This is a genomic window from Vibrio marinisediminis, assembly GCF_014050145.1.
Taxonomy (GTDB): Bacteria; Pseudomonadota; Gammaproteobacteria; order Enterobacterales; family Vibrionaceae; genus Vibrio; species Vibrio marinisediminis.
On record NZ_JACFYF010000004.1, the window covers coordinates 1 to 57,671 of the forward strand.

Here is a 57,671-nt window from a genome sequence, read left to right on the forward strand (position 1 = left end):
CAGAAGCAGAAGCAGAAGCAGAAGCAGAAGCAGAAGCAGAAGCAGAAGCAGAAGCAGAAGCAGAATTGTTTGATTTGCCAGAGCAAGAAGAAGCGCTGACCGACCTTGCAGAAGAGTTAGAGCAACATCCATCTGAGCAACCAACGGAAGACACTCGTTCATTTGAACAGCTCAATGAGCCTACAGAAACTGAAGAGTTTGGACTTGATGTTGAAGACCCATTTGAACAAGAGCTGCCTTCACTCGGTGAAGAGCCAGCGTTAGCGAATGTTGAAGCTGAGCAAATTACAGATTTGTCTGATACGCCATCATCGGTAGAGCCAAGTCAGCAGACGCAAACGGAAGAGACCAGCGCAGAAGTTGATACATTTGATAGCGCAGAAGAACTTGAAGCTGAAACCACAGCAGATGAGTCATTTGATCTTAGCGATTTAGATCTACCTGAATATGGTGAAGAACAAGCGTTAGCGGATGTTGAATCTGAGCAAGTTGCGGATTTGGCTGATACGACACCATCGGTAGAGTCAAGTCAGCAGACACAAACGGAAGAGACCAGCGCAGCAGTTGATACATTTGATAGTGCAGATGAACTTGAAGCTGAAACCGTAGCCAATGAGTCATTTGATTTTAGCGACTTGGAACTACCGGAATATGGTGAAGAACAAGCGCTAGCGGACGTTGAATCTGAGCAAATTGCGGATTTGGCTGATACGCCATCATCGGTAGAGCCAAACCAGCAGACGCAAACGGAAGAGACCAGCGCAGCAGTTGAAACGATTGATAGTGCAGATGAACTTGAAGCTGAAACCGTAGCAGATGAGTCATTTGATTTTAGCGATTTAGAGCTACCGGAATATGGTGAAGAGCAAGCGTTAGCGGACGTTGAATCTGAGCAAATTGCGGATTTGGCTGATACGCCATCATCGGTAGAGCCAAGCCAGCAGACGCAAACGGAAGAGACCAGCGCAGCTGTTGATGCGATTGATAGTGCCGATGAACTTGAAACTGCGGCAGATGAGTCATTTGATTTTAGCGACTTGGAACTACCGGAATATGGCGAAGAGCAAGCGTTAGCGGATGTTGCAACTGAGCCAAGCTATGAGCCGCAGCAAGAAGAGTCATTAACGGCAGAAGATGAAGATTCAGCAAGCGACGAAGCGTTTAGTTTTAGCGATGTAGAGTTGCCAGAGTATGGTGAAGAACAAGCATTAGCGGATTTTTCACCACCAGAAAAGCAACAGAATGAGGGTGATGAATCTACGGGTTTAGAGAGCACTCCTGCTCCTATCGTTGATGAGTTGCCAAGCGAGCAAGACCATAACAATGCAATTACTCAGGAAGCTGAGGCGTTAGTTGAAGATCGCTTCTTGGATGAAACACTAGACGAACGTGATGTGTTATCTGATTTGTTTGGTGCTGACAATCATAGTCATTTGGCGGCGGAAGATGGTCTTAAACTAGAAGATGATTACGACGAAAAAACGCTCAATGAACTATTAGCTGAAGGAACGGAAAGCTATTCGCCAATTTCGAATGTTGATCGTGATGTCAGCGATTCAGCGGGCTTAGATTTGCAAGCCATGCTTGATGTCGGTGGTGAAGATTGGAATGGCTTTAGCCTCTCTCCTGAGCAACAAGCAAACATTTCAGATGAAATCCCTGATGATGAAAGGCAAATTTGGGCGGGTGATAACCAACCGGCACAAGCGAAAGTCCAAAATGAAGACTGGGAGAGCCAAGAAGATCTTACAGACTTCAACCCTCATCAGCATCAATATCGGACGATTGATGAGCTAATGGCTGAAGTAGAAAGGCAAGAAGCGGGATTCGATCCTGATGCTGAAGAACTTAAGCTGGACGTTGGCTTAGCGGATTTCCCTGATGTGATTGGCGATATGAGTGATATTGATGTGGATTCTAACTCAGAAGCTGCTGGTAAACTCGATCTAGCTAAGATCTACATGGAAATGAACGATGCTAGCGGCGCTGTGAGATTATTGGAAGAAGCGATTGTCGATGGCAATGATGAAATTCGTCGTGAGGCAAAACGATTGATTGATACTCTAAATAGTCGCGCTTAGGCTACATCATAGCGAGATAGAAGGGGCTTATGCCCCTTTATTTTTTTCACCCAGAGTAATCAAATGGTTATGACGGACTGGTTTGGGTATAGCAGTTTCGCTATACTTCCGACCCCATTTTCTAAGAGAGACCAAGATGAGAATCGCTTTAGGTATTGAGTATAACGGTACTCACTACTTTGGCTGGCAACGTCAAAGAGAAGTTCAAAGCGTACAAGAGAAGCTTGAACGTGCATTAAGTATTGTCGCCAATCATCCTGTAGAAGTTCAGTGTGCAGGTCGTACCGATGCAGGTGTGCATGGTACAGGTCAAGTTGTGCATTTTGATACTGATGCCAATCGAAAGATGGTGGCTTGGACTATGGGTGCTAATGCAAACCTACCTAGTGACATTGCAGTACGATGGGCTAAAGAGGTGCCTGATGAGTTTCATGCTCGCTTCGCCGCAACGGCACGACGTTACCGCTACATCATATTCAATAGCAAATTAAGACCGGGCATTTTAAGTTCTGGTGTGAGCCATTACCACGGTGAGTTGGATGAGGCTAAGATGCATCAAGCCGCTCAATATCTGTTGGGCGAAAATGATTTTACCTCTTTTCGTGCGATACACTGCCAGTCAAAAACGCCTTGGCGAAATATGATGCACATTAACGTGACTCGTCACGGTCAATATGTGGTCATCGACATCAAAGCCAATGCATTTGTGCACCATATGGTAAGAAATATCACCGGTAGCCTTATTTGCGTTGGTCGCGGCGAGCAAGAACCTGAGTGGATTCAATGGCTACTTGAGGCAAAAGACCGTAAATTAGCCGGTGCGACTGCGAAAGCGGAAGGTTTGTATTTGGTGGATGTTGACTACCCAGAGTCGTATGCTTTGCCTCGAGCCCCGATCGGACCGCTATTTTTGCCAGATAATTTGAACTAATTGCTAGCAAATAGTTCATAAATAAGAACAATAAACAGTAGGCGAGTGTGAATTTTCGCCTATTGGTTTGGTCGAATGCAGCACAGGGAGTGGTGGGCAAAAATAGGTACAACCAGTTTTTTGTCTACACTTGGCATTTTATATGCTTTAATCCTCACGCATATATTCAGATTTCATTTCTTTCGCATTGCGCGGAAGATAGATAGAGAAAAGGTCTTCCATGAGTTGGCTTGAAAAAATTTTAGAAAAAAGCAACATCGTTAATTCACGTAAAGCATCTATTCCTGAAGGTGTTTGGACTAAATGTACTTCATGCGAGCAAGTGCTTTACCACGCTGAATTAGAGCGTAACCTAGAAGTATGTCCGAAATGTGACCATCACATGCGCATGAAAGCGCGTCGCCGTTTGGAAACATTCCTTGATGAAAACAATCGTGTAGAACTGGCAAATGACCTTGAACCTCAAGATAAATTGAAGTTTAAAGACTCTAAGCGCTATAAAGATCGCCTTTCTGCTGCTCAAAAAAGCAGTGGTGAAAAAGATGCATTGGTTGTTATGCAAGGTGAAATCATTGGAATTCCAGTTGTTGCCTGTGCTTTTGAGTTCTCTTTCATGGGTGGCTCAATGGGTTCAGTTGTTGGTGCTCGCTTTGTTAAAGCGGTTGAAGCTGCAATGGAAAACAACTGCGGTTTGGTGTGTTTCTCTGCCAGTGGCGGTGCTCGCATGCAAGAGGCATTGATGTCTCTAATGCAGATGGCAAAAACCAGTGCTGCACTTGAGCGTTTGTCGCAAAAAGGTCTACCGTTTATTTCGGTTATGACTGACCCAACCATGGGTGGCGTGTCAGCAAGCTTGGCAATGCTAGGTGATATCAATATTGGTGAGCCAAAAGCTTTGATTGGTTTTGCAGGTCGCCGTGTTATTGAACAGACGGTACGTGAAGACTTACCAGAAGGCTTCCAGCGTAGTGAGTTCTTACTGGACCACGGTGCTATTGATATGATCGTTGACCGTCGTGAAATGCGTCAGCGTGTTAGTGGCATGCTAGCGAAAATGACCAACTCAGCATCACCGCTGGTTGTTTCTGTTAATGATTCTCCGCAAGAAGCTGAGTATTCTGTACCAGAAGTTAACGAAAAAGGGTAAAGTACTACTAACAAACAACCACGGATTTATTGGTTAAAGTTAGATGAGTCAACCTCTTATTCCTCAAGCCACATCTCCACTTTCGATGTGGCTTGATTATTTAGCAAATATACACACTTCAGCAATCGACCTTGGTTTGGAACGCGTTCATGCAGTTGCAAGTCAAGCTAATCTGATCAAACCCGCTCCAACAGTGATTACCGTTGCCGGTACTAATGGCAAAGGGTCTACCTGTGCGCTTATGGAAGCGATCTTACTTGATGCCGGCTACTCTGTTGGTGTTTACAGTTCTCCTCACTTAATTCGTTATAACGAGCGTGTGCGCATTAATGGGCAAGACTTGTGTGATGAAAAGCATGTGCAAGCTTTTGATTTTATCGAAAAGCAACGTGGTGAGATTAGCTTAAGCTTTTTTGAATATGGCACTTTAGCCGCGCTGCGCTCATTTCAAACAGAACAAGTTGATATTGTGCTACTTGAAGTTGGGCTAGGTGGACGTCTTGATGCGACCAATGTTGTCGATCATGATGTGTCAGTCATCACCAGTCTTGCGATTGATCATGTTGATTGGCTTGGTGATGATATCAATGTGATTGGATTTGAAAAGGCGGGAATATTCCGCAGTGGAAAACCTGCGATTTGTGGCCAGCCGAAGGCACCTGCTACTGTTGCCGCTCATGCGGATGATATTAGTGCGGAACTTTTCCAAGTCGGTATTCAATACGATTACGCGCTCACCGAGAACAATGCTTGGCGTTGGAGCCACGGTAGCTTCCAACTCGATGCACTTCCTGTTCCCAATCTGCCATTACCAAATGCTGCAACAGCACTAATGGCATTGGCTAGCGCCCATCTTGATATTAGCGATGTGAATATCGTTAATGGTTTAAAACAGGCGACCCTGCCTGGTCGCATGCAATTAATTAACCAGCAACCAACAGTACTACTTGATGTCGCGCATAACCCTCATTCGGCGCAATACTTAGTTGAGCAAGTTACGTTGCAGTACCCAGCTAAAACTATTCATATGGTGATAGCGATGTTGCATGATAAAGATATTCAATCGACGATCGAAATCTTGTCTCCATTGGCAAGCTATTGGTACCCAGCTTCTTTATCCGGACCTCGTGCGGCAACAGCGGCGGAGTTGTGTCAATATCTACCTGAGGGGCAGATGCAGTACTCAAAGCCTGTATTGGCATTTGATACCGCAATGACACAGGCAAAAGAAGAAGATGTCATTATCGTGGTCGGTTCATTCCATACTGTCGGTGAAGTTCTTGAACATTGGCAGGAGAAAGGAGAGTAAATGGCAAGTAAGTTTCAAAATCGTCTAGTCGGAACCATTATATTGGTTTCCATTGGGGTGATAGTGCTACCTGATGTACTAGATGGCAAAAAAACACATTACCAAGAAGAAATTGCCAGTATTCCTATTAAACCTGAGTTAGATAGTGATGTGGAATCTTTTGAGGTATTGGCACCCGAAGATGACAGTGCCTCATTGCCGCCTTCGCCAGTCGAAGTGGTTGAAGAGAGCGTTGAGGAAGTTGAACCATCAACGGTGACGGTTGCTGTTACTGAAGTGCCAGAGCGTAATCAATATCAAGAGAGTGCTTGGATCATTCAATTGATGGCATTGAAGAACGCAGAAAACGCAGAGAATGTAGTTAAAGATCTGCAAAAACGTGGCTATCAGGCACACACTAAGCTCGAAAATGGTTTCACTCGAGTCATTATAGGTCCTGATGTATCAAAAAATAAGCTAGAACGTCAGATAACTGAGCTGCAAAAAATTACGGGCTCAAAAGGTCGTTTGCTTAAATTTAAACCACTAAATCCTTAAGAAAACGTTTGCGTCAGCGTTTTTTCTGTTAAAATGCGCGCGAACTGAAGATGTGAATACACATGAATTGGTTAGATATTGTTATTTTGAGCGTGATTGGTCTATCGGCTTTAATCAGCTTAGTTCGTGGCTTCGCAAAAGAAGCGTTGTCATTGGTTATATGGTTCGGTGCGTTTTTTATTGCCAGTCAGTATTACAGCCGATTGGCGGTGTACTTCACCAAAATCCAAGATGAAATGTTTCGCGATGGCGCAGCCATTGCTGCTCTGTTTGTTGCCACGCTTATTGTAGGTGCGTTGGTCAACTATGTGATTGGGCAGTTGATTCAGAAAACGGGTTTGTCAGGGACAGACCGAGTGTTGGGTATCGTATTTGGCGGCTTACGTGGTGTACTGATAGTCTCCGCTGTACTGTTTTTTGTCGATACTTTTACCACGTTTAATCAAAACGAATGGTGGTCTAGCTCTGAGTTAGTGCCACATTTTAAATTGGTTATCCGTCCGTTTTTCGAACACCTACAAGCATCATCGAGTTTCTTATCTGGCGCGGGCTAACGCGCCAGCCATTGTCGCAAATCGAGGGTTAGGACATGTGTGGTATTGTTGGAATCGTGGGCACTACGCCTGTAAATCAGTCTATTTATGACGCTTTGACTGTATTGCAGCACCGTGGCCAAGATGCCGCTGGTATTTGTACCATAGAAAGCAATCGTTTTCGTCTGCGTAAGGCGAATGGTTTGGTCAAGGATGTGTTCGAGGCAAGGCACATGCAAAGGCTGCAAGGAAACGTCGGCATAGGTCATGTTCGTTATCCTACCGCAGGCAGTTCAAGTGCCTCAGAAGCTCAACCTTTCTACGTAAACTCCCCATTTGGTATCACCCTCGCTCACAACGGCAACCTGACTAATGCGAACGATGTTCGTGAAAAACTTTTTGTTAAAGACCGCCGTCACCTCAATACCACTTCTGATTCTGAAGTTCTGCTTAACGTGCTTGCACACGAAATTGATACCGTAAAAGGTAATGTAACCGCAGAAGATGTTTTTCGTGCAGTGATGAATGTACACCACACGATCCGTGGTGCGTATGCGGTAGTCGCAATGATCATTGGCCACGGTATGATTGCTTTTCGTGACCCTAAAGGTATTCGTCCTTTGTGTTTGGGTAAACGAGAAGTTTCAGGAAAGACCGAATATATGGTGGCTTCAGAATCAGTTGCACTTGATGCTGTTGGTTTTGATTTTATCCGTGATGTTGCTCCAGGCGAAGCGATCTACGTGACTGATGATGGTGAACTGTTCACGCAACAATGTGCTGAGAATGCAGCACTAAATCCTTGTATGTTTGAATACGTTTATTTTGCTCGTCCAGACTCGTTTATCGACAAGATTTCAGTTTATGCCGCGCGTGTTGAGATGGGCAAAAAACTGGGTGAACGTATCCGTGATGAGTACAGCCACTTAGACATTGATGTCGTTATTCCTATCCCAGAAACATCATGTGATATCGCACTGCAGATTGCACAAGCGATTGATATTCCATACCGTCAGGGTTTTGTGAAAAACCGTTATGTTGGGCGCACCTTCATTATGCCGGGTCAACAACAGCGTAAGAAGTCAGTACGTCGTAAACTCAATGCCATTCGTTCTGAATTTAAAGATAAAAACGTACTGTTGGTGGATGATTCAATCGTTCGCGGTACGACATCAGAGCAGATCATTGAAATGGCGCGTGATTCTGGCGCCAACAAAGTATTCATGGTTTCTGCTGCGCCGGAAATTCGCTTCCCTAACGTTTACGGTATCGATATGCCAAGTGCCAATGAGTTAATTGCGCATGGTCGTGATAATGAGCAAATCTGTAAGCAAATTGGTGCCGATGAACTGATTTTCCAGACGCTGGAAGATCTAGTGGCAGCGGTTGGTTCAGGTAATACTGACATTACTAAATTTGAGACATCAGTATTTAGTGGTGAATATGTGACAGGGGATATTACTCAGGAATACTTAGAGTACCTTGAGTCACTACGCAGTGATGATGCAAAAGTGCAAATTGAGATCCAGCAAGATTTGGCAAGTTTGGAGCTCTATAACGAAGGCGTCTAAACGTCGGTAGATATAAACTCGACAAATACAAATTGCTTAAACAGAGATAAAAAAACGGCTTCTTAAGAAGCCGTTTTTTACATTCTAAAGCTCACCATATTTTGGTTAGGCGGCTTGCTTAAACTGACTAAGCAGAAATAGCGCAGCAGCACTGATCACGACAGAAGGTCCCGCAGGGGTATCGAAGTGCCATGACAGCGTCAATCCGGATAACACAGAAATTGCGCCAAACAGCGAAGCGATTGTCGCCATCTGCTCTGGAGAACGCGAAAATCGGCGTGCGGTAGCGGCAGGAATGATAAGTAGTGAGGTAATAATCAAGGCGCCAACAAACTTCATGCCGACTGCAATCACTAAACCTACCAATAGCATCAAAATCAGCCGCATGAGATCGACATTATGCCCTTCTACCGACGCAAGCTCTTCGTTAATAGTGGTTGCTAATAGTGAGCGCCAAAATAGAGCTAGCATCACTCCCACGACGACAACACCTAGGTAGATGAAGATAAGATCGTCTGGAGAGACCGCCAGCAGATCGCCAAACAGATAGCTCATCAAATCTATTCTGACATCATCGAGGAAGCTGACCGCAACTAAGCCAAGAGACAATGAACTGTGCGCTAGGATCCCCAGCAATGTGTCTGCTGCGACCACTTGTTGTCTCTGTAATGTCACAAGGATGACCGCAAGTAACATACAACATACGACCAAAGCTAGGTATAGGTTGACGTCGAGTAAGAAACCGAATGCTAACCCCATGAGTGAGGCATGCGCGAGTGTGTCGCCAAAATAGGCCATCTTTCGCCATACGACGAATGAGCCTAATGGTCCGGCAATTAGGGCTATACCTAAACCGGCAAGAATCGATGGGAGTAGAAACTCAATCATGTTTTTGATGACCATGTGTTTGGTGTGAGCATGTAGGACCCGCGCACTTCACTGGTTGCCCCGCCAGATCGTGATGATGATGATCATGTTGGTGATGATAAAACGCGAATGTTTCTTGGCGCGTCTCACCAAATAGCGCAATGTATTTTGGATGTTGAGCAATCGCCGCTGGTGCGCCTGAACAGCAGATATGATGCTGCAAGCAAATAACATGGTCAGTTTTTGCCATTACTAGGTGTAGATCATGTGAAACCATGAAAACGGCGCAATGGAAACGGCGACGAATGGTATCAATAAGATCATACAAATCGATTTGTCCTTGGACATCAACACCTTGTGCAGGTTCATCTAGTACGAGTACATCCGGGCGTTGTAGTAGCGCTCGCGCGAGAAGTACCCGCTGAGTTTCTCCACCAGAGAGGGCGTGCATGTCATTCGCGAGTAGGTGTTGTGCACCCGTTAGCGTTAAGGCATCTTGGATTTCTTGTTGGCTAAAGCGCCCAGCTAAACGTAAAAAACGCGAAACATCGAGCGGTAGCGCTTCGTTAAGTTTTAGTTTTTGAGGAACGTAACCAATTTTTAGCTTTTTAGGTTTACTGATCTTGCCGCTATAGCGTTTTTGTAACCCTAGCAATACCTTCACTAAGGTTGATTTCCCCGCGCCATTAGGACCGATCAAAGTAATAATTTCGCCTTTGTTAATACTCAAGCTAACATTATCTAAAACTTGTCGACCATCAAATTGAACGCTGATATTCGAAAGTTCGATTAGCGCAGTCATGAATGGAACTCATTTGCAATTGACTAATGTTATAATGTAACATTTATTCCTACTCAATACCATATACCGGTGCTTTAACGCGATGAAAACTAAATTAGCTCTTCTGCTTATACTGGCGAGTTCGACCGCTGTTGCTCAAGAAAACAAGGTGTTAACCAGTATTAAGCCTATTCAAATGATTGCTCAGGAGATCATGCAGGGAGTAAGTGAGCCTGACGTATTACTGAAATCAAACGCATCGCCTCATGACTACGCGCTGAAACCGTCAGATGTTAAGAAAATCAAAGATGCAGGGATGGTGATATGGTACGGCAAAGACTTGGAACCATTCTTAGCCAATATACTTGAACAACAATCATCGGCTGTTGAACTGTCGAAAATAGAGGGCTTAGCCTTACGAGAATTTAGCCATGACGGTCATGATCATGATGGACACGACCATGGCAACTACGACCCGCATTTTTGGTTGGGGTACCAACCAACATTGCAAGTGGCTAAATATATCGCGGATCAATTAAGCGTTATGGATGCACCTCATGCGGAATTATATCAAAGTAACTATGATCATTTTGCTCAGCAATACCAAGCTAAGAAAGTACAAATTACGAAACGTTTGCAACCTGTACGAGATCAAGGTTACTACGTATTTCATGATGCCTATGGTTATTTTGAGCAAGATTACCAACTGAATCACTTAGGTCACTTTACCGTCAGTCCTGATCGTAAACCCGGTGCAAAAACCTTGATAAAGATTCGCAGCGAACTTAAAAATCAGAAAGCGAAGTGTGTCTTTTCTGAGCCGCAGTATACCCCAGCAGTTATTGAATCTGTTATGCGTGGCAGCCAAGCTAAACTCGGTGTGTTAGACCCTGTCGCGTCGACGATTGCGGTAAAACCAGGCAGTTATTTTGAGTATCTTGACCAGATATCTCAGAGCTTTACTCAATGTTTAAGTGAATAGTATTTCGTTTTAGCAAGATTGTTCTGTGTAACAAGATAGATTCAGTATTCAAGCAAGTGATTATCAAATAGAATATGGCGTAATTTGCATCATTAGATGCTGAACTAACGCATTCATTTAAATACGGATTTATGAATGCTAGGGAACTTGTTAGTGAAACACGCCTTTTGGGTCACCTTGCTCTACTTTGTGACACAGATAGTTTACGCCTTTGACTCTTCACCGTCGGTGTTTTACCCACTACCGACGGAGGGGCAAGGGCGTGTGTTTGCTGCTAAACAGTTATCCCTCGCGGAAAATGGCGGCTTGTGGATCCATGATGTTCACGGAAAAGTGCACTTTTTCGACGGGCAATCGGTCGCACCCAAACGGGGGTCTGCGCTCCCGTACCCTACCAACCAGCTTGTAGTGCAAAATGACCACTTTTGGACTTACGACGCTAATCTTGTTTATCGCTCTACCGCTTATCATCAACGTGAAGTGGTGTTTGAGTTACCTCCTGGAAGCGAAATCACGCAAATTGGATCCGTTGAGGATTATATCTGGGTTATAGACGCAGCAAACTTTTATAGCTATCGAATATCAGATGGCGCCTTTGAAACCTACTCCTTGATGGAACTGTATCGCTACAATCAATCGGTTGTTCGTGCGACGAATGATGCGTTGCGCGTAAAAGATCGTTGGGTTTTGGCTACCAATGGCGGTGTTTTTGTTTCACAGGAGCGAGGATTTAGACATGTTGCGCGCTCTAAAGGCAATGCGATAAACAAACTGTACTACTCAGAAAATCGACGCGAGCTTATCGTCGGCTCTAGTAAAGGTGCGATTGTCTATGATCTCAATAATACCTCTAAACCTAAGTTTATTGTTCCTGCACCCAACGTCACCGCAATGGCTGAGACAACGAGTGCTTATTGGTTAGGTACAGAAAATGGTTTATACGTCTATTCATTCATTACTGGCAAAATAAGCAAATATTCCGGTGAGCGAGATGCTGGCTTGGCATTAAATGGTCGGCGCATTCACTCTGTACTCAATGATAATCGAGGAGGAATGTGGATAGCGACCAATAAAGGGATTCACTATTTCTCCTTATTTGGCGATAAGTTTACCCGTTTCCATATCAATGACTTGAATACGGATGCCTATCATAGCAAAACTAATAATTTGGTTGCGATGAGTAATAAGCAGGGATACTGGGTGATCAGTTCGACGGGGCTTTCTCGCACCTTAAAAGGAAATGAAAAAAATAAGCAACGCATTTTCTCAGGTACTGTGTATAGCCTTGTTGAGCGTGAAGGCATGGTGTGGCTAGCGACTAATCAAGGCGTTGTTGCTTTGGATGCTGTAACCGGTGAGAAACTCAATGATGCACCAATACCTCAGGCGTTGATAGATAGAAGGGTGACTCATTTAGCGCTCGATCGTCATGGTGATATTTGGGTGGCAAATAATGAAAATGTTTGGCGCTATGATGTAAATCGTCGTGAATTGAAAGTAGTTGCTGAACAATGGATGTTATTAGCCTACGGCGTATCTAAACTCAAAAGCATGATGATATCGAGCTTGGATGAGTTGCTTTTGGGTACCGAGCATGGCGTTTATCTACTCAAGAATGAGCAACTTAAGTTCATTACACCGAGTTCAAATTATGGATCAGTCCTTAGCATGGACGAAGGACACCTAAACCAAATTTGGATAGCCAGTAGCTATGGTGTGAATATTTTAGACACCAAAACAGGGCTACTACTTCCCGTCCCGTTGGTAGATGAGCACGTTGGTCCACAGTGTTTAGTCAGCGCAGAAAATGGCGCCTGGTTGACTTCCTCAGCAGGGTTAAGTCATTACAATTTAAAAGGCGAGTTTCTTGCGCATTATGGTCAGCCTTTTGGTTTGATTAATAACGAATTCCAATCTGATTTCTGTCTTCTTGATACATACAATCATGATTTCTTATTGCTTGGTTCGTGGCATAGCTTGATCAGGGTTAACAGTAAAGATTTGATGGTAAGCCCACTTCCTGAAGCGAATGTCTTATTTTCTCAGGTAAGAGTAGGGCAAGAGCTTGTTGCATTTGGTTCGGTTTTTCAGTCGAAAATTGTTGCGTCTTATGGCGAGTCGATTTCCGTTCAGATGGGGATCTTGCCACATATCGGCGGGTCATCATTGGAGTATCGACTAAACAATGAGAGCACTTGGACTCAGCTTGATGGGTATCAGATTGCGATGGAAGGGCTTATCCCTGGAAAATATAAGCTGCACGTCAGACCCGTCGTCAACGGGGTCAAACGTGGCAGTGAGAAAAGTATCACATTCATAGTGACTGAGCCTTGGTATTTGAGCTCGATAGCATTTGTTATGTATGTAGGATTGGCGCTAGCACTCTTGTTCGGTTCCGTTTATTGGCGTTCGAGAATGATGGCGAGCGCAAACAGAAAACTAAAAGCTCAAGTAGCGCTTAAAACTAATCAGTTGCGTCATCAAAGTCGAATATTATTGAGCAATAACCATCAATTACGTAAGCAACTGCAAGTGCGTAGATTAATATTCAGCCAAGCTATTCAATCGTTTAGAGAAAGATTGAAGAAACCAGAACAAATTGATGAAAGTGCTAATTACGCGGCACATCGACGCATGGCAGATCAAATTTCGTATGAATTGGAATTGTTGCTTAATGTGAGAGAGTCTCAAGGTAAAGATTCGCCCGCTTATAACTTGTCGATGATTTTCAATTCAACATTAGATGGGTGGCGCGAAGAACTCGCCAAAGCCGGTATTTCAGTAGAGATTGACTCTTCAGAGGAGAGTGACGCTTACGTCTTGTTGAACTATTTTAATCTTGATGTGTTGTTGAACTTATTCTTTGATGGTTTAGTTAAACGCTGTTTCAGGCACCAAGTGGTGCATGTCGAGATATCGTGCAATGAGACGGATGTTAATCTATTAATTACCGATTACGGGCTTCCTATTGATATTGAAGGGGAAGGTTCTTGGGGAGAGGTTTCTAAGCTGGTTGATAGTAGCGGTGGTTCACTGTCAATTGAAGAAGGAGAAGGGCAGAACGTGGTTTTGCTTTCTTGGCCTCGCAGTCAAGCCTTTGATGAAAACTCCGTCGTGGAATTTGATAGCTTCAAGATTAAAAGCGTCAATAATGAAACTGAAGACCCATTTATCGAACGATTAGAAGAATTAGTACGGTTGCACTTTAGTGACCCTGAATTTAGTACGTCAACGGCGGCTAAAATGCTATTTGTGTCTGAACGTAGCTTACAGCGGCGTTTCAAAGGAGCGACACAAAGGACCTTCTCTGATTACCTGAGCGAAGTTAGATTAGACAATGCGTGCCGACATCTATTGGCGGGGGTTAAAGTGGCGGATGTTGCCTATGATTGCGGATTCAATGATCCTTCATACTTTAGCCAGCGCTTCAAGCATCGTTTTGGAGTGTCACCGACTCAATTTGTTGAACAAAGAGATAATCGTGAAGAGTTGTTGTAGAAATAGACCTCGTCAAAGCACCGTTTACGGTGCTTTCAATCATCCGAACTACCTTTATCCCAATATCCTATTATTCTAATTCGAGTAATGTGCGCGGCTCAGGCGTACTTAGAATCTACATACCGAACGTTAACCGTACTCTCACGCTAGTATCAAATTTTTATCAGAAAATTAACGCTAGTGTATTGAGCGTTATGCGTGCTGTGGGCTAAGTACAATAAGGGATGAGAATAAAACGTAACTGGCGTAGAAAACAAAAAACGAAGAAAAAAAATATCGTGGTATAGCCGGGGGGACTATACCACGGGTGTCAAGGACACCTTCGCTTGCTGCCGGAGTGGTGCGTATGCACCACCTCTGGAATAATTTGTCAAAAGGCTTTGTGTGCCCGACGGAAATTACTATAAGCAAGTTAACTTTTTTTACTTATAAAATTAACGCCAAGATGACATAAGATTTGCGACATTAACGCAAGTGGTTGATATTTAAAGGTATAAATGAGTTATTAAGCTAAATTAAAATTAATGAAGAATTATGAAGGAAAGTGCATGAGCTAAAATTGACGTTTTTAACGAGCGTGTTATTGACGAATTTTACGTTTATCAACGGCAGTATTTAAGTTCGTTCCATTATCGCAAAATTTGATTTCGGACAAGAATTCCACTGTACTGATTCGCTATTATTAGAAATATAAATGGTAATTACTATCATTACCAAGACCAATTACAAAACTGGAATTTCCCATGCAATTGTCGAAACTACTTCAAGGGCAACAGGCAACGATTACCGGCTTTTCTGAACTATCAAATGATGTACGAAAAAAGCTAATGGTAATGGGGCTTTTGCCTAATACACCGATCAAACTTATCCGCTTTGCTCCTATGGGAGACCCCCTACAAGTTGAAGTTCGTGGTGTATCTATTGCAGTACGAACTAATATTGCCGATGCAATTCTGGTAGAGGTTAAGTAATGCAGTATCAAATTCTAACTGTAGGTAACCCTAACAGTGGTAAAACGACGCTTTTTAACGGTTTAACTGGAGCCAAGCAACAAGTAGGTAACTGGGCTGGTGTTACAGTAGAGAAGAAAACAGGTAGATACACACATTCTGGTGACGAATTTCTACTGACCGATCTACCTGGTATTTACGCACTGGATAGTGGCAACGATGGTAATAGCATTGATGAGTCTATTGCATCACGTGCGGTATTGACTCACCCAGCTGATCTGATAATCAATGTCGTGGATGCGACTTGTTTAGAGCGCAGCCTTTACATGACGCTTCAGCTTCGTGAGCTTGGTCGCCCTATGGTGGTTGTGCTCAACAAGATGGATGCCCTTAAGCGTGAGCGTCAAGTTATCGATCTAAAAGCATTGGAAAAAGTACTAGGTTGTCCGGTTATTGCCATTTCAGCTAACAACAAAGCGCAAATTCACGAATTCAAAGAGTTATTGCATAAAGTCGTTGTGCAAGGTGTCACGCTTGATGCGATGAAGCTTGATTATAGTTGTGAGTTTGAGAGCGCTTTAGATGCGCTAGAGACAAATTTTTCGGGACAAGAATCGGCGGCGCGAGCATTAGCTATTCGAGCTCTAGAAAATGATGTGCTTGTTCTGAACTCGCTGAAACCGGAGCAACGCGAACTCGTTACCCAGCAAATTGCATCACTAGATCTTGATGTTGACTTACATGTTGCTGATACCAAATACACCTTTTTGCATGAACAGTGCAAGAAAGTGCGCCGTAGTGAAGGTAAGTTAAGCCACAGCTTTACTGAGAAAGTGGATAGCGTAATCCTAAATAAATGGGTCGGCGTACCATTCTTCTTTGTTGTTATGTACCTAATGTTCATGTTCTCAATTAACGTTGGTGGCGCCTTTATCGACTTCTTTGATATTGGTGTTGGCGCACTGTTAGTTGATGGTGGACACTATTTGCTTGATGGGCATCTACCAGTATGGTTAGTGACACTCATTGCTGATGGTCTTGGTGGCGGTATCCAAACCGTTGCGACCTTTATCCCTGTGATCGCTTGCCTGTATCTGTTCTTAGCACTGTTGGAAAGCTCGGGTTATATGTCACGCGCGGCGTTCGTTTTGGATAAAGTCATGCAGAAAATTGGTCTGCCTGGCAAAGCGTTTGTACCGTTAGTGCTTGGTTTTGGCTGTAACGTACCGTCAATTATGGCGACTCGTACCCTAGACCAAGAGCGTGAGCGTAAACTAGCCGCATCAATGGCTCCGTTTATGTCGTGTGGTGCGCGTTTACCAGTTTACGCCTTATTCGCGGCGGCATTCTTTCCTGAAAGTGGTCAAAACGTTGTTTTCTCTCTTTATGTGCTTGGTATTGTTGCGGCGGTGTTTACTGGTCTCGTTCTTAAAAATACCTTATACCCAGGTTCGAGCGATAGCCTAGTGATGGAGATGCCAGACTACGAGCTACCGACGATGCAAAATGTACTGATCAAAACATGGCAGAAACTAAAGCGCTTTGTACTTGGTGCTGGCAAAACGATCGTTGTGGTTGTGACCATTTTGAGCTTTTTCAACTCATTAGGGATGGATGGCTCGTTTGGCAATGAAGACACCGAAAACTCAGTACTTTCTCGTGCTTCGCAAGTCGTGACACCAGTCTTTGGACCTATTGGCGTTCAAGATGACAACTGGCCGGCAACCGTTGGTATTATTACCGGTATCTTTGCTAAAGAAGCCGTGGTTGGTACGCTGAATAGTCTTTATGCTCCAGCCGATGGCGAAGATGCGGAATATGACTTAATGGCGAGCTTAGAAGAAGCGGCTATGAGTATTCCTGACAATCTAGCGGGCTTAAATTACTCAGATCCGTTAGGTGTTGAAGTTGGCGATCTGACGAATAGTTCAGCTGTTGCGGAAGAGCAAGAAGTTGACGCGTCCATCTTTGGCAACCTAAAAGGCTACTTTGTTTCAGGTAATGCTGCGTTCTCTTACTTAATCTTTATTTTGTTGTACACCCCTTGTGTGGCAGCTATGGGCGCCTATGTTCGTGAGTTTGGTCAAAAGTATGCACGCTTTATCGCCGTGTGGACTATGGGTCTAGCTTACGGTAGCGCTGCCTTGTTCTATCAAGCGACCCACTTCGCCGATCACCCAGCAACGAGTACCGCTTGGATTGCCGGCATTCTGCTAGCGAGTGTGGTGGTATACCGACTATTAAAATCGGCGGGTAACAAACAACAACCGCTTGAGGCTCAAATTGCATGATATTGACTGAACTGAAGCAGTACATTGATGCACAGGGTAGTGCTTCGCGTAGCGAACTGGCGAAAAAATTTGCCTTGAGTGAAGATGGTGTGGATGCGATGTTGTCTGTTTGGATTAAGAAAGGTGTCATTTCTCGTATGATTGATACCAACAAAGCAGATAAGGTGACGCGGATACGGTATTCAGTCAATAAACAAGATGGGTTGTCATTAACCGTCACGATGTAAAACAGAAAACGCCACTTTTTGAAGTGGCGTTTTTTATGGCTTGTTAGTGGTTGTTGAATACGAACTAAGCTTTGATAAATAAACTACTCAAGCCGAGAACATTGCCAATGCGAGCGGCTATTTCTTGCTGCTCTGTTTCACTTCTAAATTCCCCTTGGGTGTTACCCCAAACAGGTCCAGGCCATGCGATATCGTCTTTGAAACGGGCGATATGATGAATATGCAGTTGCGGAACCATGTTACCCAGTGCACCTAAGTTTAGCTTTTCTGGTTGAAACGTCGCTTCTAGAGCTTGGCTTACCGCTTGAGACTCTAGCAGGAACTGCTGCTGCTCTTGCATTGGCAAGTGATGCAGCTCTTTTAGGTTCGCGCGTTTAGGAACGAGAATAACCCACGGTACCGCATTGTCTTTATGCAGTAGTGCAATACAAAGCGGAAATTGACCAAGAACGGTGGTGTCTTTCGCCAATTGAGGATGCAATTCAAAGCTCATTGTGTTGTCCATTTTGCTGGTGTGACTTAAGTATATCGCAGATAAAACAAAAGGTTGACGCATACACGCCAACCTTTTTAGTTTAATCGAGTCAATCTTGAAAGATTACATACGTTCTAGCGTATCGATACCAAGTAGAGACAGACCTTGTTTGATTGTCTTCGCGGTCAATGCCGCCAGTTTTAGACGGCTTTGTTTAACCGTTTCGTCTTCTGCAACTAAGATCGGGCAAGCTTCGTAGAAGCTAGAGAATTGACCGGCTAGTTCGAATAGGTAACTACACATGATGTGTGGTTGACCTTCACGAGCAACAGACTGAACCGCTTCTTCAAACTGTAGAAGTTTTGCAACAAGCGCTTTCTCTTTTTCATCAGTGATTTTGATTTCACCTTGAAGCTCATCCATTGATACGCCAGCTTTAGCGAAGATAGAAGCAACGCGAGTGTATGCGTATTGCATGTACGGTGCGGTGTTACCCTCAAATGCTAGCATGTTGTCCCAATCAAACACGTAGTCAGTGGTACGGTGCTTAGAAAGATCAGCGTATTTCACCGCTGCCATGGCAACAGTGCTAGAAATTTTCGCTTTTTCCTCAGCCGCTAGATCAGGGTTTTTCGACTCGATCAGCTTAGATGCGCGCTCTTCTGCTTCATCAAGAAGGTCAGCAAGACGAACAGTACCGCCCGCACGAGTCTTAAATGGACGACCATCTTTGCCAAGCATCATACCAAATGCGTGGTGCTCAAGAGAGACTGATTCTGGAACATAGCCCGCTTTGCGCACGATAGTCCAAGCTTGCATTAAGTGTTGGTGTTGACGAGAGTCGATGAAGTACAGTACACGATCAGCGCCAAGCTGCTCGTAACGGTATTTAGCACAAGCGATGTCCGTTGTGGTGTATAGGAAACCACCATCACGTTTTTGAACGATAACGCCCATTGGCTCGCCGTCTTTATTCTTGTATTCGTTTAGGTATACAACTTGCGCACCATCACTTTCTACAGCAAGACCTTGAGCTTTTAGATCAGCAACAATTTTAGGAAGCATGTCGTTGTACATGCTTTCACCCATTACATCATCACGAGTCAATGAAACGTTTAGACGATCGTAGTTGCGCTGGTTTTGGATCATGGTTACATCAACCAATTTTTTCCACATCTCAGCACAGAATTCATCGCCACTTTGTAGTTTCACTACATAGCCACGTGCTTTCACTGCAAATTCTTCGTCTTCATCGTAGAGCTTTTTAGATTCACGGTAGAATCCTTCAAGGTCAGCCAGTTCCATTGAAACTGTGCCTGACTCTTGTTGAACACGCTCAAGGTTAGCGATAAGCATACCGAACTGAGTGCCCCAGTCACCAATGTGGTTTGCACGCACAACGTTGTGACCTAGGAATTCAAGCGTACGCACAACCGCATCACCGATGATAGTTGAACGCAGGTGACCAACGTGCATTTCTTTTGCTACGTTTGGTGCTGAGTAGTCAGCAACGATGGTTTGTGTTTCTTCAGCTGCAACACCAAGGCGAGCATCTGCAAGAGCTGTGTCAGCTTGTGCCGCTAGAAACTCTTCACTTAGGAAGATGTTGATGAAGCCAGGGCCTGCGATTTCAGTTTTGCTTGCAATGCCATCAAGATCGAGAACATCCAATACTTTCTGCGCAAACTCTCGAGGGTTTGTACCTAGCTTTTTAGCCACGCCCATAACGCCGTTAGCTTGGTAGTCACCAAACTGTGCTTTTGCTGATTGACGAACGGCTGCAGGGCTGCCTGCTGGTGCGCCAGCGGCTTCAAGAGCCTGAGAAACTTTTTCATTAATAAGTGCTTGGATATTCACACGCGCTTCCTTCAATTCTAGGAATTATTGTGGTTTGCATTTTGCCGATAAATGGTGGATACACTCTTAGTATCGGCTAGTCAGTTCAATCGATGCAAACCTAATCGAGTTCACAAATTTGCGCACATGATATCAATTTTCTTCAGGGGCATATAGGGAGTAATTTGAGTATTTTTCTACTTTTCTTGATGATCTTGTTAGTATTAGGAAAAAAGAGACATTTTGCTTGAAGGAAAATCTGCATGTCATTAGAAAGTGCGCAACTCTTACCAGAGCAGTTAAAACAGAAATTACCTGATTTTATGCTTAAAATTCAGATGTTAAGTGAAAAGCTTAATCTTGATTTGACACAGTTTCAGGCTGATCATATTGCACTGCGTATCAACGATAACGAGTTGGCTGAAAAAGCACATAACGCATGGTTGGAACATGGCGAGCAAATCTCAAATGCTCAAATTAATGGGCGACCGATCATTGTATTGGTGTTTAAACAACCGTTAACGGCATTGGACTGGCAAATTGAGTGTTTAGAGCTACCTTATCCTGCGCCAGGGAAGATTTATCCAGAGCAAAGCTGGGAGCATGTGGAATTTGTCGTGCCTTCACAAGCGCACACGGCAGAGCAGTTCGCTGAAGAGATCAAACAACGTTTCCCGCAGCTTGCTGAACAATGGGATGATTTGACCGAGCAAGGGATCAAAGTGAAGCTGTCTAGCCCGAAAGGCGAGGGAGAGCGTTTGAATAACCCGACAGTGGCATTCAAATATCAGGGAGTGTGCATTAAGCTCCACCCCCATTCGTTGAAAGCTATTGTCGAGTCAGAACAATCAGCCTAATTCAATGTCTTTTGGTCTAAGTTGAAACTCTTCAATTGAGCCAATTTCTAAGCCAAGGCTGAGCGCATCGGCCTCATGATGGGCATTACCTTGGGTATGCATAATCAAACGATTCGCCGTTCTTGGCTTAAGCTCATTAACGATAAAGCGGATCATATCGCTGCGAGTGAGCTTTTTCAGTTCCGCTAACACACGTTGGCGTTGGTCGAAATGTTCATCTTTATTACCAATGGCAACCCAAAGTCGCTGTGCGCGACCTCGCAGGGTCGTATCGGGTGTGGAGATTTGATTCCACAATCCCCGTTTACTGCTGTGCCATTGGTATTCATTCAACTCTAGCAACACCATATAAAACGCGTTGAGAAACTCGTCGATTGAGCTGATCAGATCAACCGGTGCGGCATTAGGTGATTGTACGTAGAGTACAATGCCAGGGTGTTTGTTAAGCGGCATGTTGCCAGTACCCACCATGTAACCAAGTTGCTGTTTGGTTCTGATTTCATGGAAGAAGGTCGCTGACATAAGGTGATTTGCCAAAGAATAGAGTGCGATACTCTTCGCTTCGGTGTCATCACATTGGTAATACACCACAATTGCCGAGTCTTCTTGGTTACACGGCACTTCACGTTGAAAAGTGCCATTTTCGCCAAGCATTACCAATGGTCTTAAAGCTTCTTCGTATTGCTGATCATGCACCCTAAGTGCTTCTTTGAGTGTTTCACCCAATGCTTCAGCATCATTTTTTGTCCAGTCGCCATAAACAAACATTTCAACATGTAGCTCAGCGAGGATTGCTTGAACAAAGCTTGCCAACGAATCAACTTCAATACTCTCGAGTGCTTCTACTAAGACGGCATAAGGGGGATTGTTAGGCTGTAAAATCCCTGTCATAGCATTGAAAAGCTGCGATATCGGGCGATCTTGCGCTGAATTTCGCCAATTTCTTAGTAGCTGGGTTTTGATAGTGTTGAAACGTTTTGCGCTAAATTCCCGTTTGGCGAAGCGCTGCAATATCATTTTCATTAATTCAGGCTGCTTTTCAGTAAACCCTGATATTGCCAATGTGACTCCGCCTTGATGCGCGTAAAGGTTATAACCCATACCGGCTATTTCAGCTTGGTAGGTTTCTTTCGCTAGTGCGTCGAGGAACATCTCAACGCATAAACGAGTCTTAACGATGTTGATGGGGTTTGCCACCGCATGTGGACTATCAATCGCGACATAGACTACCCCTTTTGGCACACGAAACTCACTGTCTTGCAAATGCCACAGTTTGAATCCAGGTAAGTCACTAACAACCACTGGCTGGTTAGCGTGCTCATCTTCCACGGCTTTTGGTGTTAAGTCATAGCAAATAAAGGGATTGCGTTCTGGCAATTCAGCTCTAATGGTCGAAGCTTGTTGATAAAACTCGCGCTGTTCAACAGTGAGCAGTTTGGCTGAATATGGAGTGAAGTACCATTTAGCGGTTTCGTCATACTCTAAGCCTTTTGCAATCAGCGTCACGCGCAAGTTATCGACAGTAAAATAACCAGTGAGTTCTCTTAACACCTCAGACTGATACTCTGCCATTTTAAAGTCACCATAAATGGTGTCTTGGCTTTGGTAGTGTTGCATATTCACCACCAAGTGACTGGCAAGATCGAGTGGGCGCGTTGGCTCTTGAAAACGAAATGCTGATTCGAGAACCGCTTTTTTCTCAAGGTATCGCCACTCATCAAAACCACGCGCTTTAATGATCGCAATATAGTTGAAGATCGCTTGAATGATATCGTCAGTATGCTCAAGACCGTCTTGAGTGAGCGTACAACTAATGGTGAACTCGCGGTAGTTACTGCCACTGGCACCCCCGCCAGCAGAGAGAGAAGTGATCCACCCTGCGTCTTTTAACCCGAGCATTAGACTATTTTCACCTTCATAGCCAAGTAAGTGGGCGAAATAGGAGAGGGGTTTGGTGTGATAGTACTCTTCAGTACTTGGCATTGGGAAAGTAAGGATCAGTTTTCGGATCTCTTTTACCGGTTCCACATTGACCCATAAACTGGTTGAGCGCTCATCAACATAGGGCTCAGTAACGGCTTTGTTGTTTAATTTATTGTTGGCAATGGTTTCAAACTTCTCATGAGCCCATGCTTCCAGTTCATCCAATGAGTGCGCGCCAATCATCACGAGAGTCATCAAATCAGCGGAGTATTGCTGGCTGTGAAAAGCGATGATCTCATCACGGATAGTGTGCTCACCACGGTCGCTGAGTGTCTCTATATTGCCGACCGAAAACTTAGCGAAGGGATGTTTCTGGTTGATCACTTCTTTATGAACTTGGTAAAGGCGGCGCGAGTCATCGTTGAGTTTGAGTTTGTATTCTGAGTCGACTGCTTGGCGTTCTTTATCCAGCGCCTCAGCATTAAATAGTGGCGCGGTAAAAAATTGGCTGAATCGGTCAAGACCATTGGCAAACGCATTGGTATCAACGTCGAAGAAAAAACAGGTATGCTCGGTTCCAGTCCACGCGTTATTCATGCCACCATGTTGGCTAATATAACTCTGAAACTCACCGACGCGAGGGTACTTTTCTGTACCGAGAAAGAGCATGTGCTCGAGGTAATGTGCCATACCTTGGCGATCGATTGGGTCATCAAAATGTCCGACATTGACAGCAAGAGCAGCGGCGGATTTTTGTGCATGAGGATCATGAATCAATAACACCCTTAAATCATTGGTGAGGGTTAGATAGCGATATTGATTAGTGTCATTTGGGCTTACATGCACAGTATTTCTCCAAACCTTGAGAGTATGTCTAAGTATGAACGCGTTTATGGGGGCTGCAAACTTCTATTAACCAATGATTTACTTGGTCGGTGTTATTTTGCGGCTTAGCCGTGTCTTTAAAGGATTGGGTAAGACTTCGCTAAGTCGAATTGCCACATGTTGAAACAAAAACGCATTGTTTACCTTTAAGATTGTTAAGAAAGTCTGAGTCTTTGGCAAGTTACTTGATATAATTAATTTTATTATTGATGCCCAAATATCAGTGAGACAGCTGAAGTACTCACGTTACAGGAATAATTATGAAAATCGTGATTATGCGTCATGGCGAAGCAGAAACATTCGCCAACAGTGATGCAGAACGAGCGTTAACAAGCTTCGGTCGAAGTGCTTCAAGAGACGTCGCGCAGCGTTGTCGCCAACAAGGCATGTCGCAATTTGATAAAGTGTTGGTTAGCCCTTACTTAAGAGCGCAACAGACTTGGCAAGAACTAGAAGATATCTTCGACGCTAAAGATGTTGTGGAATGTGAAGACATCACCCCTTATGGGGACTCAGCGACAGTCGCTGACTATTTGCAGGCATTGATTGAGTTGGAAAAACCAGAGTCAGTCCTACTGGTTTCGCATCTGCCATTAGTGGGTTATTTAACCGCAGATCTCGTGGTTGATATCGTCCCGCCAATGTTTCCTACCTCAGGTATGATTTGCATCGACTACGATGTACAAAATCAACGCGGTGAGGTTTTGTGGAACCTTAAGCCGTAAAAGCGATTGAATCACAAAGCGACAACTATTTGACTTTTTTGGTGGACTAAAACTTGCATCAGTGGCTAACTACCTGTGCTAACAAATTAATTTAGTTGTATCAGCCCCTGATTTATGAAGTTTACTCTACCATTTACGGATAAGTTACCTCCGTTACCTCAACGAGCAATGCCTGCGATTGGCGCCCCTATAATGGTGCTGTCAACGCTGGGCATGATTGTGCTGCCTATGCCAGCCTTTTTGCTCGACTTGTTCTTCACCTTTAACATTGCTATTTCCATGGTGGTGTTACTTGTGACCGTCTATACCCGACGCCCTTTAGATTTCGCCGCATTTCCTACCGTACTGCTGATAGCAACGTTATTGCGCTTGGCGTTGAACGTGGCTTCAACACGTGTGGTACTGCTGTATGGTCATGAAGGTCCGGGTGCTGCCGGTAACGTTATTGAAGCGTTTGGTAACGTTGTTATTGGTGGTAACTACGCGGTTGGTTTAGTGGTGTTCCTGATCTTGATGATCATCAACTTCATGGTTGTAACCAAAGGTGCGGGGCGTATCTCGGAAGTAAGTGCCCGCTTTACGTTGGATGCTTTACCCGGTAAACAGATGGCGATCGATGCCGATTTGAATGCCGGTTTGATTGACCAAGATCAGGCAAGAACTCGACGCCAAGAAGTAACCAAAGAGGCAGACTTCTACGGTTCAATGGATGGTGCTTCGAAGTTTGTTAAAGGCGATGCAATTGCCGGTATTTTGATTCTGTTTATTAACATCATCGGTGGTCTATCTATCGGTATGGCGCAGTATGGGCTTGGCTTTGGCGAAGCAATGCAAATCTATACCTTGCTAACCATTGGTGATGGTCTAGTTGCACAAATTCCATCGTTGCTGCTTTCTATTGGCGCAGCCATCATGGTAACGCGTCAAAACACCGATGAAGACATGGGTCAAACGTTAGTCTTCCAGCTGTTTGATAACCCGAAAGCATTAATGATCACCGCCGGTATCCTGTTTGTCATGGGTATCGTGCCGGGTATGCCACACTTCGCCTTTTTGCTTTTGGCGGCAATGGCTGGCGCTGGCGCTTACTGGATTCAACGTAAGCAGAAGAAGAGTACAGAAGAAAAGTCCAACCTTCCTGCCACTCAATCAGTGGAACCCTCGACACCAAAAGAGCTCTCTTGGGAAGATGTCCAACCGGTTGATATTATCGGCTTAGAAGTGGGCTATCGTCTGATCCCATTGGTCGATCGCGATCAAGGCGGAGAATTGCTTGAACGTGTCAAAGGGGTACGAAAGAAACTGTCACAAGATTTTGGTTTCCTTATCCCGGCTGTGCATATTCGCGACAATCTGGAGCTAACCCCGAATAGCTACCGTATTACCTTAATGGGTGTTGCTGTTGGTGAAGCTGAAATTCGACCAGATCAAGAATTAGCAATTAACCCAGGGCAAGTGTATGGCGTGGTAGAAGGGGAACCAACGATCGACCCTGCGTTTGGTCTGGAAGCTATATGGATACGTGAAGAGCAACGCGAACACGCCCAAGCTCTCGGTTATACCGTGGTTGACTCATCAACTGTTCTGGCGACACATTTAAGTCAGCAGCTAACCAACAACGCCTCGCAACTTATCGGCCACGAAGAAGTACAGAACCTACTTGAGATGCTGGGTCGCAGTACGCCTAAACTGGTGGAGAGTTTTGTACCTGATCAGCTGCAATTGGGTGTGGTGGTTAAAGTGCTACAAAACCTACTCAATGAAGCGGTGCCAATTCGTGATATTCGAACCATAGTTCAAACCCTCTCCGAATATTCGTCAAAGAGTCAAGAACCTGACATTTTGACGGCGGCGGTTCGTATCTCGCTCAAACGTCTAATTGTTCAAGAAATCAATGGTATAGAGCCAGAATTGCCAGTTATTACCCTTATTCCTGAATTGGAACAAATCTTGCATCAAACTATGCAGGCTTCCGGCGGGGAGTCGGCAGGTATTGAGCCTGGACTTGCAGAGCGTCTGCAAATGTCGCTGAGCCAAGCGACACAAGAACAAGAGCTTAGAGGTGAGCCCGCAGTGCTACTGACATCAGGGGTGCTTCGTTCAACTCTAGCCAAATTTGTAAAGAACACGATCCCATCGCTGCGTGTGCTCTCGTATCAAGAGATCCCGGATGAAAAACAGATCCGAATTGTGCAGGCAGTGGGTAACTAAATTCTGTTACTAACCCATAACGGATATCGATTTTGAAAATTAAACGATTTTTTGCCAAAGACATGCGAACCGCTCTTCTTCAAGTAAAAGAAGAGCTTGGTTCTGACGCTGTGATCATGTCGAATAAAAAAGTCGCTGGTGGTGTAGAAATTGTCGCAGCAGTGGATGGTGATTCTTCCGCAGCACAAGCCAATGGTGGATACAGTTCTCAGCCTCGTTCGACACCAACACAAGTGTCGCCGAGTTTGGCTCCACGAACAACAGAAGCTCGCCACTTAGATGATGACCGTGTAAGCCTAAATTCAAGTGCGGAAAATGGTCGTTCAATGACCAAACGTTTTGCCAGTATGCTAAAGCAATACAGCAATAATCGTCCCGGATATGAAGAACCAGAAGAGTCTGCAAGTGAAGACTCACTGACCGCCTTACTTAAACGTCAGTCAGCCAATCGAACACATGGCAGTGATATTAAGCTGAAGGAAGATTCGCCTTTAGCGCGCTTAATTGCAGAAGATCGCCGCATTGAACGCCCGAAGCCTCAATTGGATCCTTCTCGCTATGAGCGTGGCAGTGCCACACGGGAGCCAGCCGTTTCAACTGAAGATTTAACCGATATGCGCGAAGAGATGACATCGATTCGTCGCTTATTAGAGCATCAAGTCTCCGGGCTAATGTGGCAAGAAGTTGAAAGACGTGAGCCATTGCGTGCAATGCTGATCAAACGCTTAGAGCGAATGGGGTTGTCGTTAGAGCTTGCCGATCAGTTAGCTTGCTACATTCCAGAAGATACGCCGCCAAAGAAAGCGTGGCGCGCGCTATTGGGCTTAGTGGCTGATCAAATTCCAATTTCAAAACAAGATATTTTAAAGCGCGGTGGCATCGTTGCCTTACTTGGTCCGACTGGTGTCGGTAAAACAACGACGGTAGCAAAACTGGCAGCGCGAGCGGCAATGGAGTTTGGTTCAGACAACGTTGCCCTAGTAACAACAGACACTTATCGTATTGGCGCACATGAACAATTGGCAATTTATGGCAGAATTATGGGATGTCCTGTAAAAGTTGCTAAAGATTCCAACGAGTTAGCCGATGTAATATACCAGTTACGCCATCGTCGTCTTGTATTAGTCGATACCGCGGGTATGGGGCAGCGAGATGTTCGCCTTTCAGAACAGTTAGATACGTTGATGCAAGAGAGCGGAGAGATGATTCATAGCTACCTTGTATTGCCTGCGACAGCACAGCGTAAAGTGTTACAAGAAACTATAGACCATTTTAAACGCATTCCTCTTTCGGGCTGTATCATGACAAAACTTGATGAGTCACTTAGCTTAGGAGAGTTTGTTAGCGTTGTAGTGCAAAATGCACTACCAGTGGCTTACATCGCGAATGGACAACGCGTACCCGAAGATATCGTCATTGCTCAGCCTAAATATATGGTGGCTAAAGCGAATGATTTACTTGAGAAATCGGCGGACGATGAACCGCACTATTGGAATAGTGAAGCAGAGAGGTTCTAGGCGGCGATGATGACAGAGAATATGATACAAGACCAAGCTAGCGGATTGCGCCGCTTAACTCAGCCTTCACTCACCAAGGTTATTTCGGTAACTGGCGGTAAAGGTGGCGTGGGTAAATCTAATGTCACTCTCGGGCTAGCAATATGCATGGCTCGTCAAGGCAAGAAAGTCATGGTTTTGGATGCCGATTTAGGTCTGGCCAATATTGACATAATGTTAGGCATTCGACCAAAACGTAACCTTGGACATGTGCTTGCCGGTGAGTGTGAACTTGCTGATGCGATTGTTGAAGGTCCGCATGGGATCAGAATCATTCCAGCAACTTCTGGTACTCAATCAATGACGGAATTGAGCCACGCACAACACGTGGGTCTGATCCGAGCATTTGGTAGCTTAGAAGATGAAATGGATGTGCTGCTGATTGACACCGCGGCAGGTATCTCAGACATGGTGATCAGTTTTTCTCGAGCAGCACAAGATGTGGTTGTGGTTGTTTGTGACGAACCGACATCCATCACTGATGCTTATGCATTAATTAAGTTGCTGAGTAAAGACCACCAAGTGCAACGCTTCAAAATTGTTGCAAATATGGTCAGAAGCTACCGAGAAGGGCGAGAATTGTTTGCAAAGTTGACCTTAGTCACAGAGAGATTCTTGAATGTGAGCCTTGAGCTCGTCGCATGTATCCCACTAGATGATAAAGTTCGACAAGCAGTAAAAAGACAAAAAATTGTGGTTGATGCGTTTCCACGCTCCCCAGCGGCATTAGCAATAGGGTCGTTAGCAAACAAAGCATTGACTTGGCCAATACCAAAAGCGCCAAGTGGACACTTAGAATTTTTTGTTGAGCGTTTGCTAAACAGACCAGAACCATTAGAGGGACCATTTGGTGAATAAGGCATTGACCTACGACCAATACGGAAATCATAACAGCCAAAGAGTATTTCTTGAGAAATACTCTGTCCTTGTTAAACGTATTGCTCACCACTTGCTTGGCCGTTTGCCACCAAGTGTTTTGGTTGAAGATCTTATCCAAGCGGGAATGATTGGCCTTCTTGAAGCACAAAAGAATTACGATGGCAGCAAAGGGGCAAGTTTTGAGACCTATGCTGGAATACGCATTCGTGGCGCTATGCTTGACGACATCCGTCGTGGAGACTGGGTACCACGTTCTGTACACAAACATAGCCGCGAAATTAATCAGGCTATCGCCATTCTTGAAGGTCAGCTAAATCGAGACCCCACAGATGCCGAAGTGGCGAACCATGTGGGGATGTCGTTGGATCAGTACCATACCGTTTTAACTGATATCAACTGCTCTCGTTTGGTAGGGATTGAAGACTTAGGTGTCTCTGAAGATGTTATAACTTCAGATGATACCGATGAAGAAAATGCACCTTTTCAAGGTGTTGCGGATGAATTTTTTAGAAAAGCTCTGGTAGAATCGATAAAATCACTACCAGAACGAGAAGCCTTGGTTTTATCTCTTTACTATGACGAAGAGTTAAATTTGAAAGAAATCGGTGAGGTAATTGGGGTTAGCGAATCACGCGTTAGCCAAATACTAAGCCAATCAATGCAACGCCTACGTACTAAATTAAGTGCGTGGACAAACAATGACTAGAAATCACTGACATCATAATCAGTGGAGGCAATTTTGAATAAAAACATGAAAATCTTGATTGTTGATGACTTTTCAACAATGCGCCGTATCGTTAAAAACCTACTTCGTGATTTGGGTTTTAATAACACCCAAGAAGCGGACGATGGTTTAACTGCATTGCCTATGCTCAAGAAGGGCGATTTCGATTTTGTTGTTACAGACTGGAATATGCCTGGTATGCAAGGTATCGATTTGCTTAAGCATATCCGTGCGGATCAAGAGTTGAAGCACCTACCAGTACTTATGATCACGGCTGAAGCTAAGCGTGAACAAATCATCGAGGCTGCTCAAGCTGGTGTAAATGGCTATATCGTAAAACCATTTACCGCAGCAACGCTAAAAGAAAAGTTAGACAAAATTTTCGAGCGTTTATAGTCAAATCGTTGACTATGTTGATTTGGGCGAACAAGGCCATTTAGGAATGATTTCATTAGAACAGGCAAAACAACTCGTTGAGCTTTTGGAAAGTGGTAACCAACAAGCCGCAGATGACTTAGTAAAAGGCGTCTACGACATACCAAGTGAACCAATGCTGCAAGAGATTGGGGCATTGACTCGTGATTTGCATGAGTCGATCAAACAATTTCATCTTGATGAGCGTATTTCACAACTTGCCAATGACGAAATCCCGGATGCCCGGGACCGCCTTCAATACGTTATTGAAAAAACTGAAGTTGCAGCCAATCAAACAATGGACGCAGTTGACCGCTGTATGCCAATCGCAGACAACTTACACGATGGTTTACTTCAAGTAAGACCACAGTGGAATGAGTTAATGCACGGCAAGATTGATTTGAGCGAGTTTAAAGCGCTTTGTCACCGCATCGACGACCTATTAGGGCATGTTGAGGGTAACAGTAGTGAATTGCGTAGCTTGCTTACGGATATTCTAATGGCTCAAGGTTTCCAAGACCTAACCGGACAAATAATCGGACGTGTTATTGAGCTAGTTAACGAAGTTGAAATGCGACTCGTTGATATTCTTACAGTTTTTGGTCAAAATCAGTCGGAAGAAGACGAATCCAATAACAAGAAAAAAGCATCAACCGAAGCGGAAGGGCCGATTATTAATCCTCTTCAAAGGGATGATGCGGTTTCATCGCAAGACGAAGTAGATGATTTACTCTCCAGTCTTGGGTTTTAGAGGTTAACTTATGAGCTACGATTTAGACGAAGATATTCTTCAGGACTTTTTAGTTGAGGCGGGTGAAATTTTAGAGCTACTTTCTGAACAGTTAGTAGAGCTAGAAAACAACCCGAACGATAAGGATCTGCTCAACGCTATCTTCCGTGGTTTCCACACGGTGAAAGGTGGAGCAGGCTTCTTAAGCCTCACTGAGCTTGTTGATACTTGTCATGGTGCGGAGAACGTGTTCGATATTCTTCGTAACGGACAACGTGAAGTGACCGCAAGTCTTATGGACACAATGCTTAAAGCGCTCGACACAGTTAACGAGCAGTTTAAAGCAGTACAAGATCTTGAGCAGATGGAAGCCGCTGATCAGTCACTTCTCGATGAACTTCATCGTCTAAGTAAACCGGCTTCTGAAGACGAAGCTGCAGTAGCGCCAGTTGAACCTGAAGTTATTATTGAACAACCGGCTCCCGTTATCGAAGCTGCTCCGGTTGTTGAGCAAAACAGCCAAGTCGATGCGGGCTCTATCGATGAAATTACTCAAGATGAATTTGAAAAATTACTTGATGAATTACATGGTGTAGGCTCTGCGCCTAACGCTAGCGCTGCACCAGTAGCACCCGCACCTGCTGCGCCAGCACCATCATCAGCTCCCCAGTCATTTAGTGAATCTGGTGATATTACCGACGACGAATTTGAGAAGCTTCTTGATGAACTTCACGGTGTTGGTCATGCCCCTGGCAAACAAGAACCGGCACCTGTCGTTGCAGCCCCACAAGCTCCAGCGCCGAAAGCGGTAGCATCTGCTGGCGATGAAGACTTGATGTCTGACGATGAGTTTGAAAAGCTACTTGATCAACTGCATGGTCAAGGTAAAGGTCCAAGCATTGAAGAGTTGGACGCTGCCACTAAACCTGCCGCCGCTAATATTGCAGCGCCAGCCGCTCCAGCAGCGCCAGTTGTCGCACCTGTAGCTGTTGCCGCGCCAGCCCCTGCGCCAGCGCCTGTGGTTGCACCAAAAGTTGAAGCTAAGGTGCCAGCAAAGAAAGACGCAGCGCCACCGGCTAAAAAACCTCAGGCAGAAGCGACAGTCCGTGTTGATACATCCACTCTTGATATCATCATGAATATGGTGGGTGAGCTGGTACTGGTTCGTAACCGTTTGATCAGCCTTGGTCTGAATAGCAACGACGAAGAGATGTCTAAAGCTGTTTCTAACTTGGATGTGGTGACTGCCGATCTGCAAGGCGCGGTAATGAAAACGCGCATGCAACCAATTAAGAAAGTATTTGGTCGCTTCCCTCGCGTGGTACGTGATCTAGCGAGAAGCTTGAACAAAGACATCACACTAGAGATGCGTGGTGAAGATACTGACTTAGATAAAAACCTCGTTGAAGCACTTGCCGATCCATTGATTCACTTAGTCCGTAACTCGGTTGACCATGGTATCGAAATGCCAGAAGACCGCGTCAAAGCAGGTAAATCACGCACAGGTAAAGTGATTCTGTCGGCGGCACAAGAAGGCGACCACATTGAGTTGGCTATCGTTGACGATGGCGGCGGTATGGACCCAGACGTGCTACGTGGTATCGCCGTTAAACGTGGCATGATGGATGAAGATGCCGCTTCTCGTCTAACTGACAAAGAATGCTTCAATCTTATCTTTATGCCGGGCTTCTCCAGTAAAGAGAAGATCTCAGATATTTCAGGTCGTGGTGTTGGTATGGACGTTGTGAAGACAGCGATCAATACCCTAAATGGCTCGATTGATATTGATTCAGAGATGGGCAAAGGAACGCAAATCTCAATCAAAGTACCATTAACGCTCGCAATTCTACCAACGCTTATGGTTGGTGTTGGCGGTAATCCATTCGCACTGCCATTGGCAAGCGTGAATGAGATTTTCCACTTGGATTTAAGTCGTACAAACGTAGTTGATGGTCAGTTAACGATTATTGTCCGTGATAAGTCTATCCCATTGTTCTACTTACAGAACTGGTTGGCTCCTCGCTCTGCAGCGGTTGAACAACGTAAAGGGCACGGTCATGTCGTGATTGTACAGTTGGGAAGCCAACGTGTCGGTTTTGTTGTTGATACCCTTATTGGGCAAGAAGAAGTGGTTATCAAACCATTAGATAACTTGCTGCAAGGCACACCGGGTATGGCGGGTGCAACTATCACAAGTGATGGTCATATTGCCCTGATTTTAGATGTTCAAAACCTATTGAAACGTTACGCAGCTGCATCACGAATCTAATCGTTAAATATTAAAAAGGAAGAACATGGCAATACGAGTTTTAGTAGTTGACGATTCAAGCTTTTTCCGTCGCCGAGTGAGTGAGATTATTAATTCAGACGCTCGATTAGAAGTGGTTGATATCGCGACTAACGGCAGAGAAGCGGTAGAAAAAGCACTGAAAATCAAACCAGATGTCATCACTATGGATATCGAAATGCCAATCATGGACGGTATAACAGCCGTTCGTGAAATTATGGCATCGCATCCGATTCCGATTTTGATGTTCTCATCGTTGACTCATGATGGCGCTAAAGCAACATTAGATGCATTAGACGCTGGTGCCTTGGATTTCTTGCCGAAGAAGTTTGAAGATATTGCTCGTAATCGTGATGAAGCGGTAAGCTTATTGCAACAACGAGTGATACAGATTGCTTCACGACGTGGCGGTATGCGTCGCCCAGTGGCACCTCGTGTCGCTCCAGCGACCACGCCTGTTGAAAGAGCGAGCACAAGACCAGCTTTAGGCTCTTTGCAACGCCCTGCGGCGCCGGTTGCACGCCCAGCGGCAGCAGCTGCACGCTTTAAAGCGACAGGTAAAAAATACCAGTTAACCGCAATTGGCACCTCTACAGGTGGTCCTGTTGCGTTGCAGAAAATATTAACCAAGTTGCCAGCTCACTATCCGCATCCTATTTTGCTGATCCAACATATGCCAGCTACGTTTACGGCGGCATTTGCTAGTCGTTTGAATTCACTGTGTAAGATTCAAGTGAAAGAAGCGGCTGATGGCGATGTGTTGCAACCGGGCGTTGCATATTTAGCGCCAGGCGGTAAGCAAATGATGGTCGAAGGGCGTCCCGGTAGTGCTAAATTGCGCATTATCGACGGTGGTGACCGCATGAACTACAAGCCGTGCGTTGATGTGACATTTGGTAGCGCAGCAAAAATTTACGGCGACAAAGTACTTTCTATGGTGCTGACCGGCATGGGTGCCGATGGTCGTGAAGGTGCTCGTATGCTGAAAAACGCCGGAGCCACTATCTGGGCTCAAGACGAAGAAAGCTGTGTTGTATATGGTATGCCTCAAGCAGTGGCAAAAGAGGGTATTTCGACAGAAGACCTGCCTTTAGAGCGAATTGCTGAACGTATGCTAGTAGAAGTAAGCCTAGCGTAGAGGTAAGGCAATGATTGTTTGGAGTATTGCAAATCAAAAAGGCGGTGTTGGTAAAACGACAACAACCATCACGCTCGCCGGTTTGCTCAGCAAGCAAGGTAAGAAAGTATTGTTGGTCGATACAGACCCGCACGGCTCTCTTACGACGTACTTGGGTTTCGACTCAGACAACGTGCCATCAAGCTTGTTTGATCTATTTCAGATCAAGGAATTTACCGAAAACACGGTGATGCCGCTGGTTATGGACAGTGATATTCCGGGAATTGATATTATTCCGGCTCACATGTCATTGGCGACGCTCGATCGTGTCATGGGAAATCGTAGTGGTATGGGATTGATACTAAAGCGCGCACTAATGGCGATCAAAGATCGCTATGACTACGTGTTGATCGATTGCCCGCCTATCCTTGGTGTGATGATGGTGAATGCTCTTGCCGCCAGTAATCGAATCCTGATTCCTGTCCAAACTGAATTCTTGGCGATGAAAGGTTTGGAGCGTATGGTTCGTACGCTGGCGATTATGCAAAAATCACGTAGTAAACCGTTTAAAGTAACAATCGTACCTACGATGTACGACAAGCGAACCCGCGCGTCGTTACAAACATTGCAGCAACTTAAAAAAGATTACCCTAACCAGGTTTGGTCTTCTGCCGTTCCGATTGATACCAAATTTAGAGACGCGAGTTTAAAGCATCTACCTGTATCGCATTTTGCCTCAGGTAGCCGTGGTGTGTTTGCTTACAAACAGTTATTGCTTCATCTAGAGAGGCTAGCGATTGATGAGTGAAGATACGCTACTCTCCAGTGAACAAGCGTTAGATGACTACTTCACCTCATTATTGAGTGAAGACGAGGAACTGCAAGCATTGGTAACCACAGATGTTGGTGAGACAATCCTTGCAGAGCCAGAGCCAGAGCCAGAGCCAGAGCCAGAGCCAGAGCCAGAGCCAGAGCCAGAGCCAGAGCCAGAGCCAGAGCCAGAGCCAGAGCCAGAGCCAGAGCCAGAGCCAGAGCCAGAGCCAGAAGTTTTAGATTTATATCAATTTCAGCCTAAGGTGCAGTCGCAGGAGCCAAGTAGCTTCTTCCACCCAACCACGGCAGAAATTGAAGCTCCGAACTTGGAAGATGTTGAAAGGTTGCTCAAGCAACTTGAATCATATAACGCGGTTGATGATGTGCATCTTGCAAGTGTGATGGAACAAAACACCCTTGATATAGCGCAAGCTACAGCATCTCCTTTGCATGAAGAAGAGATCCAAGAGTGGGAGCCAGAACCGTATATTGAGCCTGAAGTTATCGCTCCAGTCCTCGAATCTATGGTCGAAGTAGAGCCGATTTTCGAAGTTGAAACGGTTGAAGTGGTCGAGGTTGAAGAGACCAACGAGCTAGACACTCAAGTGGAACTTGAAACACAATCAGGTGCAAATTTTGCCAAAGATTGGACAGGCACCAAACGCGAGCAGGACTTCCAAGTGCTCTACTTTGATGTCAATGGTGTCACATTCGCTGTTCCTCTTGACGAACTGGGTGGAATCCATCGCTTGGCTGAACTGAATCATTTGATTGGTCGACCTGAGTGGTACTTGGGTCTGCAAACGAGTAGAGAATTACAGCTTGATGTTGTTGATACCGCCAAGTGGGTCATGGCAGAAAAGTTAACCGATGATAATTACAGAGAACAATATCAGTATATCGTGATGCTTGGCGAAAGCATGTGGGGATTAGCCTCAACTCAATTAATGGGTACTGAGTTACTAGATACCGACAAAGTTCGCTGGCGCGAGACAGCAGGGAAAAGACCTTGGCTGGCTGGTATGGTTAAAGAAAAAATGTGCGCTTTGATCCATGTTGAAGCATTGATCGCTATGCTAAATGCTGGACTTGATGTAAAAGCATTAGATAAATAGAAATGTGCCCTTACAGGCTTAGAGAGGAAAAGGTATGTCTCATACTAGCGAAGTAGAAATGAGAAAAGAACAGTCAAATGACGAAGTACTTCAGTGGGTGACGTTCCAGTTAGAAGAAGAAACTTACGGCATTAATGTAATGCAAGTTCGAGAAGTTCTTCGCTATACGGAAATCGCTCCTGTACCGGGTGCGCCTGACTATGTTCTAGGCATCATCAACCTTCGTGGCAACGTAGTGACAGTGATTGATACTCGCTCACGCTTTGGCTTGATGGAAGGCGAAATCACAGATAATACTCGTATTATTGTTATTGAATCAGAGCATCAAGTGATTGGTATCTTAGTCGATAGCGTTGCGGAAGTGGTTTACCTACGTTCGTCTGAAATTGATACCACACCAAGTGTTGGTACGGATGAAAGTGCTAAGTTTATTCAAGGTGTAAGTAACCGCGAAGGTAAACTTCTAATCTTGGTTGACCTGAATAAACTACTATCTGATGACGAATGGGATGAGATGGCTCATCTATAATGGATACTAGCTGGATGTTTAATGCTCCTGTTATTGCAGGAGCGGTTGCGTTTTTATTGCTTGTGTTTCTTCTAAGCGTGTTACGTATGAAGCAAACACAGCGTCAGGCAGCTGAAGCGTCTCGTCAGCAGCACCGTCATTTAGACCGTGAACTCCAAAAAGCCAATAAACAGCTTTTAGAAGTTCGTTCAGTGGTGATTGGATTGGGTCAAAAAGTCAGTGAGCAAGAAGATATTATCCAGCATCTTGTTGGACGTATTAAAGATCTTGAGCAAGCTGATGGCGACGGTCGCCTCTATTCTCGTGCAACAAAGATGGTCCAGTTAGGTGCTGATTTAAACGAGCTTATTGAAGAGTGTGAACTGCCAAAAGCAGAAGCAGAACTTATGATGTCGCTACAGAATAAGTTGGCTGGTCGAGAAAAGATCCCTCCTCTAGAAGGTATGCCCGAGCAACGTTCAAAGCATCGTCGCACTAGATAACAATATTTGAAAAAGGATGCTATATGCATCCTTTTTTGTCCTTTCTTACTTGGCATTTATTGCTAAATATTTCTATTTGTGAACGCTTAGTGTGAGTTAATGCATGATGTGGTGAATTATTAACAACTTCTTACGTAGTTTCGTGACTCGTAAAGCTCATTCACTATGTTGTAGAAAAACGGCTGTGGTAATATAAACGTCTAAGTTTTAATAGTGGTTGCCAATGCTAGAAGTAAAACAATTAACTGCAATTCGTGACGAAAGAATTTTGTTCGAGTCCCTCTCTTTTTCGATAGATAGTGGTGAGTTGGTACAAATTGAAGGTCGCAATGGTACGGGTAAAACAACGCTATTACGTATTGTCGCGGGTATAGGCGAGCGTGATGATGGTGAAATCTTCTGGAATGGGGATAACATCCAATCTAACCGCGATAATTACCATCAGGATTTATTATTTCTTGGGCATCAAACCGGGGTTAAGCGAGAGCTAACCGCCTACGAAAATCTACGTTTTTACGTTTCCGTTCATAACAATCAGTCGGCAGACAAAGAGACGATTTATCAAGCATTAGTTAAAGTTGGTCTTGCCGGTCGAGAAGATGTCCCAGTCGCTCAATTATCTGCTGGGCAGCAACGCCGTGTTGCGTTGGCGCGCCTTTGGTTGAGTGATCATAAATTGTGGATACTTGATGAACCATTGACTGCAATTGATAAGCAAGGGGTGAAGGTTTTAGAAGCCTTATTCCTCAGTCATGCAGAGCAGGGCGGCATTGTTGTACTAACAACACACCAAGATATGTTTGCTGACAATTCTAAATTACGAAAAATCAAACTAGGTGGTTAATCGTGCTTGCCTTAATGAATAATATCGTTCGACGCGAACTGTTGATTGCCTACCGAAGACAAGCGGATATCTTTAATCCACTTTGGTTTTTCATCATCGTTATTACCTTATTCCCTCTCAGTATTGGTCCTGAGCCAAATCTACTGGCGCGTATTGCTGCAGGTATCGTTTGGGTGGCGGCATTGCTATCGGCTTTGCTCTCTTTAGAACGATTATTCAGAGATGACTACCAAGATGGTGCACTCGAGCAAATGATGTTACTACCGATTCCTTTGCCTTTGGTGGTGATGTCAAAAGTGATTGCTCATTGGCTGCTAACAGGGTTACCGTTGATCATTATCAGCCCATTATTAGCCGTGCTATTGTCGTTAGATTTTAACACTTGGCTGGCGGTGCTATTAACTTTATTAGTGGGCACTCCTACCTTGAGTTTTATTGGTGCAATTGGTGTTGCACTGACTGTTGGGTTGCAAAAGGGCGGGGTATTACTAAGTTTACTTATTCTCCCGCTCTACATACCAATTCTAATATTTGCTACGTCCGCGATTGATGCTGCCTCATTGGGCATGGCGTACAACGGGCAACTTGCAGTATTAGGCGCAATGTTTATGGGGGCATTAACGTTAACACCGTTCGCGATTAGTGCCGCATTGCGAGTAAGTGTTAATTAGTTGTTTTTGATCAAGCACGAAAAATTCCCAGTATATAAATTACAACACTATTAAAAACCGAGAGAATGACAACTCGGTAATAAATGAAGTAAGAGTGAGACCGACAATGTGGAAATGGCTCCATCCATACGCAAAACCTGAGGCAGCTTACCGCCTATGTGGCAAGTTGTTACCATGGTTTGCTATTTTAGCCTTTGCCTGCCTATCAATCGGCACCGTTTGGGGGTTAGCATTCGCGCCGTCCGATTACCAGCAAGGTGATAGCTTCAGAATCATATATATCCATGTACCGTCTGCTATCTGGTCAATGGGTGCTTATATGTCTATGGCTATTGCTGCCTTTATTGGTTTGGTTTGGCAAATTCGTATTTCAGATATGGCGGCACTCGCCATGGCACCGATTGGTGCGGTGTTTACCTTTATTGCCCTTTTAACCGGTGCTGTATGGGGAAAACCTATGTGGGGTGCTTGGTGGGTATGGGATGCTCGCTTGACGTCAGAGCTGATCCTGCTATTTCTCTATCTCGGTGTTATTGCCCTTTATCATGCATTTGATGACCAAAAAACCGCAGCAAAAGCGGCAGGTATTTTGGCACTTGTTGGTGTGATTAACTTACCGATTATTCATTTCTCTGTTGAATGGTGGAATACGCTGCATCAAGGTGCAACGATTACCAAATTCGATCAGCCATCAATTTCAAACGACATGCTTTGGCCACTGTTGCTGAATATTTTTGGATTTGCATTCTTCTTCGGAGCCGTCACTTTGATCCGCTTACGAAATGAAATTATCAGCAAAGAAAGCCATCGCCCTTGGGTGATTGAAATGTCCGCTCGTCTTACTCAAAAGGGGAACTAATCGATGCATTTTGAATCTTTGAGTGATTTTTTTGCTATGGGTGGCTATGCAGGTTACGTGTGGAGCGCATTCGGCATTACCTTTTTCGTGATGATTGCTTTGCTAATTAGCAGCGTTCGTCGTCATAAATCTCTACTTATTGCAGTTCAAGATAAAGTGGCTCGTCAAGCTCGAATTGATGCCGCTAAGAATTTGGAGAACACTCTATGAACCCAAGACGTAAAAAGAGGCTCGCTATTGTTCTAGCCATTCTTCTTGGTATTGGCTCGACTATTGGTCTGATGATCTATGCATTAGGTCAAAATATGGACTTGTTTTATACGCCAACCGAGTTAGTACAAGGTAAACCTGATGGCTCTAAACCCCACGTCGGACAGCGTCTGCGCATTGGTGGCATGGTTGTAGAGGGGTCGGTAAAACGTGATTCTGAATCATTAAGAGTAACGTTTGAACTGCATGATGTTGGTCCTAAAGTGACAGTTTTCTATGATGGTATTTTGCCTGATCTATTCCGTGAAGGTCAGGGTATTGTTGCGCAAGGCGTGTTAGTCGATGCTACAACGATAGAAGCTTTTGAAGTACTGGCAAAGCATGATGAAGAATATATGCCACCAGAAGTTGCTGAAGCGATGGAAAAGACCCATACGCCACTTAACTACTCAGATCAACAAAAACAAGGAAGCAGTCAATGATTGCTGAACTCGGCCACTTTGCACTGATCATCTCGCTTGCGATGGCAGTGCTATTGAGCATTTTGCCGCTGGTAGGTGCTTCCAAAAATAATACCGCATTGATGAACAGCGCTCGTCCTCTTTCATGGGCTATGTTCCTTTTGCTGGCATTTTCATTTTGTATTTTGCTATGGGCGTTTTATACCAATGACTTTACCGTCAGTTACGTAGCGAATAACTCCAATACCCAACTGCCTTGGTACTATAGGCTGACAGCGGTATGGGGTGCCCACGAAGGTTCATTGTTGCTTTGGGTACTCATTCAAGCGGGTTGGACTGTCGCTGTTGCCACGTTTAGTCGAGGCATGCCGCAAGAATCAGTCGCCCGCGTACTCGCGGTGATGGGGCTGATCAGTGTGGGCTTCTTGTTGTTCATTATTTTGACTTCAAACCCATTTTTGCGCACCTTACCTTTCTTCCCTGTTGATGGTCGTGACTTAAACCCACTACTGCAAGATCCAGGTTTGATTATCCACCCTCCAATGCTGTACATGGGTTATGTGGGTTTCTCTGTGGCGTTCTCTTTCGCGATAGCATCACTCATGACTGGGCGTTTAGATACCGCTTGGGCGCGTTGGTCTCGTCCTTGGACAACGGCGGCGTGGTTGTTCCTTACTCTAGGTATCGCTCTAGGCTCTTGGTGGGCGTATTACGAACTTGGCTGGGGTGGCTGGTGGTTCTGGGATCCAGTAGAAAACGCATCATTCATGCCTTGGCTTGCGGGTACGGCGCTCATGCACTCATTAGCCGTCACCGAAAAGCGTGGTACGTTTAAAGCGTGGACGGTATTACTGGCAATCTCTGCATTCTCACTAAGTTTATTAGGTACCTTCCTAGTACGTTCAGGTATCTTGGTTTCGGTACACGCATTTGCTTCTGACCCATCACGCGGCATGTTTATTCTTGGCTTCTTGGTGTTCGTCATCGGCGGTTCACTGCTATTGTTTGCTGTAAAAGGCGCCGCTGTACGTGTTCGTGGTAATTTTGATTTAGTTTCGCGTGAGAATGCGTTGCTAGCTAATAATATCTTACTGATGGCGGCTCTGGTTGTGGTATTGGTGGGTACATTGTTACCACTGGTTCACAAGCAAATTGGTCTTGGTTCGGTTTCTATCGGCGCACCATTCTTTGATATGTTGTTTGCATGGTTGATGATCCCATTCTCATTTGTATTGGGTATTGGTCCTCTGATCCGTTGGAAGCGTGACAACCTATCAACCCTTGTTAAACCTATGGCTATTTCAGCGGTGATTTCCGTTGTTCTTGCTGGTCTGTTTAACTGGATGTTCTCAGACTACTTCGTCTTTATGACCTATCTAGGTTGGTTGATGGCGATGTGGATTGTGGTTCTCCATTGCTTCGAGTTGTATGAGCGTGCAACGCATCGTCATAGCTTCTTTACGGGCGTACGTAAACTACAACGAAGCCATTGGGCGATGATGCTTGGTCATATTGGTCTTGCGGTATCAATCATTGGTATCGCGATGGTGCAAACCCACAGTATTGAGCGTGATGTTCGTTTAGCGCCGGGAGATAACTTCCAGCTAGAAGAGTACAACTTCTACTTCTCTGCTTTGCGCGATAAAGATGGTCCAAACTACGATGGTTACATTGCTGATTTTGAGATCACATTAGACGGCAAATACATCAACACTCTACATGCTGAAAAACGTTTCTACCGAACGGCTCGTTCGATGATGACTGAAGCGGCGATTGATCGCAGCCTAACTCGCGATCTTTATGTTGCGATGGGTGATCGCCTTGATGACAACAAGTCATGGGCAATCCGTATCTATTACAAACCATTTGTAAATTGGATTTGGGCGGGTTCTATCATCATGTCACTAGGTGGTGCGATTGCAATTAGCGATAGACGTTACCGCTTTAGAAAAAACGCCAATAAGCAGGAGGCATAAATGAGCAAGAAACTTTTATTTATTCCGCTGATTGCATTTTTGGCGTTGGCGGCGGTGTTTACCACTCAGTTGGTGCGTAATGCAGAGGGTGATGACCCAACCAAACTGGAATCAGTATTGGTTGGTAAGTCTGTACCAGAGTTCCGCTTAGAAGACTTGGCTGAACCGGGCAAACTGTACGACCAAGCGATTTTCAAAGGTGAGCCTTTGCTGCTAAATGTATGGGCGACTTGGTGCCCAACTTGCTATGCAGAGCACCAGTACCTAAACACCTTGGCGGGTGAAGGAGTGAAAATCATTGGTCTGAACTACAAAGATCAGCGCGACAAAGCTGTGGGTTGGCTAAATGACCTTGGTAACCCTTACTTGATCAGCCTGTTTGATGGTAACGGTATGCTTGGTCTTGATCTTGGTGTGTATGGCGCTCCAGAAACCTTCCTTATTGATGCTAATGGTATTATTCGTTACCGCCATGTTGGTGATGTAAATCCGCGCAATTGGGAAGAGAAACTGAAGCCTATGTATCAGCAATTGGTGGCGGAGGCTAAATAATGAAAAAATGGTTTATTGCGCTCTTCGCTGTACTGACTTTTTCAATGGCAGCACAAGCTACCATTGAAGTGTATGAGTTTGAAAACCTGCAACAAGAGCAGCAGTTTAAAGAGCTTGGCAATACATTGCGTTGCCCAAAATGTCAGAACAACACCATCGCAGATTCGAATGCCGAATTGGCTCAAGATCTACGCCACAAAGTGTATGAAATGACCAAGCAGGGCAAGTCAAAAGACGAAATCGTCGATTACATGATTGCGCGCTACGGTAACTTTGTGACTTACAATCCTCCTTTTACTGTTGCAACTTCAATTTTATGGTTAGGTCCGTTAGCGGTTGTGGTTCTAGGCTTTGGCATCATTGTGCTGCGTAGCCGTAAAACCAAAAAAGCAGCAACTGATGAACAGTGGGACCAAGACAAAGAACAGCGTTTAAAAGCGCTATTAGATGAAGAGAACAACGGAGATAAGCAGTAATGACTCTATTTTGGATTTCTTCAATTGTTCTTATTGCTCTCAGTGGTGTGCTGGTTGCTCTTCCTTTCATTAAGAAAAAAGAGAACAACGACGAAGCACTGCGTGATGAGCTAAACAAAGCCCTATATAAAGATCGTCTTTCTGAGCTTGAAGAAGAAACAGAAGAAGGCTTAGTTGCTGATCAGCAAGAGTTGATTGATGACCTAAAACAGTCGCTGTTGGATGACATTCCGACTGAAAAACAAGTGTCTGAACATACTCAGCTCAACCCATGGGTAGTGATCATTCCTTCCATGCTGCTTACCATTGCTTTGAGCTACGGTCTGTATGCAAAATTTGGTGCCGCTGAAGATGTACAGCAATGGCAACAAGTGACTTCAAACTTACCAGCATTATCTAAGAAACTGATGTCGCCAGAAGGTGCGTCTTTAAGTGACGATGAGATGCAAGACCTTACTTTGGCTCTGCGTACACGCTTACATTATGAGCCAAGTGATGCGACAGGTTGGTTGTTATTAGGTCGAATTGCGTTAGCAAACCGCGACATTGAAACGGCCATTGGCGCAATGGATAAAGCATACAACCTAAAGCCTGACGATCCAGATATTATGTTGGGTTACGCTCAATCATTAATGATGTCTCAAGAAGAAGTGGACCAAGATACGGCTCGAGCAACACTGGGCAAGCTTGTTCAACGTAACTACATGGATGTCAGAGTATTCTCGCTATTAGCTTTTGATGCCTATGAGCGTAAAGACTTTGCTGCCGCTGTTCGTTACTGGAGCATTATGCAGCAGATGATTGGTCCGCAAGACGAGCGTTATCAAATGCTGGCACGCAGTATCGAGAACGCCCAGAAACAGATGGGTGTAACGGCAGCGGATGGTAAGTCGGTATCGGTGACCATCAATTTAGCACCACAAGTTAAAGCTAGCTCTGGCGCGGCATTAATTGTTTCTGTTCACCGTGCAGATGGCTCACCAATGCCAGTGGCAGCGGCTCGTTATCCATTAGGATCTTTCCCGCGTACGGTTGTGCTTGATGATGGCAACAGTATGATGCAAGGACAAAAGTTATCACAACTTGAAGAGTACGTAGTACGTGTTCGTATAGATAGTGATGGTAATGTTGCGACCTCGCAAGGCGATTGGTACGGTGAGAGCCAAGCCACTGAAATGGGACAAGCGGTTGAAGTTATCGTCAATACGAAGTATTAATATTCAGTGTTAATAAGCACCAAATATCAGTAAACTAAGGCCGGAAACTCACCGGCCTTTTTCATGGAAAAATTATAATGGATAGCCTTAAGCCAAAGGTATGGACATCGCTACTATCGGTTTTGTTGCTTGCGGGATGCGCCAGTGCACCAGAAGACGAGTCAGAAACCTATAGTAACACCTCACAAGTCAGCGACCCATTTGAAGGTTTTAACCGTTCAATGTGGGCGGTTAACTACGACTATCTTGACCCATATGTTGTGCGCCCTGTGTCCCTTGCTTATGTTGGCTATACGCCGCGCCCAGTTCGTCTTGGTATTGCCAATTTCTTAAGTAACCTTGATGAGCCATCGAGCATGGTTAACAACCTCATTATGGGTAACGGTGGTAAAGCGCTTGATCACTTTAATCGCTTTTGGATCAACAGTACCTTCGGTTTACTTGGTTTGATTGATATCGCTTCTGATGCTGGTATTACTGATCACAACGAGAAAGCACTGGGTGATGCACTAGGTCACTATGGCGTGGGTAACGGACCTTATGTGATGGTTCCGGGTTATGGTCCTTGGACGGTGCGTGAAACGGCTGATTTCGCTGATAGTATGTATGTGCCTTTGTCACTACTCAACTTCTGGGCAGGGCTTGGTAAATGGGCATTCGAGGGGATGGAGAGCCGTGCTTCGTTAGTCACACAAGAAGCAATGCTTGAAAACTCGCCTGATCCATACGCACTTACTCGTGAAGTGTATATTCAGCATCAAGATTTTAAAGCTGAAATTGAGAGTAAGCAGCAAGAAATTGATCACGACGAAGAAGCTTATCTAGATGAGTATTTAGAAGATCTTTAATTGTGATTAATTTTATCCACTCTTAAGTGAAACAAACGAAAAAGGCTTGGAATCTCCAAGCCTTTGTTATTTCTGTTGTCACCATTATTGTAGCGATGGGTTAGCGCAAGCTTAGAACTTGTAGTTCGCTTGTACACCGATTAGCCAAATGCTACCTGACACTTCACCTTCGAATGCGCCACCAAATGCATCAGCCCCAGGCTTACCCGGTTTCCCTAGGTCGCTTTCGTGCATTTTTGCATCTTTAGCAATGATGTAAGTAAAGCCCGCATCCAGCGTTAGTTGTTCAGACCACTGGTAACCGGCACCAATGCTTAGCCATAGACGGTCTGTTTCTGGAATCGTCGCGGTGCGGTGCTCTTCACTTACTGCTGAGGTATCGTATGCCACACCGGTGCGAAGTTGAAGCTTGTTGTTGTACTGGTAAGTAGAACCAATTGCAAAGCGGTAGTTGTCTTCCCAGTTTTCTTCTTTAATTGACACGCTTGGTTCATTTGGAAAATCAGCAACGAGTTCTTTAAAGCTGCTCCAATCGGTCCAGTTGATACTGGTATGGATAGCCACTTTTTCATTTAGTTGGTGATATGTTGCCAGTTCAGCGGTTGCCGGTAGGGCTAGATTCATTGAACCTGGTTTATAGTTTGACATGAATCCCAGACCTTTGGCATGCCCTTCAAGGGTCAGGTCGACTTCTGATTTGTAGGTAAAACCAACACGGTTAGTATCATTGATTTGCCAAACAGTACCCATTTGCCAAGCGAAAGCTGTGTCATCACCTTCCATGTATTTCAGTGTTGCTCCTGGAAGTGTTGCTGTAGCGACGGCACCAAAGCTACCTTCTGCTTGTACAAAGCGCAGACCACCACCAATGCTTACTGCATTCGTTAGCTGATAAGCGGCGTTTAGGTTAGCCTCCATGGAAATGATGCTTGCTTCATTGCCGTGGTTAGCACCAGCAAAGTCTTTGCCTAGGTCGGTTTCCATACCGTAGTTAGTACCAAGCGCAAAGCCTAGTGCAAACTTGTCATTGTACTTATGAGATACGTAGAAGTTTGGAATTACCGCGTCATGAGCAAAGTCTGATGAACTCGCCGGAATTGAGCCGTCACTAGTGCCAGTAATATCAATATTTGGGTCGACATAAATAGCGCCTACAGAAACTTGAGTCCCTTCTAGGTAAGTTAGCAACGCTGGGTTACGCCATTGTGAGCTTGCGTTGTCTGCCATTGCAGCTTCACCCGCATACGCACGGCCTAGACCGGTTGCTGAGTATTCTGCTAGCTGGAAACCTGCGGCATTAACCGACGCTGAAGCTGACATTAGGCCACATGCCACTGCAAGTGATAGGAGAGACTTGTTTGTTTTCATTGTAATGTTCGCTGAATATGATTTTAGTTAGTGCGGGGATGTTAAATTTAGAGTAAAAACTTTAAAAATAAAAAACACTGTAAATAGCATATTCAAGATAAAATTCTATGAAAATTGCATTGTGAGAAATTAAATGCCACAAAAGTGGTAGGACCACTTCTTGATTCGGCGAACGCCTGTGTTGTTTAATTTGTGAAAAAATTAACATCTACCACGTTTAGAAATGTGTTCACGTGTACGCTGAAATTTTTTGAAGGGATAATAAGTTAATTGTGAGGCACAAAAAAGGGCTGGATAACCAGCCCTTTTCAATAGTCTTTCAAGCGTTAGCAATTAGAAGCTGCGGCTGTATTGTAGACCCATTAGGATTGCATCAGCATGGGTAGTTGCCGTTAACGACGTTACTCCACCAGCAAGACTCTCTTCAACTTTGACATCATCCCCCATGAGGTAAGTAAAGCCAAAGTCGATGTTCGATGCAGTATCGATATGGTAAGTAAAACCAGCTGAGAACCACTGACGATCAGAGTCCGGTACTGAGATAGAGGTTAGACTATCTTGGGCGCTGGTGTCATACATGTAACCGGCACGTAGTGTCCAATCGTTGTTTAAGTAGTAAGTACCACCAATCGCGTAGTGCCAACCATCTTGCCACTTGTAGGCTTTATCGTAAGAACCGCCGTCTAGTTGACCAATAGGTGATGCGGTAGCATCAAGATTGCGGAATTTGATTTTATCAAATGAGCCCCAGCCAATGTATTGGATAGAGTAGTGCACCGCGAATTTAGTATCTTCAATTTTGTGGAAGCCGGAAAACTCTGCAATGTCAGGCAAAGGCAGAGTAATTTTTTGCCCTTTGTCATCTTCAGCTTCAAACTCTGGGCTGTAGCGGTAAGCTAAACCAAAACGGTTGTTCTCATCCAGTTCATAGACGGTACCAACATTAAAACCAACTGCCCAGCCATCAGCTTTATCTACGTTAAGAGCATGTGGAGCTGGACCAAAGATACCAGGGTTGCCACGCTTCATCGTGCCTTGCCCGTAGATAAGGTCAAGACCCGCTCCTACACTGAATTGTTCGTTTAGGCGGTACGAACCCGCTAAACCAAAGTTGAAGCTTTTAACGTCAGTTGTGCCACCATATTCTTTAGCGACATAGTCATCTTCAAATTCGGTTTTAGTACCGAAGTTTGAGTAAGCGTTGACGCCCCAAGCAAACTTGTCGTTGACTGGCACAATTAAGTGAATATTTGGCGCAATAGAAGTTGATCCTACATCATCAGTATCACTAATAGGGACTGCGCTTGGAGCACCTAACCCTTTATATTTAGCATCCTTCACTTCAATCATTGAAGTAATGCTTTCAAAACCAAGAGACAGTTCCATTTTGTCAAATAGAGCCATCGCGGCTGGGTTACGAGCCATCACCGATGCGTTATCGGCGATTACCGCGTCACCAGCAAATGCACGACCAATACCAGTGGCTGATTGTGCGTTTAGTTGGAAACCTGCGGCGAGAGCTTGTTGTGCTGTAAGTGATGATGCAAGAGAGATCGTCACTGCAAGCAGTGTCTTTTTATACAGACGCGTGTTGTTCATTGCTTTTTCCTTTTTTAGTCGCCTCTTATGGGCGCTGTTTTTGAGCATTTGCTCATTTGGGGCTGATATTATTCCGAAGTATAGAATATAGAAATCCGACCATTGTCTAATTTGATGATAAAGTTGCGGAAATGAAGGGTATCGTGCGGGAAAATGCTGTGAAAACCGTCTTTTTAGAGTATTAGCTCTAAATTTAGGGCAAAAAAAGAGCCCTAGTTATTAACTAGAGCTCGTTCAGTTAGATAGCAACTGGTTTGATAAGTTTTTTTATAGAATTGGCGATATTAGCGACATTTTCACCTTTCTCACCCACAATCACCATGCTGGCATTACCCATAGGTTCAATAATGCCTTCCATTCCTGCTTTTTGAAAATCTTCAACATCGGCAGAAGCAATGTTGGTCATAAACAGGGTGACCTTACCGTGTTCTCCTTGAAAGACCATGTGCAGCGCATTTGCTTCACCAAAACCGCAGTGGTTTAGGTAGTAAACATGGAAGGGAAACTGTGCGTCCAACTGGTGAGTAAAGGGGGCCATTTTGGCATTGATTTGCTGCGTATTGACTCGCTCATCAAGGTGCTCAACAAATGGCTTCTCAGCAATAACATGTTCAATTGCTGTCGCAGCCAAACTAGCTTGCGCGGGTGCCACTAAAACATTGCCCCAGTTTATTTGCCCAACCAGTAAACCTACAACAAAGGCAACCGATGCCGCCATTGCCATACTGCGCTTAATAAAGTTGGGCGTTATCACATTGGTTTGGTTGCGTGAGCTTTGGTTAAACAGAATACGGTCAGCAAGATCTTCAGGAACATCCACATTCATCGCCTTCGCGATGCGGTTATCAAGATCCAGAATATCATCGGCAAACTTGTTGTTGCTGTCATTGGTACGCATTGCGTCAAGAATGTCACTGTCCCTTTCTTTGGGATCGGACATAATTCGACGACGGAATTCTAATTCATCCATTGTGCGCTCCTTTGTGATTGTCTTCGGACTCCAACATATCTTTCAGTTGGTTCCTCGCTCTGAATAGACGTGTCATCACCGTATTCTTGTTTAACTCTAAAATCTGACCGATTTCGTCACCGCTGAAACCGCCAACGACCTGTAAAAAAAGCGGCTCGCGATACTCTACTTCAAGTTTCATGATTTGCGCATGAATCCACTCAGTCTGGTGGTGTGAGTCATCGCTGACCTTGGCTTCATTGCTGTGGTCATCAATGTCGACCAAATCAAATTGTTTTCTTTCGAAACGGCGTGCGTTTTCACGGCGCAATATGGTAATAAGCCAAGATTTCGCTGCCTTTTCATCTTGTAAGCTGTCTAGTGACTTCCATGCTCGAAGGCAGGTTTCTTGAACCAAATCTTCGGCAATCGTCGGATCTTTGCATAGCCAGTAGCCGTAGCGGTATAAGTCCCGATGATACGCTCTCACTAGCGCTTCGTATTTTCTTTGTCTGTCCATATCTAATTCGACCGGACGTTGTGACTTTTTCTTTCCAAAAAAATCTAAGATGGCCACAAAAGCCTCCCAAGCTGAGTCCGAGATTGGAGTAAATATGCAGCAAGATGTAATAAAACCGTCATAAAATGGCGCTTTTGAGTTAATGAAAACGATTACCTAAGTATCAATAGCAGAAATCGAATCAAAAATTGATCTAATTCAAAAAACATCGTAACTCAGCGGTTATAGTACATCTTGTCATCTAGTTAGTGTTCGCACTAACAGTTGAGCAAGATGACACTTCCTTTTGAAGGCTGACTTTACTTTCTCCTAATCAGGAAACTGATTATTTTCAATTGGCGTGAGTTAATTGCTTTATACATTCCGACCACACAGATTTGTGTGGTTTTTTTTTGCCTGTCTTTTACATATCATTTGTTTCGAATACACGACCGCAAACAAACTTGCATTAACTATAGTTAATTTTATTTTCCCTACAACCTTATTATTCATTTACTTAGCTAATTTTACTAACGGTAAATCACGTTTATTCCTTATACCCAAGTGATCTCAAGATAAAGGATTCAGAGCCATGTCACTGGTGCTAGTTCAAGGATGACAACGATGTGTACATAGCCATCTATTTCCATGTTGTTTGACGATGAAATAGCACCAGTGACAGGCTCCCACAGGGCGAGTTTGTTAGTTTAGTAGACGTTGTTACCGATTCTTAATTTAGTCCACTAGATTTTCAAATCGATTCCGCGTCTACAAACCCAACAATTCTCGCTGAAACTCATATCTTGAGATTACTTGGGTATAAATCGTTTGATTGATTTAACAAATTGATTACAATGAGCCTGGTCAGACCTCTTATTGATTAAGGAGAAACAATGAGTAAGCAGGAAGTAACCACTCGCTCAGGGGAACGAGTCGCTATCGTTGCAGGGTTGCGCACCCCATTCGCACGGCAGAGCACGGAATTTAGCCAAGTACCCGCGGTTGATCTGGGCAAAATGGTGATCAGTGAAATGCTCACTCGTACCGATATCGATCCGAAAATGATTGAGCAGGTTGTGTTTGGTCAAGTGGTACAGATGCCAGAAGCACCAAATATTGCGCGTGAAATCGTACTGGGCACCGGAATGAACGTTCACACTGATGCTTACAGTGTGACACGAGCGTGTGCGACCAGTTTTCAGGCGGCGGTCAATGTGGCAGAAAGCATTATGTCAGGAACGATTGATGTTGGTATCGCGGGTGGTGCGGATTCATCATCGGTTCTCCCAATTGGGGTATCGAAGACTTTGGCTGCCAATCTGCTTGCGCTGAGTAAAACCAAAACCGTGGCGCAAAAGCTGAAAATTCTTAAAAGTTTATCCTTAAAAGATCTTATGCCAGTTCCTCCGGCGGTTGCTGAGTATTCAACTGGATTGTCGATGGGGCAAACGGCTGAACAGATGGCAAAAAGCCACGGTATTACTCGAGCTGAACAAGATGCGCTAGCACATCGTTCACATTCACTGGCTTCTCTTGCCTGGAAAGAGGGGAAAATTGCTGGTGAAGTGATGACGGCGTTCCCTGAACCTTATAAAAAGTGGCTATCAGAAGACAATAATATCCGCCACGACTCTCAGTTAGAAACTTACGCCAAACTCAGACCCGCTTTTGACCGCCAATACGGCACTGTGACGGCAGCCAACAGTACACCACTTACTGATGGTGCGGCGGCAGTGATGTTGATGCGAGAAGGAAAAGCGAAAGAACTGGGTCTTGAGATCCTCGGTTACATTCGTTCGTATGCCTTTTCAGCCATTGGGGTTGAACAAGATATGTTGATGGGCCCTTCTTATGCTACGCCAATGGCATTGGACCGAGCAGGCATCACATTAAATGACTTAACCTTGATTGATATGCATGAAGCATTCGCTGCTCAAGCACTATCAAACGTGAAAATGTTCGCTAGTAATAAGTTCGCACAAGAGAAACTTGGGCGAAGCAAAGCGATTGGCGAAATAGATATGGATAAGTTTAACGTGCTTGGCGGTTCTCTGGCTTATGGTCACCCATTTGCTGCAACCGGCGCCCGTATGATGACGCAAACTCTTCGTGAACTTAAGCGTCGTGGCGGTGGTTTGGCATTAAATACCGCCTGCGCTGCAGGTGGTTTGGGCGCAGCAATGATTTTGGAGGTTGAGTAATGACTGAGTTAAAAGCATTCAATCTAACGGTAGATGAGCAAAACATTGCGTGGCTATGTATTGATGTTCCGAATGAAAAAATGAACACCTTACAAGCAGCTTTCGTGACAGATATGGAGCGAGTGTTCGCTGAAATTGAACAGCAGCAGGCATCACTGAAAGGACTTATCTTACATTCGGGTAAGCCGGACAACTTTGTGGCAGGTGCTGACGTTCGTATGTTAGACGCATGTCAGTCTAGCCAAGAAGCACAAGATCTTGCGGCTAAAGGGCAGGAGATGTTCCAAAAGTTGTCTGCACTTCCTTTTCCGGTGGTTGCAGCCATCCATGGTCCTTGTTTGGGCGGCGGTTTAGAACTCGCACTGGCGTGTGATTACCGTGTCTGTAGCGATGATGATAAAACTCGCATCGGTTTACCCGAAGTACAGCTTGGTTTATTACCCGGCTCTGGTGGTACACAACGTTTGCCAAGACTAATTGGCTTGCTTCCTTCACTGGATCTCATCCTAACGGGTAAGCAATTAAGAGCTAAAAAAGCGAAGAAGTTGGGCGTGGTGGATGCTTGCGTACCGAATACGATTTTGCTTGATGCTGCAAAACAATTTGTTGAGAAAAGCAGCAAAGCTAAGCGCAAAGAGTCCACCAAAGAGAAGTTAATCTCTAAAACGGGCTTAGGGCGTAAGGTTATTTTTGAGCAAGCGGCGAAGAAAACCCATCAGAAAACTCGTGGTAACTACCCTGCGGCGGAAGCGATTTTAGACGTGATTCGCTACGGGTTAGAAAAAGGCATGACTAAAGGGCTTGAATACGAAGCCAAACGCTTTGGTGAGTTAGTGATGACACCTGAATCTAAAGCGCTGCGCTCAATATTCTTTGCCACCACCGAGATGAAAAAAGAACATGGCGGTGATGCCAAGCCAGTTGTGGTAACAAGAGTCGGTGTGTTAGGTGGCGGCTTAATGGGAGCCGGTATTGCTAATGTCTCCGTTGCCAAAGCTAAATTGCCTGTTCGTATTAAAGATGTCAGTAATGATGGCGTACTTAACGCACTGAATTACAACTACAAGTTGTTTGATAAGCAGCGTAAGCGCCGCATCATCAGTAAAGCGCAACTGCAAAGTAAAATGTATCAACTCTCTGGTGGTACTGACTTTACCAGTTTTGAACAACTTGATGTGGTGATAGAAGCGGTATTCGAAGATCTAGCACTTAAGCAGCAAATGGTGGCAGATGTTGAGCAAAATGCTAAACCATCCACCATCTTTGCAACCAATACTTCTTCATTACCAATCTCACAAATTGCTGAGAAAGCAGAAAGGCCGGAAAACGTGGTGGGTCTGCACTACTTCAGCCCTGTAGAAAAAATGCCGCTGGTGGAAGTGATCCCTCACCAAGGCACATCTGACGAGACCATTTCAACCGTAGTTGAGTTGGCGCGTAAACAAGGTAAAACTCCTATTGTTGTTAAAGACCAAGCGGGCTTTTACGTCAACCGAATTCTTGCGCCTTACATGAATGAAGCGGCGCAAATTTTGTTAACGGGCGAGCCAATTGAGCTGTTGGATACTGCGCTGCTTAATGCTGGATTCCCGGTAGGTCCAATTACCTTATTGGATGAAGTCGGCGTTGATATTGGCGCGAAAATAATGCCGATATTGGTGAAGGAGTTGGGCGAACGTTTCCAAGGTCCCGATGTGTTTGAAACCCTACTCAATGACGACCGAAAAGGGCGTAAGAGTGGTAAAGGGTTCTACACCTACAAAGGTAAAGATAAACAAGTAGATAAAACAGTATATAAGCTACTTAATCTTAAGCCAGAAGCAAAGCTGAGCGAGGAAGAGGTGGCACTGCGTTGTATGTTGCCAATGCTCAATGAGGCGGTACGCTGTTTGGATGAAGGTATTATTCGCTCCGCGAGAGATGGCGATATTGGGGCTATATTTGGTATCGGCTTCCCGCCATTCTTGGGTGGACCTTTCCGCTATATGGATCAAATTGGTATCGCTAAGTTGGTTGAGATCATGAACGAATATGCATCTAAGTTTGGCGACCGTTTTGCTCCGTGTGATGGTTTGTTAACCAGAGCGAGTGTTGGAGAAGGGTTCTACTCTTAATTGAGTATTTGTCTTCTTGCAAAGTAGAGATCTTAGGTGGGCGAAATGCCCACCTTTTTATTTTGAAATCTATTATTTTCCAAGCTTTTATTCTTTAAGTATTTATTTTCTAAGCTGCTATTTTTGTTAAAAAAGTGTGACTTAGCTAGCTAATGTCATTTGTTGCATTTGTGAGCGATACATTTTAACCATATGATGTTCAGGTGTACTAGTTGGATAGGACAAGGAACCTCATGAAAAACACATTCAATCATGCTTTACCTGATGCTCAAGGTTATTTTGGCGAATACGGCGGCAGCTTTATTCCTGAAGAGTTGCAAAAGGTAATGAACGAAATCACCGCAGAGTATAACGCGTGCCGACAAGACCCCGAGTTTCAAACCGAATTGGCACGACTGTATAAGCACTTTGTCGGTCGTCCGAGTCCTATTTTCCACGCAGAGAATCTGTCGCAAAAATACGGTGTAGAGATCTACCTTAAGCGTGAAGATTTGAATCATACTGGTGCACATAAGATCAACCACTGCCTAGGTGAAGCATTACTAGCAAAGAAAATGGGTAAGAAGAAACTGATTGCCGAAACCGGGGCAGGGCAGCATGGTGTTGCGCTAGCAACGGCTGCGGCATTAGTGGGGTTAGAATGTGATATCTACATGGGTGAAGTGGATATTGCCAAAGAGCATCCAAACGTTGTGCGTATGCGCATTCTTGGCGCGAATGTGATCCCAGCTACCCATGGGCGCAAAACATTAAAAGAAGCGGTAGATGCGGCTTTTGAAGCGTATTTAAAAGATCCTATTAGCCAGCTTTATGCGATTGGTTCGGTTGTTGGTCCTCACCCGTTCCCAATGATGGTACGTGATTTCCAATCAATTATTGGGAATGAAGCTCGAGAGCAGTTCCAAGAGATGACAGGAAAACTGCCGGACAATTTAGTTGCTTGTGTTGGTGGTGGCTCCAATGCTATGGGACTATTTAGTGCATTTTTAGAAGATGAAGCAGTGGCAATCCATGGCGTTGAACCCGCGGGTCGTTCATTGCAAGAAGTGGGTGAGCATGCGGCGACACTATCTCTTGGTGAGCCTGGTGTGATGCACGGCTTTAAATCTTATATGCTAAAAGATGACGCGGGTGAACCACAAGAAGTGTACTCGGTTGCGAGCGGTTTAGATTACCCATCTGTTGGACCTCAACACAGTTACTTAAAAGACTTGGGTCGTGTGCAATACGGCACGGCTGATGATAAAGAATCGATTGATGCCTTTTTTGAACTCTCTCGTCTTGAAGGAATCATCCCAGCCATTGAATCCGCCCACGCGGTCGCTTACGCGATAAAATTAGCTAAGCAAGGGTTGAAAGGTTCAGTGCTAATTAATCTGTCTGGTCGCGGTGATAAAGATATCGACTTTGTGGTGGAGAATTACGGCAAGGACTACGGTATTGAGTCTCTAATTTAACCACGCATTAAAATAAACCTAGAATTAAAGCTGGCTTTTGAGTCAGCTTTTTTATTGTCCAAAATTGCCTTAACGGTTGGAAGGTGGTAATTATTCACTATAAAAACAATGAATAAAGTTATACCCAAGTGACTTCAAGATGCAAGATTCAGAGCCTTGTCATTGGTTCCAGTTCAAGGAAAACAACGACGTGGAATAGCCATCTATTTCCTAGTTGTTTGACGAAAAAATGGTTCCAGTGACAGGCTCCCGAAGGGCGAGTTTGTTAGGTTCGCAGACTACGTTATCGATTCTTAATTTAGAGCGACTAGATTTGCAAATCAACGCCTTGCCTGCAAACCTAACAACTCTCGCTGAACTAAGTATCTTGAGGTTACTTGGGTATATATCAAACAAAAGGAATGGTTATGGATGCTCTAGATTTACTTCTTAACCGACGCTCTATAGGGCGTTTGTCAGCCCCTGCTCCGGAAGGAAAAGCGCTGGAAAATATTATTCGTGCAGGTTTGCGTGCTCCGGATCATGGTGGTTTAACACCATGGCGTTTTGTTATTTCCCAAGGAGAAGGCTTACAGAAACTAGCCAATATATTAGTAAAGGCGGCAAAAGCTGAGAATAGTGATGAGGCGGTGATAGAAAAGGTAAAAAATGCGCCATTTCGTGCCCCAATGGTGATTACTGTGATCGCAAAAGTGACGCCGCATGACAAAGTTCCAGCATTTGAACAACACCTCTCTGCGGGTTGTGCGGTTCATGCGATGCAGATGGCGGCGGTAGCACAAGATTACCAAGGTTTTTGGCGTTCAGGAAAATGGATGTTTCATCAAGAAGTTCGAGATGCGTTCCACTTGAAAGGTGATGATCAGATCGTAGGCTTCCTATACCTTGGAACCGCAGGGTGTACACCGATGAAGGTACCTGATCGTGATTTGAGCCGCTTTGTTGAATTTCTATAATTAGAGCACATAGAAAAAGAGCTTGGTATTGACCAAGCTCTTTTTTGTTCGAAACACGCGTTAGTGAATGTTGTAAGCAATCACAAAGTCGATGAATAGACGCACTTTTTCTGGAAGATGATCTTTATGGTTGTATAGCATGTAGATATCACGCGGGTTAGCGCTCCAATCTTGTAATACCTGTACTAAGCTTCCATCTTCAATGTATTCACGAATCATCACATCGGGCATTAGTGTGATGCCTAAGCCTTCTGAACAAGCACTGCGAACAACGTTGAGAGCACTCGCTTGGAATCGAGCTTTCTCATTGTTGATCACCACTTCACCACTTTCATTGATCAACTGCCATTTTAATAACGGGTGACCTTTTAACAGTGAGTGATTGTGCAATTCTTCCGCATGTACAGGTGCTGGATGTTGGCTTAAGTAGCCTGGGCTTGCGACCAAAATATCTTTGACTGAACTGATCTTACGGGCGATCAAGCTAGAGTCACGCTGGGGACCAACTCGGAAAATAACATCCCATTCCGTTGGATCCAGTTGATCAGCATGGTTGCTGGTGGTGAGTTCAATACTAATGTCAGGGAATTGACACATAAACTCATTGAACATCGGCATCATCATACGCTTGGTGAGGTTTGATGGTGATGAAATTCGAATTTTACCTGCAGCCCCGCGGCACTCGTCAGAGATCTCTTCAGTTACATTCGATAGACGCTGTAATAGAGGCGAGCACTCGCTAAAAAAACGTTCTCCAGCTTCAGTGAGCGATAGCTTACGTGCATGGCGATTTAGTAGACGCAGGTTCAATGAGTCCTCTAAAGCTTGAATACGTCGCGTTATAGTTGCAACCGGGATCATCGTTTTACGTGATGTTGCTGTGTAGCTCCCATTTTCAACAACCAATCGAAACAGGTTTAGGTCATCTAATTTCATCATTCGGACACATTTTTTTACGATTTGCGTTAATTTATATTGATCATCTCTGTTAAAGATTGAGACACATCAACAAGTAATGAGATCTTATGTTATTTTGATTACATCTGGTATGCAACCAAACAGAAAACACTCTAATTTGTATAAACTAAGGTTCGAGTCTAAGGTAAGAGGAGCATTTTGTTTAGATAATAAATATAACAATAGTTAATATT

At 44.6% G+C, this 57,671-nt stretch carries 50 protein-coding genes; 40 read left to right on the plus strand and 10 right to left on the minus strand.

The annotated features are described in order from the left end of the window. From H2O73_RS08380 to purF, 7 genes are all read left to right on the plus strand, one after another. Positions 1–2,081: FimV/HubP family polar landmark protein (locus tag H2O73_RS08380; protein ID WP_281364215.1), on the plus strand; the 2,081-nt coding region annotated here is incomplete at its 5' end. Positions 2,082–2,217: 136 nt separating this feature from the next. Continuing rightward, positions 2,218–3,012, plus strand: coding sequence for a tRNA pseudouridine(38-40) synthase TruA (truA, locus tag H2O73_RS08385; protein ID WP_182108402.1), 795 nt, complete (start codon positions 2,218–2,220; stop codon positions 3,010–3,012). Between the two features lie 220 nt (positions 3,013–3,232). Beyond that, complete coding sequence (gene accD / locus H2O73_RS08390) at positions 3,233–4,159, plus strand: acetyl-CoA carboxylase, carboxyltransferase subunit beta (RefSeq protein ID WP_182108403.1); 927 nt, start codon at positions 3,233–3,235, stop codon at positions 4,157–4,159. 43 nt (positions 4,160–4,202) lie between these two features. Continuing rightward, entirely contained in the window at positions 4,203–5,468 is a 1,266-nt protein-coding gene (folC, locus tag H2O73_RS08395; protein WP_182108404.1) for a bifunctional tetrahydrofolate synthase/dihydrofolate synthase, read from the plus strand. Then, on the plus strand, positions 5,469–6,005 hold the full coding sequence (locus tag H2O73_RS08400; RefSeq protein ID WP_182108405.1) for an SPOR domain-containing protein: 537 nt from the start codon (positions 5,469–5,471) through the stop codon (positions 6,003–6,005). A 62-nt stretch (positions 6,006–6,067) separates the two neighbouring features. Beyond that, positions 6,068–6,559 (plus strand): CvpA family protein, encoded by a 492-nt coding sequence (locus H2O73_RS08405; protein WP_182108406.1) that lies wholly within the window; start codon positions 6,068–6,070, stop codon positions 6,557–6,559. 35 nt (positions 6,560–6,594) lie between these two features. Beyond that, complete coding sequence (purF, locus tag H2O73_RS08410) at positions 6,595–8,109, plus strand: amidophosphoribosyltransferase (protein WP_182108407.1); 1,515 nt, start codon at positions 6,595–6,597, stop codon at positions 8,107–8,109. A 105-nt stretch (positions 8,110–8,214) separates the two neighbouring features. Here the strand turns inward: purF and znuB are convergent, their stop codons facing one another. Together znuB and znuC are read right to left on the minus strand one after the other, a co-directional pair. Beyond that, on the minus strand, positions 8,215–8,997 hold the full coding sequence (gene znuB / locus H2O73_RS08415; RefSeq protein WP_182108408.1) for a zinc ABC transporter permease subunit ZnuB: 783 nt from the start codon (positions 8,995–8,997) through the stop codon (positions 8,215–8,217). Then, entirely contained in the window at positions 8,990–9,778 is a 789-nt protein-coding gene (znuC, locus tag H2O73_RS08420) for a zinc ABC transporter ATP-binding protein ZnuC (RefSeq protein WP_182108409.1), read from the minus strand. Before znuC ends, znuB begins: the two co-directional genes overlap by 8 nt. Positions 9,779–9,860: 82 nt before the next feature. Here znuC and znuA point away from each other — a divergent pair, with 82 nt between their 5' ends. From znuA to H2O73_RS08445, 5 genes are all read left to right on the plus strand, one after another. Further along, a complete protein-coding gene (gene znuA / locus H2O73_RS08425) occupies positions 9,861–10,739 on the plus strand; it encodes a zinc ABC transporter substrate-binding protein ZnuA (RefSeq protein ID WP_182108410.1) in 879 nt (292 codons plus the stop codon). Positions 10,740–10,892: 153 nt separating this feature from the next. Further along, a complete protein-coding gene (locus H2O73_RS08430) occupies positions 10,893–14,237 on the plus strand; it encodes a helix-turn-helix domain-containing protein (RefSeq protein WP_182108411.1) in 3,345 nt (1,114 codons plus the stop codon). A 743-nt stretch (positions 14,238–14,980) separates the two neighbouring features. Continuing rightward, the gene (locus H2O73_RS08435; protein WP_182108412.1) at positions 14,981–15,208 is read left to right on the plus strand and encodes a FeoA family protein; all 228 of its coding nucleotides are present in this window, start codon (positions 14,981–14,983) and stop codon (positions 15,206–15,208) included. Continuing rightward, a complete protein-coding gene (gene feoB, locus H2O73_RS08440) occupies positions 15,208–17,478 on the plus strand; it encodes a Fe(2+) transporter permease subunit FeoB (protein WP_182108413.1) in 2,271 nt (756 codons plus the stop codon). Before H2O73_RS08435 ends, feoB begins: the two co-directional genes overlap by 1 nt. Continuing rightward, entirely contained in the window at positions 17,475–17,705 is a 231-nt protein-coding gene (locus H2O73_RS08445; protein ID WP_182108414.1) for a FeoC-like transcriptional regulator, read from the plus strand. The genes feoB and H2O73_RS08445 overlap by 4 nt, the downstream gene beginning before the upstream one ends. Before the next feature lie 64 nt (positions 17,706–17,769). Here the strand turns inward: H2O73_RS08445 and H2O73_RS08450 are convergent, their stop codons facing one another. Both H2O73_RS08450 and argS read right to left on the minus strand, forming a co-directional pair. Next, positions 17,770–18,198, minus strand: a complete 429-nt coding sequence (locus H2O73_RS08450; protein WP_182108415.1) for an HIT family protein — start codon at positions 18,196–18,198, stop codon at positions 17,770–17,772. A gap of 105 nt (positions 18,199–18,303) precedes the next feature. Beyond that, positions 18,304–20,037: an arginine--tRNA ligase gene (gene argS, locus H2O73_RS08455; RefSeq protein ID WP_182108416.1), complete on the minus strand. Its 1,734-nt coding sequence runs from the start codon at positions 20,035–20,037 to the stop codon at positions 18,304–18,306. A gap of 236 nt (positions 20,038–20,273) precedes the next feature. On the opposite strand from argS, the gene H2O73_RS08460 reads away from it, so the two are divergent. Then, positions 20,274–20,873, plus strand: a complete 600-nt coding sequence (locus tag H2O73_RS08460) for a VOC family protein (protein ID WP_182108685.1) — start codon at positions 20,274–20,276, stop codon at positions 20,871–20,873. On the opposite strand, the gene H2O73_RS08465 is transcribed toward H2O73_RS08460, so the two are convergent. After that, positions 20,865–23,642, minus strand: a complete 2,778-nt coding sequence (locus H2O73_RS08465) for an insulinase family protein (protein ID WP_182108417.1) — start codon at positions 23,640–23,642, stop codon at positions 20,865–20,867. The two genes, H2O73_RS08460 and H2O73_RS08465, sit on opposite strands and share 9 nt — an antisense overlap. A gap of 299 nt (positions 23,643–23,941) precedes the next feature. On the opposite strand from H2O73_RS08465, the gene sixA reads away from it, so the two are divergent. The 23 genes from sixA (at position 23,942) to H2O73_RS08580 (ending at position 45,377) form a co-directional block, all read left to right on the plus strand. Further along, positions 23,942–24,406: a phosphohistidine phosphatase SixA gene (gene sixA, locus H2O73_RS08470; protein WP_182108418.1), complete on the plus strand. Its 465-nt coding sequence runs from the start codon at positions 23,942–23,944 to the stop codon at positions 24,404–24,406. A 114-nt stretch (positions 24,407–24,520) separates the two neighbouring features. Continuing rightward, on the plus strand, positions 24,521–26,617 hold the full coding sequence (gene flhA / locus H2O73_RS08475) for a flagellar biosynthesis protein FlhA (protein WP_182108419.1): 2,097 nt from the start codon (positions 24,521–24,523) through the stop codon (positions 26,615–26,617). Between the two features lie 32 nt (positions 26,618–26,649). Beyond that, positions 26,650–28,134 carry a flagellar biosynthesis GTPase FlhF gene (flhF, locus tag H2O73_RS08480; RefSeq protein ID WP_182108420.1) on the plus strand — a complete coding sequence of 495 codons (1,485 nt, stop codon included), beginning with the start codon at positions 26,650–26,652 and terminating at the stop codon, positions 28,132–28,134. A gap of 9 nt (positions 28,135–28,143) precedes the next feature. Beyond that, positions 28,144–29,031, plus strand: coding sequence for a MinD/ParA family protein (locus H2O73_RS08485; protein ID WP_182108421.1), 888 nt, complete (start codon positions 28,144–28,146; stop codon positions 29,029–29,031). Next, complete coding sequence (locus H2O73_RS08490; protein WP_182108422.1) at positions 29,024–29,758, plus strand: RNA polymerase sigma factor FliA; 735 nt, start codon at positions 29,024–29,026, stop codon at positions 29,756–29,758. Before H2O73_RS08485 ends, H2O73_RS08490 begins: the two co-directional genes overlap by 8 nt. A gap of 45 nt (positions 29,759–29,803) precedes the next feature. Then, positions 29,804–30,172 (plus strand): chemotaxis response regulator CheY, encoded by a 369-nt coding sequence (gene cheY, locus H2O73_RS08495; protein WP_075649797.1) that lies wholly within the window; start codon positions 29,804–29,806, stop codon positions 30,170–30,172. Between the two features lie 46 nt (positions 30,173–30,218). Continuing rightward, positions 30,219–30,941 (plus strand): protein phosphatase CheZ, encoded by a 723-nt coding sequence (locus H2O73_RS08500; protein WP_182108423.1) that lies wholly within the window; start codon positions 30,219–30,221, stop codon positions 30,939–30,941. A 10-nt stretch (positions 30,942–30,951) separates the two neighbouring features. Next, positions 30,952–33,189: a chemotaxis protein CheA gene (locus tag H2O73_RS08505; protein WP_182108424.1), complete on the plus strand. Its 2,238-nt coding sequence runs from the start codon at positions 30,952–30,954 to the stop codon at positions 33,187–33,189. Positions 33,190–33,214: 25 nt separating this feature from the next. Further along, a complete protein-coding gene (locus H2O73_RS08510) occupies positions 33,215–34,345 on the plus strand; it encodes a protein-glutamate methylesterase/protein-glutamine glutaminase (protein WP_182108425.1) in 1,131 nt (376 codons plus the stop codon). A 10-nt stretch (positions 34,346–34,355) separates the two neighbouring features. Beyond that, a complete protein-coding gene (locus tag H2O73_RS08515) occupies positions 34,356–35,132 on the plus strand; it encodes a ParA family protein (RefSeq protein WP_182108426.1) in 777 nt (258 codons plus the stop codon). Beyond that, the gene (locus H2O73_RS08520; RefSeq protein WP_182108427.1) at positions 35,125–36,252 is read left to right on the plus strand and encodes a chemotaxis protein CheW; all 1,128 of its coding nucleotides are present in this window, start codon (positions 35,125–35,127) and stop codon (positions 36,250–36,252) included. Before H2O73_RS08515 ends, H2O73_RS08520 begins: the two co-directional genes overlap by 8 nt. A 34-nt stretch (positions 36,253–36,286) precedes the next feature. Then, on the plus strand, positions 36,287–36,781 hold the full coding sequence (locus tag H2O73_RS08525) for a chemotaxis protein CheW (protein WP_182108428.1): 495 nt from the start codon (positions 36,287–36,289) through the stop codon (positions 36,779–36,781). Continuing rightward, positions 36,781–37,263, plus strand: a complete 483-nt coding sequence (locus tag H2O73_RS08530) for a DUF2802 domain-containing protein (protein WP_182108429.1) — start codon at positions 36,781–36,783, stop codon at positions 37,261–37,263. The genes H2O73_RS08525 and H2O73_RS08530 overlap by 1 nt, the downstream gene beginning before the upstream one ends. A gap of 223 nt (positions 37,264–37,486) precedes the next feature. Then, complete coding sequence (ccmA, locus tag H2O73_RS08535; RefSeq protein WP_182108430.1) at positions 37,487–38,107, plus strand: cytochrome c biogenesis heme-transporting ATPase CcmA; 621 nt, start codon at positions 37,487–37,489, stop codon at positions 38,105–38,107. 14 nt (positions 38,108–38,121) lie between these two features. Beyond that, positions 38,122–38,778 (plus strand): heme exporter protein CcmB, encoded by a 657-nt coding sequence (gene ccmB, locus H2O73_RS08540; RefSeq protein ID WP_220457526.1) that lies wholly within the window; start codon positions 38,122–38,124, stop codon positions 38,776–38,778. A 106-nt stretch (positions 38,779–38,884) separates the two neighbouring features. After that, positions 38,885–39,637 carry a heme ABC transporter permease gene (locus H2O73_RS08545; RefSeq protein ID WP_182108432.1) on the plus strand — a complete coding sequence of 251 codons (753 nt, stop codon included), beginning with the start codon at positions 38,885–38,887 and terminating at the stop codon, positions 39,635–39,637. A 3-nt stretch (positions 39,638–39,640) separates the two neighbouring features. Further along, a complete protein-coding gene (gene ccmD / locus H2O73_RS08550) occupies positions 39,641–39,847 on the plus strand; it encodes a heme exporter protein CcmD (protein WP_182108433.1) in 207 nt (68 codons plus the stop codon). Then, positions 39,844–40,329, plus strand: a complete 486-nt coding sequence (gene ccmE, locus H2O73_RS08555; protein ID WP_182108434.1) for a cytochrome c maturation protein CcmE — start codon at positions 39,844–39,846, stop codon at positions 40,327–40,329. Before ccmD ends, ccmE begins: the two co-directional genes overlap by 4 nt. After that, positions 40,326–42,284: a heme lyase CcmF/NrfE family subunit gene (locus H2O73_RS08560; RefSeq protein ID WP_182108435.1), complete on the plus strand. Its 1,959-nt coding sequence runs from the start codon at positions 40,326–40,328 to the stop codon at positions 42,282–42,284. The genes ccmE and H2O73_RS08560 overlap by 4 nt, the downstream gene beginning before the upstream one ends. After that, complete coding sequence (locus H2O73_RS08565; RefSeq protein WP_182108436.1) at positions 42,285–42,836, plus strand: DsbE family thiol:disulfide interchange protein; 552 nt, start codon at positions 42,285–42,287, stop codon at positions 42,834–42,836. Then, positions 42,836–43,312, plus strand: coding sequence for a cytochrome c-type biogenesis protein (locus H2O73_RS08570; RefSeq protein WP_182108437.1), 477 nt, complete (start codon positions 42,836–42,838; stop codon positions 43,310–43,312). The genes H2O73_RS08565 and H2O73_RS08570 overlap by 1 nt, the downstream gene beginning before the upstream one ends. Further along, a complete protein-coding gene (ccmI, locus tag H2O73_RS08575; RefSeq protein WP_182108438.1) occupies positions 43,312–44,529 on the plus strand; it encodes a c-type cytochrome biogenesis protein CcmI in 1,218 nt (405 codons plus the stop codon). Before H2O73_RS08570 ends, ccmI begins: the two co-directional genes overlap by 1 nt. 77 nt (positions 44,530–44,606) lie before the next feature. Continuing rightward, positions 44,607–45,377 carry an MlaA family lipoprotein gene (locus tag H2O73_RS08580; protein ID WP_182108439.1) on the plus strand — a complete coding sequence of 257 codons (771 nt, stop codon included), beginning with the start codon at positions 44,607–44,609 and terminating at the stop codon, positions 45,375–45,377. A 111-nt stretch (positions 45,378–45,488) separates the two neighbouring features. Here H2O73_RS08580 and H2O73_RS08585 read toward each other — a convergent pair whose 3' ends face one another. The 4 genes from H2O73_RS08585 to H2O73_RS08600 form a co-directional block, all read right to left on the minus strand. Continuing rightward, positions 45,489–46,745, minus strand: a complete 1,257-nt coding sequence (locus H2O73_RS08585) for an outer membrane protein transport protein (RefSeq protein WP_182108440.1) — start codon at positions 46,743–46,745, stop codon at positions 45,489–45,491. A gap of 333 nt (positions 46,746–47,078) precedes the next feature. Continuing rightward, positions 47,079–48,344 (minus strand): outer membrane protein transport protein, encoded by a 1,266-nt coding sequence (locus H2O73_RS08590; protein ID WP_182108441.1) that lies wholly within the window; start codon positions 48,342–48,344, stop codon positions 47,079–47,081. A 238-nt stretch (positions 48,345–48,582) separates the two neighbouring features. Beyond that, positions 48,583–49,314, minus strand: a complete 732-nt coding sequence (locus tag H2O73_RS08595; RefSeq protein WP_182108442.1) for a DUF3379 domain-containing protein — start codon at positions 49,312–49,314, stop codon at positions 48,583–48,585. Beyond that, on the minus strand, positions 49,307–49,870 hold the full coding sequence (locus tag H2O73_RS08600; protein ID WP_182108443.1) for a sigma-70 family RNA polymerase sigma factor: 564 nt from the start codon (positions 49,868–49,870) through the stop codon (positions 49,307–49,309). Before H2O73_RS08600 ends, H2O73_RS08595 begins: the two co-directional genes overlap by 8 nt. Before the next feature lie 815 nt (positions 49,871–50,685). Between H2O73_RS08600 and fadI the strand changes: the two genes are divergently transcribed. The 4 genes from fadI to H2O73_RS08620 all read left to right on the plus strand — a co-directional run bounded on the left by fadI (position 50,686) and on the right by H2O73_RS08620 (position 56,520). After that, the gene (gene fadI / locus H2O73_RS08605) at positions 50,686–51,993 is read left to right on the plus strand and encodes an acetyl-CoA C-acyltransferase FadI (RefSeq protein ID WP_182108444.1); all 1,308 of its coding nucleotides are present in this window, start codon (positions 50,686–50,688) and stop codon (positions 51,991–51,993) included. Further along, entirely contained in the window at positions 51,993–54,107 is a 2,115-nt protein-coding gene (gene fadJ, locus H2O73_RS08610) for a fatty acid oxidation complex subunit alpha FadJ (protein ID WP_182108445.1), read from the plus strand. The genes fadI and fadJ overlap by 1 nt, the downstream gene beginning before the upstream one ends. A gap of 233 nt (positions 54,108–54,340) precedes the next feature. Then, complete coding sequence (trpB, locus tag H2O73_RS08615) at positions 54,341–55,564, plus strand: tryptophan synthase subunit beta (RefSeq protein ID WP_182108446.1); 1,224 nt, start codon at positions 54,341–54,343, stop codon at positions 55,562–55,564. A 407-nt stretch (positions 55,565–55,971) separates the two neighbouring features. After that, positions 55,972–56,520: an NAD(P)H nitroreductase gene (locus tag H2O73_RS08620; protein WP_182108447.1), complete on the plus strand. Its 549-nt coding sequence runs from the start codon at positions 55,972–55,974 to the stop codon at positions 56,518–56,520. A 60-nt stretch (positions 56,521–56,580) separates the two neighbouring features. On the opposite strand, the gene H2O73_RS08625 is transcribed toward H2O73_RS08620, so the two are convergent. Further along, on the minus strand, positions 56,581–57,456 hold the full coding sequence (locus H2O73_RS08625; protein ID WP_182108686.1) for a LysR family transcriptional regulator: 876 nt from the start codon (positions 57,454–57,456) through the stop codon (positions 56,581–56,583). Positions 57,457–57,671 lie beyond the last annotated feature (215 nt).

Excerpts from the sequence above, each read along its gene's own strand:
- truA (WP_182108402.1), top strand. The coding sequence starts at position 2,218 with ATGAGAATCGCTTTAGGTATTGAGTATAACGGTACTCACTACTTTGGC.
- accD (WP_182108403.1), top strand. The coding sequence starts at position 3,233 with ATGAGTTGGCTTGAAAAAATTTTAGAAAAAAGCAACATCGTTAATTCA.
- folC (WP_182108404.1), top strand. The coding sequence starts at position 4,203 with ATGAGTCAACCTCTTATTCCTCAAGCCACATCTCCACTTTCGATGTGG.
- H2O73_RS08400 (WP_182108405.1), top strand. The coding sequence starts at position 5,469 with ATGGCAAGTAAGTTTCAAAATCGTCTAGTCGGAACCATTATATTGGTT.
- H2O73_RS08405 (WP_182108406.1), top strand. The coding sequence starts at position 6,068 with ATGAATTGGTTAGATATTGTTATTTTGAGCGTGATTGGTCTATCGGCT.
- purF (WP_182108407.1), top strand. The coding sequence starts at position 6,595 with ATGTGTGGTATTGTTGGAATCGTGGGCACTACGCCTGTAAATCAGTCT.
- znuB (WP_182108408.1), bottom strand. The coding sequence starts at position 8,997 with ATGATTGAGTTTCTACTCCCATCGATTCTTGCCGGTTTAGGTATAGCC.
- znuC (WP_182108409.1), bottom strand. The coding sequence starts at position 9,778 with ATGACTGCGCTAATCGAACTTTCGAATATCAGCGTTCAATTTGATGGT.
- znuA (WP_182108410.1), top strand. The coding sequence starts at position 9,861 with ATGAAAACTAAATTAGCTCTTCTGCTTATACTGGCGAGTTCGACCGCT.
- H2O73_RS08435 (WP_182108412.1), top strand. The coding sequence starts at position 14,981 with ATGCAATTGTCGAAACTACTTCAAGGGCAACAGGCAACGATTACCGGC.
- feoB (WP_182108413.1), top strand. The coding sequence starts at position 15,208 with ATGCAGTATCAAATTCTAACTGTAGGTAACCCTAACAGTGGTAAAACG.
- H2O73_RS08445 (WP_182108414.1), top strand. The coding sequence starts at position 17,475 with ATGATATTGACTGAACTGAAGCAGTACATTGATGCACAGGGTAGTGCT.
- H2O73_RS08450 (WP_182108415.1), bottom strand. The coding sequence starts at position 18,198 with ATGAGCTTTGAATTGCATCCTCAATTGGCGAAAGACACCACCGTTCTT.
- sixA (WP_182108418.1), top strand. The coding sequence starts at position 23,942 with ATGAAAATCGTGATTATGCGTCATGGCGAAGCAGAAACATTCGCCAAC.
- flhA (WP_182108419.1), top strand. The coding sequence starts at position 24,521 with ATGAAGTTTACTCTACCATTTACGGATAAGTTACCTCCGTTACCTCAA.
- H2O73_RS08485 (WP_182108421.1), top strand. The coding sequence starts at position 28,144 with ATGACAGAGAATATGATACAAGACCAAGCTAGCGGATTGCGCCGCTTA.
- cheY (WP_075649797.1), top strand. The coding sequence starts at position 29,804 with ATGAAAATCTTGATTGTTGATGACTTTTCAACAATGCGCCGTATCGTT.
- H2O73_RS08500 (WP_182108423.1), top strand. The coding sequence starts at position 30,219 with ATGATTTCATTAGAACAGGCAAAACAACTCGTTGAGCTTTTGGAAAGT.
- H2O73_RS08505 (WP_182108424.1), top strand. The coding sequence starts at position 30,952 with ATGAGCTACGATTTAGACGAAGATATTCTTCAGGACTTTTTAGTTGAG.
- H2O73_RS08510 (WP_182108425.1), top strand. The coding sequence starts at position 33,215 with ATGGCAATACGAGTTTTAGTAGTTGACGATTCAAGCTTTTTCCGTCGC.
- H2O73_RS08515 (WP_182108426.1), top strand. The coding sequence starts at position 34,356 with ATGATTGTTTGGAGTATTGCAAATCAAAAAGGCGGTGTTGGTAAAACG.
- H2O73_RS08520 (WP_182108427.1), top strand. The coding sequence starts at position 35,125 with ATGAGTGAAGATACGCTACTCTCCAGTGAACAAGCGTTAGATGACTAC.
- H2O73_RS08525 (WP_182108428.1), top strand. The coding sequence starts at position 36,287 with ATGTCTCATACTAGCGAAGTAGAAATGAGAAAAGAACAGTCAAATGAC.
- H2O73_RS08530 (WP_182108429.1), top strand. The coding sequence starts at position 36,781 with ATGGATACTAGCTGGATGTTTAATGCTCCTGTTATTGCAGGAGCGGTT.
- ccmA (WP_182108430.1), top strand. The coding sequence starts at position 37,487 with ATGCTAGAAGTAAAACAATTAACTGCAATTCGTGACGAAAGAATTTTG.
- ccmB (WP_220457526.1), top strand. The coding sequence starts at position 38,122 with ATGAATAATATCGTTCGACGCGAACTGTTGATTGCCTACCGAAGACAA.
- H2O73_RS08545 (WP_182108432.1), top strand. The coding sequence starts at position 38,885 with ATGTGGAAATGGCTCCATCCATACGCAAAACCTGAGGCAGCTTACCGC.
- ccmD (WP_182108433.1), top strand. The coding sequence starts at position 39,641 with ATGCATTTTGAATCTTTGAGTGATTTTTTTGCTATGGGTGGCTATGCA.
- ccmE (WP_182108434.1), top strand. The coding sequence starts at position 39,844 with ATGAACCCAAGACGTAAAAAGAGGCTCGCTATTGTTCTAGCCATTCTT.
- H2O73_RS08560 (WP_182108435.1), top strand. The coding sequence starts at position 40,326 with ATGATTGCTGAACTCGGCCACTTTGCACTGATCATCTCGCTTGCGATG.
- H2O73_RS08565 (WP_182108436.1), top strand. The coding sequence starts at position 42,285 with ATGAGCAAGAAACTTTTATTTATTCCGCTGATTGCATTTTTGGCGTTG.
- H2O73_RS08570 (WP_182108437.1), top strand. The coding sequence starts at position 42,836 with ATGAAAAAATGGTTTATTGCGCTCTTCGCTGTACTGACTTTTTCAATG.
- ccmI (WP_182108438.1), top strand. The coding sequence starts at position 43,312 with ATGACTCTATTTTGGATTTCTTCAATTGTTCTTATTGCTCTCAGTGGT.
- H2O73_RS08580 (WP_182108439.1), top strand. The coding sequence starts at position 44,607 with ATGGATAGCCTTAAGCCAAAGGTATGGACATCGCTACTATCGGTTTTG.
- H2O73_RS08585 (WP_182108440.1), bottom strand. The coding sequence starts at position 46,745 with ATGAAAACAAACAAGTCTCTCCTATCACTTGCAGTGGCATGTGGCCTA.
- H2O73_RS08590 (WP_182108441.1), bottom strand. The coding sequence starts at position 48,344 with ATGAACAACACGCGTCTGTATAAAAAGACACTGCTTGCAGTGACGATC.
- H2O73_RS08595 (WP_182108442.1), bottom strand. The coding sequence starts at position 49,314 with ATGGATGAATTAGAATTCCGTCGTCGAATTATGTCCGATCCCAAAGAA.
- fadI (WP_182108444.1), top strand. The coding sequence starts at position 50,686 with ATGAGTAAGCAGGAAGTAACCACTCGCTCAGGGGAACGAGTCGCTATC.
- fadJ (WP_182108445.1), top strand. The coding sequence starts at position 51,993 with ATGACTGAGTTAAAAGCATTCAATCTAACGGTAGATGAGCAAAACATT.
- trpB (WP_182108446.1), top strand. The coding sequence starts at position 54,341 with ATGAAAAACACATTCAATCATGCTTTACCTGATGCTCAAGGTTATTTT.
- H2O73_RS08620 (WP_182108447.1), top strand. The coding sequence starts at position 55,972 with ATGGATGCTCTAGATTTACTTCTTAACCGACGCTCTATAGGGCGTTTG.
- H2O73_RS08625 (WP_182108686.1), bottom strand. The coding sequence starts at position 57,456 with ATGAAATTAGATGACCTAAACCTGTTTCGATTGGTTGTTGAAAATGGG.